At 58.0% G+C, this 57296-nt stretch carries 59 protein-coding genes (2 of these 59 cut by a window edge); 28 read left to right on the top strand and 31 right to left on the bottom strand.

All coding sequences use genetic code 11. From position 1 onward, the window contains the following. Positions 1-475: the 3' end of a radical SAM family heme chaperone HemW gene (gene hemW, locus AOZ07_RS08700; RefSeq protein WP_060701636.1), read on the top strand. The gene continues 755 nt to the left of window position 1, outside the view; only the last 475 of its 1230 coding nucleotides appear in the window; the start codon falls outside the window, past its left edge; its stop codon occupies positions 473-475. Between the two features lie 15 nt (positions 476-490). Here hemW and AOZ07_RS08695 read toward each other — a convergent pair whose 3' ends face one another. Continuing rightward, the gene (locus AOZ07_RS08695) at positions 491-892 is read right to left on the bottom strand and encodes a DUF4870 domain-containing protein (protein ID WP_084793192.1); all 402 of its coding nucleotides are present in this window, start codon (positions 890-892) and stop codon (positions 491-493) included. An 89-nt stretch (positions 893-981) separates the two neighbouring features. Further along, positions 982-1854: a DUF3097 domain-containing protein gene (locus AOZ07_RS08690; RefSeq protein WP_060701635.1), complete on the bottom strand. Its 873-nt coding sequence runs from the start codon at positions 1852-1854 to the stop codon at positions 982-984. A gap of 128 nt (positions 1855-1982) precedes the next feature. On the opposite strand from AOZ07_RS08690, the gene hrcA reads away from it, so the two are divergent. The 3 genes from hrcA to AOZ07_RS08675 all read left to right on the top strand — a co-directional run bounded on the left by hrcA (position 1983) and on the right by AOZ07_RS08675 (position 4962). Beyond that, positions 1983-2996, top strand: a complete 1014-nt coding sequence (gene hrcA, locus AOZ07_RS08685) for a heat-inducible transcriptional repressor HrcA (protein ID WP_060701634.1) — start codon at positions 1983-1985, stop codon at positions 2994-2996. Between the two features lie 65 nt (positions 2997-3061). Further along, entirely contained in the window at positions 3062-4186 is a 1125-nt protein-coding gene (gene dnaJ, locus AOZ07_RS08680; RefSeq protein ID WP_060701633.1) for a molecular chaperone DnaJ, read from the top strand. A gap of 2 nt (positions 4187-4188) precedes the next feature. Next, positions 4189-4962: a 16S rRNA (uracil(1498)-N(3))-methyltransferase gene (locus tag AOZ07_RS08675; RefSeq protein WP_060701632.1), complete on the top strand. Its 774-nt coding sequence runs from the start codon at positions 4189-4191 to the stop codon at positions 4960-4962. An 85-nt stretch (positions 4963-5047) separates the two neighbouring features. Here the strand turns inward: AOZ07_RS08675 and AOZ07_RS08670 are convergent, their stop codons facing one another. After that, entirely contained in the window at positions 5048-5959 is a 912-nt protein-coding gene (locus tag AOZ07_RS08670) for a GerMN domain-containing protein (protein ID WP_060701631.1), read from the bottom strand. Positions 5960-6270: 311 nt separating this feature from the next. On the opposite strand from AOZ07_RS08670, the gene AOZ07_RS08665 reads away from it, so the two are divergent. The 4 genes from AOZ07_RS08665 to era are packed head-to-tail and all read left to right on the top strand — an operon-like array spanning position 6271 to position 10015. After that, positions 6271-7299, top strand: coding sequence for a PhoH family protein (locus AOZ07_RS08665; RefSeq protein WP_060701630.1), 1029 nt, complete (start codon positions 6271-6273; stop codon positions 7297-7299). Continuing rightward, a complete protein-coding gene (ybeY, locus tag AOZ07_RS08660) occupies positions 7296-7769 on the top strand; it encodes an rRNA maturation RNase YbeY (protein ID WP_060701629.1) in 474 nt (157 codons plus the stop codon). Before AOZ07_RS08665 ends, ybeY begins: the two co-directional genes overlap by 4 nt. A gap of 4 nt (positions 7770-7773) precedes the next feature. Further along, positions 7774-9069 (top strand): hemolysin family protein, encoded by a 1296-nt coding sequence (locus AOZ07_RS08655; RefSeq protein ID WP_075972458.1) that lies wholly within the window; start codon positions 7774-7776, stop codon positions 9067-9069. Then, positions 9053-10015, top strand: coding sequence for a GTPase Era (era, locus tag AOZ07_RS08650; RefSeq protein ID WP_060701628.1), 963 nt, complete (start codon positions 9053-9055; stop codon positions 10013-10015). The genes AOZ07_RS08655 and era overlap by 17 nt, the downstream gene beginning before the upstream one ends. An 82-nt stretch (positions 10016-10097) precedes the next feature. On the opposite strand, the gene AOZ07_RS19075 is transcribed toward era, so the two are convergent. Both AOZ07_RS19075 and AOZ07_RS08645 read right to left on the bottom strand, forming a co-directional pair. Continuing rightward, positions 10098-10271, bottom strand: coding sequence for a hypothetical protein (locus AOZ07_RS19075; RefSeq protein WP_236995305.1), 174 nt, complete (start codon positions 10269-10271; stop codon positions 10098-10100). Positions 10272-10281: 10 nt separating this feature from the next. Further along, a complete protein-coding gene (locus AOZ07_RS08645) occupies positions 10282-11244 on the bottom strand; it encodes an FAD-dependent monooxygenase (protein WP_236995304.1) in 963 nt (320 codons plus the stop codon). 298 nt (positions 11245-11542) lie between these two features. Here AOZ07_RS08645 and leuA point away from each other — a divergent pair, with 298 nt between their 5' ends. The 3 genes from leuA (at position 11543) to AOZ07_RS08630 (ending at position 14985) form a co-directional block, all read left to right on the top strand. After that, on the top strand, positions 11543-13285 hold the full coding sequence (gene leuA / locus AOZ07_RS08640) for a 2-isopropylmalate synthase (RefSeq protein ID WP_060701627.1): 1743 nt from the start codon (positions 11543-11545) through the stop codon (positions 13283-13285). Positions 13286-13432: 147 nt separating this feature from the next. Continuing rightward, entirely contained in the window at positions 13433-14182 is a 750-nt protein-coding gene (gene recO, locus AOZ07_RS08635) for a DNA repair protein RecO (RefSeq protein ID WP_060701626.1), read from the top strand. Further along, a complete protein-coding gene (locus tag AOZ07_RS08630; RefSeq protein WP_060701625.1) occupies positions 14179-14985 on the top strand; it encodes an isoprenyl transferase in 807 nt (268 codons plus the stop codon). Before recO ends, AOZ07_RS08630 begins: the two co-directional genes overlap by 4 nt. Before the next feature lie 3 nt (positions 14986-14988). On the opposite strand, the gene AOZ07_RS08625 is transcribed toward AOZ07_RS08630, so the two are convergent. Next, complete coding sequence (locus AOZ07_RS08625; RefSeq protein WP_060701624.1) at positions 14989-16029, bottom strand: alpha/beta hydrolase; 1041 nt, start codon at positions 16027-16029, stop codon at positions 14989-14991. Positions 16030-16089: 60 nt separating this feature from the next. Between AOZ07_RS08625 and AOZ07_RS08620 the strand changes: the two genes are divergently transcribed. Next, on the top strand, positions 16090-17154 hold the full coding sequence (locus AOZ07_RS08620) for a quinone-dependent dihydroorotate dehydrogenase (RefSeq protein WP_060701623.1): 1065 nt from the start codon (positions 16090-16092) through the stop codon (positions 17152-17154). A 321-nt stretch (positions 17155-17475) separates the two neighbouring features. Here AOZ07_RS08620 and AOZ07_RS08615 read toward each other — a convergent pair whose 3' ends face one another. After that, a complete protein-coding gene (locus AOZ07_RS08615) occupies positions 17476-18069 on the bottom strand; it encodes a DUF3043 domain-containing protein (protein WP_060701622.1) in 594 nt (197 codons plus the stop codon). A 69-nt stretch (positions 18070-18138) separates the two neighbouring features. Here AOZ07_RS08615 and AOZ07_RS08610 point away from each other — a divergent pair, with 69 nt between their 5' ends. The 6 genes from AOZ07_RS08610 (at position 18139) to AOZ07_RS08585 (ending at position 24170) form a co-directional block, all read left to right on the top strand. Continuing rightward, positions 18139-19548 carry a dipeptidase gene (locus AOZ07_RS08610; RefSeq protein ID WP_060701621.1) on the top strand — a complete coding sequence of 470 codons (1410 nt, stop codon included), beginning with the start codon at positions 18139-18141 and terminating at the stop codon, positions 19546-19548. A 130-nt stretch (positions 19549-19678) separates the two neighbouring features. Beyond that, positions 19679-20053: a HesB/IscA family protein gene (locus AOZ07_RS08605; RefSeq protein ID WP_060701620.1), complete on the top strand. Its 375-nt coding sequence runs from the start codon at positions 19679-19681 to the stop codon at positions 20051-20053. A 213-nt stretch (positions 20054-20266) separates the two neighbouring features. Beyond that, entirely contained in the window at positions 20267-21148 is an 882-nt protein-coding gene (gene ctaC, locus AOZ07_RS08600) for an aa3-type cytochrome oxidase subunit II (protein WP_060701619.1), read from the top strand. A gap of 5 nt (positions 21149-21153) precedes the next feature. Further along, positions 21154-22872 carry an aa3-type cytochrome oxidase subunit I gene (gene ctaD, locus AOZ07_RS08595; protein ID WP_060701618.1) on the top strand — a complete coding sequence of 573 codons (1719 nt, stop codon included), beginning with the start codon at positions 21154-21156 and terminating at the stop codon, positions 22870-22872. A gap of 2 nt (positions 22873-22874) precedes the next feature. Further along, a complete protein-coding gene (locus AOZ07_RS08590; protein ID WP_060701617.1) occupies positions 22875-23276 on the top strand; it encodes a cytochrome c oxidase subunit 4 in 402 nt (133 codons plus the stop codon). Between the two features lie 111 nt (positions 23277-23387). Continuing rightward, a complete protein-coding gene (locus AOZ07_RS08585; RefSeq protein WP_060701616.1) occupies positions 23388-24170 on the top strand; it encodes a GntR family transcriptional regulator in 783 nt (260 codons plus the stop codon). A gap of 133 nt (positions 24171-24303) precedes the next feature. On the opposite strand, the gene AOZ07_RS19155 is transcribed toward AOZ07_RS08585, so the two are convergent. From AOZ07_RS19155 to ctaE, 5 genes are all read right to left on the bottom strand, one after another. Further along, positions 24304-24438, bottom strand: a complete 135-nt coding sequence (locus AOZ07_RS19155) for a hypothetical protein (protein ID WP_257720422.1) — start codon at positions 24436-24438, stop codon at positions 24304-24306. 204 nt (positions 24439-24642) lie between these two features. Beyond that, positions 24643-26313, bottom strand: a complete 1671-nt coding sequence (gene qcrB, locus AOZ07_RS08580; RefSeq protein WP_060701615.1) for a cytochrome bc1 complex cytochrome b subunit — start codon at positions 26311-26313, stop codon at positions 24643-24645. A 2-nt stretch (positions 26314-26315) separates the two neighbouring features. Further along, positions 26316-27365, bottom strand: a complete 1050-nt coding sequence (qcrA, locus tag AOZ07_RS08575) for a cytochrome bc1 complex Rieske iron-sulfur subunit (protein WP_060701614.1) — start codon at positions 27363-27365, stop codon at positions 26316-26318. Between the two features lie 70 nt (positions 27366-27435). Next, positions 27436-28230 carry a cytochrome bc1 complex diheme cytochrome c subunit gene (qcrC, locus tag AOZ07_RS08570; protein ID WP_060701613.1) on the bottom strand — a complete coding sequence of 265 codons (795 nt, stop codon included), beginning with the start codon at positions 28228-28230 and terminating at the stop codon, positions 27436-27438. 76 nt (positions 28231-28306) lie between these two features. Then, complete coding sequence (ctaE, locus tag AOZ07_RS08565; protein WP_060701612.1) at positions 28307-28945, bottom strand: aa3-type cytochrome oxidase subunit III; 639 nt, start codon at positions 28943-28945, stop codon at positions 28307-28309. A gap of 286 nt (positions 28946-29231) precedes the next feature. Between ctaE and trpD the strand changes: the two genes are divergently transcribed. Next, a complete protein-coding gene (gene trpD, locus AOZ07_RS08560) occupies positions 29232-30299 on the top strand; it encodes an anthranilate phosphoribosyltransferase (protein WP_060703386.1) in 1068 nt (355 codons plus the stop codon). Positions 30300-30378: 79 nt separating this feature from the next. Here the strand turns inward: trpD and AOZ07_RS08555 are convergent, their stop codons facing one another. Then, complete coding sequence (locus AOZ07_RS08555) at positions 30379-30660, bottom strand: Lrp/AsnC family transcriptional regulator (protein WP_022875133.1); 282 nt, start codon at positions 30658-30660, stop codon at positions 30379-30381. Positions 30661-30821: 161 nt separating this feature from the next. On the opposite strand from AOZ07_RS08555, the gene AOZ07_RS08550 reads away from it, so the two are divergent. Together AOZ07_RS08550 and AOZ07_RS08545 are read left to right on the top strand one after the other, a co-directional pair. Continuing rightward, positions 30822-31418: a sigma factor-like helix-turn-helix DNA-binding protein gene (locus tag AOZ07_RS08550; protein ID WP_060701611.1), complete on the top strand. Its 597-nt coding sequence runs from the start codon at positions 30822-30824 to the stop codon at positions 31416-31418. Next, the gene (locus AOZ07_RS08545) at positions 31419-31961 is read left to right on the top strand and encodes a hypothetical protein (protein ID WP_060701610.1); all 543 of its coding nucleotides are present in this window, start codon (positions 31419-31421) and stop codon (positions 31959-31961) included. On the opposite strand, the gene AOZ07_RS08540 is transcribed toward AOZ07_RS08545, so the two are convergent. Then, on the bottom strand, positions 31941-32324 hold the full coding sequence (locus tag AOZ07_RS08540; protein ID WP_060701609.1) for a DUF3054 domain-containing protein: 384 nt from the start codon (positions 32322-32324) through the stop codon (positions 31941-31943). The two genes, AOZ07_RS08545 and AOZ07_RS08540, sit on opposite strands and share 21 nt — an antisense overlap. A 150-nt stretch (positions 32325-32474) precedes the next feature. Here AOZ07_RS08540 and AOZ07_RS08535 point away from each other — a divergent pair, with 150 nt between their 5' ends. Beyond that, entirely contained in the window at positions 32475-33467 is a 993-nt protein-coding gene (locus AOZ07_RS08535) for an arsenic resistance protein (RefSeq protein ID WP_236995300.1), read from the top strand. Positions 33468-33557: 90 nt separating this feature from the next. Here AOZ07_RS08535 and AOZ07_RS08530 read toward each other — a convergent pair whose 3' ends face one another. Next, the gene (locus tag AOZ07_RS08530; protein WP_060701607.1) at positions 33558-34019 is read right to left on the bottom strand and encodes a DUF3817 domain-containing protein; all 462 of its coding nucleotides are present in this window, start codon (positions 34017-34019) and stop codon (positions 33558-33560) included. 584 nt (positions 34020-34603) lie between these two features. Then, positions 34604-34966 (bottom strand): ArsR/SmtB family transcription factor, encoded by a 363-nt coding sequence (locus AOZ07_RS08525; protein WP_236995322.1) that lies wholly within the window; start codon positions 34964-34966, stop codon positions 34604-34606. Between the two features lie 321 nt (positions 34967-35287). Here AOZ07_RS08525 and zapE point away from each other — a divergent pair, with 321 nt between their 5' ends. The 6 genes from zapE to AOZ07_RS08495 all read left to right on the top strand — a co-directional run bounded on the left by zapE (position 35288) and on the right by AOZ07_RS08495 (position 39913). Continuing rightward, positions 35288-36340: an AFG1/ZapE family ATPase gene (zapE, locus tag AOZ07_RS08520; protein WP_060701605.1), complete on the top strand. Its 1053-nt coding sequence runs from the start codon at positions 35288-35290 to the stop codon at positions 36338-36340. Further along, entirely contained in the window at positions 36337-36978 is a 642-nt protein-coding gene (def, locus tag AOZ07_RS08515; RefSeq protein WP_060701604.1) for a peptide deformylase, read from the top strand. Before zapE ends, def begins: the two co-directional genes overlap by 4 nt. Then, positions 36978-37829, top strand: coding sequence for a putative RNA methyltransferase (locus AOZ07_RS08510; RefSeq protein WP_060701603.1), 852 nt, complete (start codon positions 36978-36980; stop codon positions 37827-37829). Before def ends, AOZ07_RS08510 begins: the two co-directional genes overlap by 1 nt. 103 nt (positions 37830-37932) lie before the next feature. After that, positions 37933-38409 carry an NfeD family protein gene (locus AOZ07_RS08505; RefSeq protein ID WP_060703385.1) on the top strand — a complete coding sequence of 159 codons (477 nt, stop codon included), beginning with the start codon at positions 37933-37935 and terminating at the stop codon, positions 38407-38409. 50 nt (positions 38410-38459) lie between these two features. Then, the gene (locus AOZ07_RS08500) at positions 38460-39380 is read left to right on the top strand and encodes an SPFH domain-containing protein (protein WP_060701602.1); all 921 of its coding nucleotides are present in this window, start codon (positions 38460-38462) and stop codon (positions 39378-39380) included. A 185-nt stretch (positions 39381-39565) separates the two neighbouring features. Next, positions 39566-39913 carry an RNA polymerase-binding protein RbpA gene (locus AOZ07_RS08495; RefSeq protein ID WP_060701601.1) on the top strand — a complete coding sequence of 116 codons (348 nt, stop codon included), beginning with the start codon at positions 39566-39568 and terminating at the stop codon, positions 39911-39913. A gap of 180 nt (positions 39914-40093) precedes the next feature. On the opposite strand, the gene AOZ07_RS08490 is transcribed toward AOZ07_RS08495, so the two are convergent. From AOZ07_RS08490 to AOZ07_RS08420, 15 genes are all read right to left on the bottom strand, one after another. Beyond that, the gene (locus tag AOZ07_RS08490; RefSeq protein WP_060701600.1) at positions 40094-40822 is read right to left on the bottom strand and encodes a polyprenol monophosphomannose synthase; all 729 of its coding nucleotides are present in this window, start codon (positions 40820-40822) and stop codon (positions 40094-40096) included. A gap of 412 nt (positions 40823-41234) precedes the next feature. Next, positions 41235-42833: an amidohydrolase gene (locus AOZ07_RS08485; RefSeq protein ID WP_060701599.1), complete on the bottom strand. Its 1599-nt coding sequence runs from the start codon at positions 42831-42833 to the stop codon at positions 41235-41237. Between the two features lie 61 nt (positions 42834-42894). After that, entirely contained in the window at positions 42895-45678 is a 2784-nt protein-coding gene (locus AOZ07_RS08480) for a DEAD/DEAH box helicase (protein ID WP_060701598.1), read from the bottom strand. A 29-nt stretch (positions 45679-45707) separates the two neighbouring features. Further along, on the bottom strand, positions 45708-46574 hold the full coding sequence (gene tatC / locus AOZ07_RS08475) for a twin-arginine translocase subunit TatC (RefSeq protein ID WP_075972457.1): 867 nt from the start codon (positions 46572-46574) through the stop codon (positions 45708-45710). An 8-nt stretch (positions 46575-46582) separates the two neighbouring features. Next, positions 46583-46798: a Sec-independent protein translocase subunit TatA gene (gene tatA / locus AOZ07_RS08470; protein ID WP_060701596.1), complete on the bottom strand. Its 216-nt coding sequence runs from the start codon at positions 46796-46798 to the stop codon at positions 46583-46585. Between the two features lie 32 nt (positions 46799-46830). Continuing rightward, on the bottom strand, positions 46831-47145 hold the full coding sequence (locus AOZ07_RS08465; RefSeq protein WP_194943846.1) for a hypothetical protein: 315 nt from the start codon (positions 47143-47145) through the stop codon (positions 46831-46833). A 48-nt stretch (positions 47146-47193) separates the two neighbouring features. Further along, complete coding sequence (locus AOZ07_RS08460; protein ID WP_060701594.1) at positions 47194-49191, bottom strand: helix-turn-helix transcriptional regulator; 1998 nt, start codon at positions 49189-49191, stop codon at positions 47194-47196. Positions 49192-49284: 93 nt separating this feature from the next. Continuing rightward, entirely contained in the window at positions 49285-49680 is a 396-nt protein-coding gene (locus AOZ07_RS08455) for an FKBP-type peptidyl-prolyl cis-trans isomerase (protein WP_060703384.1), read from the bottom strand. Positions 49681-49713: 33 nt separating this feature from the next. After that, positions 49714-50652: an FKBP-type peptidyl-prolyl cis-trans isomerase gene (locus tag AOZ07_RS08450; protein WP_146275122.1), complete on the bottom strand. Its 939-nt coding sequence runs from the start codon at positions 50650-50652 to the stop codon at positions 49714-49716. Positions 50653-50770: 118 nt separating this feature from the next. Beyond that, on the bottom strand, positions 50771-52144 hold the full coding sequence (gene pafA, locus AOZ07_RS08445) for a Pup--protein ligase (RefSeq protein WP_060701592.1): 1374 nt from the start codon (positions 52142-52144) through the stop codon (positions 50771-50773). A 76-nt stretch (positions 52145-52220) separates the two neighbouring features. Beyond that, positions 52221-52406 (bottom strand): ubiquitin-like protein Pup, encoded by a 186-nt coding sequence (locus AOZ07_RS08440; RefSeq protein ID WP_060701591.1) that lies wholly within the window; start codon positions 52404-52406, stop codon positions 52221-52223. Between the two features lie 65 nt (positions 52407-52471). Further along, positions 52472-54088: a depupylase/deamidase Dop gene (gene dop / locus AOZ07_RS08435; protein ID WP_060701590.1), complete on the bottom strand. Its 1617-nt coding sequence runs from the start codon at positions 54086-54088 to the stop codon at positions 52472-52474. Beyond that, a complete protein-coding gene (gene arc, locus AOZ07_RS08430; RefSeq protein WP_060701589.1) occupies positions 54085-55785 on the bottom strand; it encodes a proteasome ATPase in 1701 nt (566 codons plus the stop codon). The genes dop and arc overlap by 4 nt, the downstream gene beginning before the upstream one ends. Positions 55786-55944: 159 nt before the next feature. Continuing rightward, complete coding sequence (locus AOZ07_RS08425) at positions 55945-57000, bottom strand: tRNA (adenine-N1)-methyltransferase (protein ID WP_194943845.1); 1056 nt, start codon at positions 56998-57000, stop codon at positions 55945-55947. 43 nt (positions 57001-57043) lie between these two features. Next, positions 57044-57296, bottom strand: partial view of a site-2 protease family protein gene (locus AOZ07_RS08420; RefSeq protein ID WP_060701587.1) — the 3' end only. It continues 875 nt past the right edge of the window; 253 of the gene's 1128 nt are visible here — the last part of the coding sequence; its start codon lies off the right edge, out of view; the stop codon is at positions 57044-57046.

Raw genomic sequence — 57296 nt, 5'->3', positions numbered from 1 at the left:
CGAGAAATACCAGATGGCTGATGAGATGTTCGCTGCCGCCGGTTTCTCCTGGTACGAAGTGAGCAATTGGGCCAAGACTCCAGCCAACGCCTGCCAGCACAATATTGCGTATTGGAAGGGCGGCGATTGGTGGGGCGCAGGACCTGGCGCCCATTCGCACGTCGGCGGCCTGCGCTGGTGGAATGTGAAGCATCCAGCTGCGTATCAGCAGCGCATTGATGCAGGGATCTCTCCCGGACACGGCCGAGAGTACCCCGATGCCCAGGCTGTCCAACTGGAGCGAACGATGCTGTTGACCCGCCTGAGTTCCGGCATGCAAATCAGTGAGCTCGATGCCACCGGGCGCACCAAGGTCGCGGGGCTGATTGCTGATGAACTGATTGATGCCAAGGCGGCTTTTGCCGGCACCTTGGTGTTAACGCAACGAGGCCGGCTGCTAGCCGACCTCGTGGTGCGAGAATTGCTCGATTTCTAGACCTGGGTAGAACTGCTACTTCATCAGGCGAAGATTGAACTTGTAGCGGTAGGGGCGTCCCTTGTTAGCTTGGATAGCGGCAAGGGCGCCTGAAACCGTCATGTAAACCCACAGGGCCACGGCAAGCACGGAGAAAAGCCAGCCGATGCCGGGCAGGATCGTGCAGACGTTCAGCGCAATGGCCAGAATGGTGAGCGGGAAAGTGAAGTTGAAGGCTTCCTTGGATTCCTGGGCGGTGAATGCGCCCCGGTCGCGGAAAACCGCAAAAATAATGGCAGACGGAATGCAGCCGAGAATGGCGCCGAAGTGGGCCATGGTCGACCATTGCCGGTCCTCGGTTGGAGTCAGCGGCAACGCAGCGGTTCGCGATCCTTCGAAGCGCGAATTCTCCGATGACTGCGTCTGGCGTGAAGTCACTATTTTCCCTTGTCTTGCTGTGGCTGGTTTCTTCTCCATCATAGCTGGCTCGGTTCACGCAGAGGCTTGATTACCGGGCTAAAGTCCAGCTATTGGTCAATTGTTAGGAAACCGTAATCTTCGGTGGTCAGAAAATCGATCAATTCTTCTATTCTTCCCAAAAGCTGTGGTTCCAGCTGCCCATAGTGCGAGACCGTGGACAGGATCCGCTGCCAGCCGATGCCGATGTCCTCGGCAGATTCGTGCGGCCAGCCAAAGGCGCGGAGCACACCGGTTTTCCAGTCGGTACCCTTGGGGATGACAGGCCAGGCCTTGATTCCGAGCGTCGACGGCTTGATCGCTTGCCAGACGTCGATATACGGGTGCCCGAGAATCAGGACGTTCTGTGCTGCGCCGGGGACCTTCATGGCCTCGGCGGCAATACGGGCCTCTTTGGTGCCGGCCACGAGGTGGTCAACGAGGATGCCAAGGCGGCGTTCGGGAGAAGGGGCAAAATCGCGGATGGCTCCGGCCAGGTCGTCAACACCGTGCAGTGGTTCAACAACGATCCCCTCAACACGCAGGTCGTGGCCCCAAACCTTTTCCACGAGTTCTGCATCGTGCTTGCCTTCCACCCAGATTCGGCTGGCGCGTGCCTGGCGGGCCTTCAATCCGGTGACCGCCCGGGAGCCAGAAGCGGAGACCATGGTCTTGGGCTGCGCGGCTTTGGCTACCGGATCAACCATCTCGACGGGTTCGCCTTCGAGATAGAATCCGAAACCGGCCTGGAACGAGCGCGTCTTGCCATGGCGGTCCTCCAGCACGATGATGCGCATGCCGCCCGACTTCTCGGTACGCGTGACTTCGCCAACCCAGCCTGAGGTGGCATCTTCCAGAACCATGCCGCGTTCGATGGGTACCTGGCGGAGTTTTTTCTGTGCCGGGGCACTGAGATCTTGCGGTCCCCAGGAGTAATTAGCCACGTACTGCCTTTCGCTGTGATCGAATACGCTCGAAATCCAATGCTAGCAACCGTTGAACGTATTAGACTTGGCACTTGAAAGGTTAGAGTGCCAAACCCTTCTGATAGGGATGCCAAGGAGGTGGCGTTGTGAGTGAGCTTCGGCGTTTGGATGTTTTGCGCGCCATCGTGGAAGACTACGTCCAGTCGCGTGAACCGGTTGGTTCCAAGGCGCTGCTCGATCGGCACAATCTTGGCGTCAGTGCGGCCACGATCCGAAATGACATGGCCTTGCTGGAAGAAGAGGGCCTGATTGCTGCCCCTCACACCTCATCTGGCCGTATTCCGACCGAAAAGGGCTATCGCCGTTTTGTCGATGAGATTGGCGAGCTCAAGCCGCTGTCCAGGGCAGAACGCGATGCCATCAACAAGATCCTGGATGACTCCACCGACCTGGATGAGATGCTCAAGAGCACTGTTCGGCTCTTGGCCAGGCTGACCAATCAGGTGGCGATGATCCAGGTGCCGCACTACGACACCGCGTCGCTGAAGAACCTCGAACTGCTCAGCTTGGGCAGCTCCCAGGTGCTGATGGTCATGATTGCCTCCAACGGCACCGTGGACCAGCGCATGATGGCCGTTGCGCGCTTGTACTCGGATGCCGAATTGGCCGACCTGAAGCTGTGGCTGCTCAATAGTTTCGAGGGAGTCCAGCTCGCCGATCTGAGCGGCAAGCTGACCCGCGCCGGGCTGAACCCGCAGCAGCAATCCGAGCCATTGGTAGACAGCGTATTGCACGCCTTGGAAGAAATGGCCCAGGCAGCCAATACCCAGCGCATCATCATGTCTGGAACAGCCAACTTGGCCCGCGTGGAAGGCGACTTCCCGCTGACCATCACCCCGGTGCTCGAGGCCCTCGAAGAACAGGTCGTGCTGCTCAAGCTCTTCTCCGAGCTGGAGGCGGACTCGCGCGGCGTGGCGGTGGCCATCGGCACCGAGCATCACTACGGGCAGCTCTCGGAGGCCGCGGTGATTGCCACGACCTACGGAGCCGACGTGCGCAACAAGCTGGGTGTGCTCGGCCCGACCCGCATGAACTATCCAACATCGATGGCCTCGGTGCGGGCAGTAGCCCGCTACCTGTCAAAGATTTTGGCGCACTAGCTTCGCTGGCGATACGCTTAGCATTTTTGAATTTTGCATTTTTAGGAAAGGACACGGCGAATAACGTGAGCTCGCATTACGAGACCCTGGGCGTTGCCAAGGACGCGACCCCTCAGGAAATCAAGAGTGCCTACCGGAAGCTGGCACGCAAACTGCACCCGGATGTGAATCCAAGCGAGGACGCCGCAGAGCAGTTTAAGCTTGTGACCCGCGCTTACGAGGTTCTTTCCGACCAGACCAAGCGCTCGAACTACGATGCAACTGGCGATGAGAACGGCAACGGCCACCCGGGCTTTGGCGGCGGCGGCCAAGGCTTCGGCGGGTTCGGCGACATCTTCGAGCAGTTCTTCGGCGGCGGCCAGGCCCAGGGCCCGGCATCTCGTACCCAGCCGGGCCGCGACGCGCTGATCACCATCACGATCGACTTGGAAGACGCGGTCAAGGGCACCGTCTACCCGCTGGAGATGGAAACCGCAGTCACCTGCAAGACCTGCAACGGCACGTGCACCCGCGAGGGCACCAGCCCGGTCACCTGCGATATCTGCCACGGTGCCGGACAGGTGCAGCGGCCGGTCCGCTCCTTCCTCGGCCAGATGATGACGGTGGAGACCTGTGCGGCCTGCCGCGGCTTCGGCACGACCATTCCGGACCCATGCTTGGAGTGCAACGGCGAAGGACGCGTGCGCGAGCATGTCTCGAAGTCGCTGAATGTTCCAGCAGGTGTCGATTCGGGCACCCGCATCCAGCTGCGCGGCCAGGGCGAAGCAGGCCCCGGCGGTGGACCGAATGGCAACCTGTTTGTCGAGGTCGACGTGCGCCGCCACAAGGTCTTCGAACGCGCGCAGACCGACCTGCACGCCAAGATGAGCCTCCCGATGACCGCAGCCGCACTGGGTTGCGAGCTCAAGCTGGAAACCTTCGACGGCGAACAGCCGATCAACGTGGAGGCCGGTGCGCAAGACGGCGACACCGTCACCTTGCCAGGATTGGGCGTGCCACGCCTTCGTGGTGGCAAGCGCGGCGACATCATCGTGCATCTTCAGGTGGAGACTCCGACCAAGCTGGACGCTGCACAGCGCGATCTGCTCGAGCAGCTGGCCAAGCTGCGAGGCGAGGAAATGACCGCTGGACGCGTTGAGCATTCAGGCGGCATGTTCTCGCGGCTGCGCGACAAGCTGAACCAGCGCTGAGCATGAGCAACCACAGCTTCGTCATCGACCCCGAACTGGCACGAAGCTCAGTGCCGGGGGATACCTTGGAGCTCTCCGGCCCAGAGGCCCATCACGCGGTGACGGTCAAACGAGTCGCAGCAGGCGAGCACCTGGACTTGCTCGACGGCCAGGGACTTCGCCTTACTGTCGAAGTGCTGGGCACCGGCAAGGACCTGCTGCGCGCCAGGGTGCTCGAATGCACCCAGGAAACGGGCAGCGACCATCCGGTCACCCTGGTGCAGGCGCTGTCCAAGGGCGAACGTGATTTGCAAGCCGTCGAGTCAGCGGTGGAACTTGGAGTGCTTGCGGTGCGCCCGTGGCAAGCTGACCGGTCGATCGTGCGCTGGAATGCTGCCAAGACGGATAAGGCCCTGGCCAAATGGCGGGCCCAGGTCCGCTCAGCCCAGAAGCAATCGCGTCGCGCTTTCGAGCCCGAGGTTTTGGCACCGGTTCATTCCAAGGAACTAGCGAAGGCTGTTGCTGCGGATGTCCAGGCTGGGGCACTCGTTCTGGTGCTGCACGAGCAGGCCACGGAGCCGGTGGCGGCGCATGTCGCCGGCTGGCTTGCCGGGGCGGAACAGGGGCAGAAGGTTGTGATGATCGTCGGCCCTGAAGGGGGAATCTCCGATTCGGAACTGGAGTCATTCACCGATGCTGGAGCGCATGCCGCCCTGTTGGGCCAGCACGTATTGCGGGCTTCCACGGCAGGACCGGCAGCGCTGGTACTGATCCGGCATTTGCTTGGAGAAATCTGACCAATATGGCTATCCGCGGGCACCTTGTGAAAGGTGCCCGCGGATTTTTGGTTTCCAGGGAAAAATAAAGCGGTTCAAGCGCCGGTTATTTAACCGTGAAGACCGAAGTCACTTCGCCGACTTTTGCATCCGATTCGGTTTCCATGCCCCAGAAAGTGAGCCGGTAGGAACCGGGGGAGAGCCGCTCGCTGATGCTGAACGCGCCATTTTTTTCAATTTTTCCGGGGATCACCTGCTTCTGCGCGGTGATCACCGTGAGCTTGCCGTCGGCGTCTTTTTTCTGCAGGGAGTAGAAGGTTCCAATATCAAATTTGGTCGTTCGTCCATTGATCCGCACTTTGCCATCTGCCAGTACCGTTCCGTACTGCGGATCCACGATCCAGATCGGCGCCATGAACTTGGGGTTGCGCTCATAAACGTCTTTTAGCCGATACCCGTCAAAGACGTCAGCATTCGGCTGGCCATCAACAAGGATCTTCACCGTCGGGGCAGTTTCGCCCACCAGAAGGCCGGAACTGGAGGCTGCAGCCGTTGCCGTGAAGACCAGCTGCTGGATCGAGCGTTCCGAGAGGCCTTCATCAAGATGTGCGCTGAAGACCTTGGCGGGCAAATCCAAGGTGATCACGTTGGTGCTGCTCATCGAGACGCCGATCTCGTCAGATGCGCCCAGATGCGTGTAGCGATGCGGTCCGGCAGGCTCGGCCGACAGCAAGGTCCAGATGGCGTCGCCGACGGGTTCATTGTGGCGGTTATCCGGCAGATACTCGCGATACAGGAACACTCCGGTATCCGTATTTTCCAGCCAGTAGATCGGCAGCTTCGTTGCCATGCCGATCTGTTCGCCAGCATCGGTGGCACTAGGCAGGTTCAAGGACTCGGCGTTTGCGCTTGTTGGCATCTCAAAGGAGCTCTCGCGATTGCTCAAGCCGCAACCAGCGGCGATCACGAGGGCGGCAGCAATTCCGACAACGCCAATTCGGCGCGGAATTTTCTGCAAGAACCTTGACTGCACTACATACCAATCCGTGAAACTTTTTCGGTTTTGGGCTCGCAAAACATTTTGGAGCCGCTGTCATAGCTTGCCATACGAGTTGCCGCAATCTGCCCGAAATCGGCCCCGCTTACTAATCCGTAACCAAATCTATATCTTCGCGACCTGCTGGGAATAGATTCATTTAAGACTACTTTCAGGTTCTGCACTTACGCTCAGGCCTGAATTTCCACCGGAAAACCCGATGACTGGATAGAATGGGACCAAGGACAAAGCAACACCACCATCAAGCTCACCAAAGGGGCACCAAGCACTGCATGCAGGTTGAACAGAATAAGACGCAAGCGGACTCTGAGTCCGCATCGCTCACCATTAGTTTTGATACAGCTGAACTCATGATTGCTACCTTGGGCCCGAATGATGAGCTCTTGCGAATCCTCTCCGGGGCCTACCCGCAGGTGAGTTTCCGGCCTAATGGCCAAGCCCTGGTGCTGGCAGGAAACCCGCAACAGGTCCGCAAGGCGCAGCGGGTGGCCGAAGAAGCACGATCGCTGGCAATGCGCGGTTCACGCATGAGCGCGGAGACCATCGAGCAGATCATCAAGATGCTCAGCGCCGGGAACCCCGACGCGCCCACCGATGTTCTGGGCCTGAAGATCCTCTCTGGCCGCGGCCGCTCCATTCGCCCCAAGACGGTGAACCAGAAAAGCTACGTCGATGCCATCGAAGAGTCGACCATTACCTTCGGCATCGGGCCTGCGGGCACCGGCAAGACCTTCCTGGCCATGGCCATGGCTGTCGCCGCCTTGCAGGACAAGCAGGTCAACCGGATCATCCTGACTCGTCCTGCAGTTGAAGCGGGGGAGAAGCTGGGCTTCCTGCCCGGCTCGCTGACCGAAAAAATCGACCCGTACCTGCGTCCGCTCTACGATGCGCTGCACGACATGGTAAATCCTGAGACCATTCCGCAGCTGCTGGAAGCGGGAACCATCGAGGTGGCGCCCCTGGCATATATGCGCGGGCGCACCCTGAATGATGCCTTCGTCATTCTCGACGAAGCGCAGAACACCACCAGCGAGCAGATGAAGATGTTCCTGACCCGTTTGGGCTTCGGCTCGAAGATGGTGGTGACCGGCGATATCACCCAGGTCGATCTTCCCAACAACGCAACTTCCGGGCTGCGCATGGCCAGCGACGTGCTTGAAGGGATCGATGACATCGCCGTCTGCCGCCTCGACGCATCAGATGTGGTCCGCCATCGCCTGATCGCTGACATCGTGTCCGCCTATGACCGCTGGGACGATACACGACGCAAAGAACACAACCGGGGACGGCGCAGCAAATGAGCATTGAAGTAAATAACGAAACCGAATACGACGTCGACCTCCAGGACGTCAGCGCACTGGCAGACTCGGTGCTCAAGGCCATGTATCTGCACCCCGAAACCGAGGTGTCGGTGGTATTCATCGACGAAGAGGCGATGAGCGCACTGCACGTGGAGTGGATGGACCTTGAGGGCCCAACCGATGTCATGAGCTTCCCCATGGATGAGCTGCGCCCGGGATCCGCGAGCGCACCGGGGGAGAACGGCATTCTCGGCGATATCGTGATTTGCCCTACGGTAGCCGAAGCCCAAGCCAAGGCCGGCGGGCACAGCACCCATGATGAAATCCTGTTGCTGACAACGCATGGCCTGTTGCACCTCATGGGCTTCGACCATATGGAACCCGACGAAAAAACGGAGATGTTCACTTTGCAACGCCGCCTGCTGGAGGCCTACACCGGGCGCCCGGCGCCGAAGGAAACGGTGGAATAGCCCCGTGGAAATACTCTTGCTGATTCTCGCACTGGTCTTCATGGCGTTTTCCGCCGTGCTGACAGCCGCAGACTCAGCGTTCTACGCACTGTCCCGCCACGCCGCAGAACGCTTGCGCGCCGAATCCAATTCGAAGTCGCTCTCCGCGATTCTCGACGAAACCGAAACCCACGCCCAGGCCATCAAGTTCTGGCGCATCTGGTTCGAAACAGCTTCCGCAGTGGCCGTCGCCCTGCTGGTCGCCCAATGGATTGAAAATGTCTGGCTGATCGGGCTCATTTCGACTATTGCCATGGCTGGCTTGGGCTTTGTGCTGGTGAGCGTATCGCCTCGGCGTTTCGGCCGCTCCAACGCGGAAAGCGTGGTGCAGAATACCGCACCGATGGTCCGGCTGCTGCGCATTGTGCTCGGCCCGGTCACCAACTGGCTGGCGTCCATTGCCAAGGCATTGAGCCCCGGCGGAGTGGACGAAGTCGGGTACCTGGGCAAGGAACGCCTGCGGGACCTGGTAGACCGCGCCTCTGAAGGCGAAGATCTTGATGAGGAATCAGCCGAACTGATTTCCTCGGTCATCGATCTGGAGGAAACCAGTGTCCGCTCCGTGATGGTGCCGCGCACCGATATGGTGGTGCTCACCGCTGAACAGAGCATGCACAGCGCCATCGACCTGTTCATCGCCTCCGGCTATTCGCGCATCCCGCTGATCGGCGAGGACACGGACGATATCCAGGGCATCATCTACCTCAAGGACCTCATTCGCGAGATCCATGGGCTGCAGCAGGCCGAGACATTGGCAGATCTGGCACGCAAGGTCCGCTTCGTCCCGGAATCCAAGTCAGCTGCTGAGCTCCTGCAGGAACTGCAGAAGGAATCCATCCACCTGGCCGTTGTCATTGACGAGTACGGTGGAACCGCCGGGCTGGTCACCCTCGAGGACCTGCTGGAGGAAATCGTCGGAGAGATCGATGACGAGTATGATCGGTCAAGGACCGAGCTGATCGAGAACCCTGATGGTTCCCTGTTTGCGGTAGCCACTGCGGCCATCGATGACATCGCCGACCATTTTGACATGCATATTGAAGAGGAAGACGTCGACACCGTTGGCGGTTTGCTCTCCAAGACCCTGGAATCGGTGCCGGTGCTCGGGTCCACTGCCGATGTCAACGGCCTGAGGCTGACCGTGGTCTCCCTGGCCGGCCGACGCAACCGGATCGGCAAAATCCATGTAGAGCGCCTGGAAACGGACGCATCCGACCATATTGAGAACGACGAGGATTCCTCACATGAGCGAAAACCATAACCTGCTAGCCGCCAGCGGATGGCCGGAGAATTTCCGATCGGGATTCACCTCCTTCGTAGGACGCCCGAACGCCGGAAAGTCAACGCTGACCAATGCGCTGGTGGGCCAGAAGGTGGCCATCACCTCGGCCAAGCCGCAAACCACCCGCCACACCATTCGCGGTATTGTGCACCGCGAAGATGCGCAGCTGATCCTGGTCGACACCCCGGGCCTGCACCGCCCGCGCACCCTGCTGGGACAGCGGCTCAATGACCTGGTGGCAGACACCCTCTCGGAAGTCGACGCCATTGGCTTCTGCATTCCGGCCAACGAAAAGATCGGCCCCGGCGACCGGTTCATCGCCACCCAGCTGGCCCAATTGCAGCGCAAGCCGATCGTCGCCTTGGTCACCAAGGCTGATCTGGTGGACCGCGAACAGCTCGCCCAGCAATTGATCGCGGTCGCCGAAATGGGCACCCAGAATTTCGGGGAAAATGGCTTTGCCGCCATCATCCCGGTTTCTGCGGTGAAGGAATTCCAGGTCCAGGAGGTCGCCAACGTCCTGGTTGAGCAGCTGCCCAAGGGGCCGCCGCTATACCCTGACGGAGAGCTGACCGACGAGCCAGAGGCCAAGATGGTCGCCGAACTGATCCGCGAGGCCGCATTGGAAGGCGTGCGTGACGAGCTGCCGCACTCGCTGGCCGTAGTGGTCGAAGAGATGATTCCTCGCGAGGGCCGACCAGAGAACAATCCAATGATCGATATCCACGTCTCGCTGTTCGTGGAGCGTTCAAGCCAGAAGGCCATCGTGATCGGCCGTGGCGGTTCGCGGCTGCGTGAAGTCGGTTCCAATGCGCGCCAAGGCATTGAGAAGCTGCTGGGCACCAAGGTGTACCTTGACCTGCACGTGAAGGTCGCCAAGGACTGGCAGCGCGATCCCAAGCAGCTTGGGCGCCTCGGCTTCTAAGCGGCGAGGCACCCGGTGCCACGAGGCATCGTCAACCGGCCGGAACCATGCGGGTTCCGGCCGGTTGTTGCTTAATCGGCCGCTATTTGGCAAGCCGCTTCACGATCTGCCGGGCAATGATCCGATCCATTCCCGGCAGCCTGGTGGAGCGCAGGATCAGCCGGCGCCACAGCAGGCCCAGCTTGCGGCGTGGCAGGAAGCTGTTGGCCGCCCGGCGCCCCGAAGCCTGCGCGGTGGCAATTTTCGGCCGCATCACCCGTTCATACTCATCCAGGGCCGCCGGCAGCTGCTCCGGGCTGGAGACCGTGCCCAGCGCATCGCCCAGCGCCGCCCTGCCCGGCCAGCAGGGACACCGCGGCGGCTGCGTCGCCGATGAGCACCACGGCGCGCTGATGCCAGCAGGGCATGAGCACCTGGGCGACGGCATCGTCGTACGGATCCGGCGGGCACAGTTCCAGCAGACGGTCCACCTGGCCGCCGGCGCCTGCGAAAATCCGGCGCAAGCGTTCGCGGGTCCCGTCCAGCTTGGCCGGCGGATCCTGCCGGTAGACCAGGAACGAGGCGACTTCCGAGTCGCGCAACCCGTAGATCCCCGCGGTGCGATCCACCGTGTCGCTGAGCACGAAGCGGTTCTTGAACTGCCGGTTCAGCGCCGGCTCGTGCACGATGAAGGCCGCCGCGCGCATCCCCAGCGGGCTGATGAAGTCCTCCTCGGGCCCGAAGAAGGCGGCCCGCACCGCCGAGTGGATGCCATCGGCGCCGATCAGCAGGTCAGCGGTTTCCACCGGCTGCCCGCCGCCGGGCCAGACCTGCACCTGCGCCCCGTGGCGCTCCATCCGCTCGATGTGCACGCCGTAGCGCAGCTGCACCCGGCCTGCCTCCACCTCGTCCAGGGCCTTGAGCGCCGCGCTCTCCATATCGGGGCGAAGCAAGGAGAGCACATTGCCGCCGGCCAGATCCGCGAATTTGAGGTAGTCCAGGCTGGCGGTGACCCGTCCGCCCGGATCCATGTATTCGGCCGCTTCCACCTGGTAGGCCACCTCGGCCAAGTAGGGGTGCAGGCCGATGCGTTCGGAGGCTTCCACTCCCGGCCCGAAGAAGTCCATCATGTATCCATCGGGGCGTGGCGCCGCCGAACGCTCCAGCACCAGCACCTGCCAGCCGGCCAGGCCCAGCTGCCGTGCAGCCACCAGTCCGGCGATTCCCGCGCCGACGATGATCGCTTTCATCTGCAAGCCTCCTTGTGCCGGTACCGTTCAATCCCCATTCTTCGCCGGCGGGCCCGGGCTGTCTAGGGACGCCGGCACGCCTGCTGTCCACAATGTGACACAGCGCCGACATAAGTTTGAGCACAGCCGAATCCTCGGTGTTATGCTCAATTCGTGCATTTCGAGCTTCTACTACTACTCAGCCGCTGCGAGGATCCAAAGGACCGTTAGTGGTCTACAGGCCGACCCCTCGTCGCGGAGTAGCTCTTGTCTGGCCCCAGAAAACTAAGCACTATTTTTGTCTAGGGGACACACCGAAATGCAGAACATGCAAAAATCTTCGAACATGCCAATCCACAAGTATGTTCCATTCCAGGACCAGATCGAAGTCAACCTGCCCGATCGCACCTGGCCCGACAAATACATCACCAAGGCCCCGCGCTGGTGCGCCGTCGACCTGCGTGATGGCAACCAGGCGCTGATCGACCCGATGAGCCCTGAGCGCAAGCACAAGATGTTCGACCTGCTGGTGCAGATGGGCTACAAGGAAATCGAAGTTGGCTTCCCATCGGCCTCGCAGACCGATTTCGACTTCGTGCGCCAGCTCATTGAACAGGACCGCATCCCCGAAGATGTGACCATCCAGGTGCTCACCCAGTCCCGCGAACACCTGATCGAGCGCACCTACGAGGCGCTGGAAGGCGCCAAGCAGGCCATCGTCCACCTGTACAACTCCACCTCGATCCTGCAGCGCGAAGTCGTCTTCCGCCAGGACGAGGACGGCATCGTGGACATCGCCGTCCAGGGCGCCCGGATGTGCAAGAAGTACGAAGAGCAGCTGTCCGGCACCAAGATCACCTACGAGTACTCGCCGGAGTCCTACACCGGCACCGAGCTGGCCTTCGCCAAGCGCATTTCCGAGGCTGTGGCCGAAATCCTGGAAGCCACCCCGGAAAACAAGATGATCCTGAACCTGCCAGCCACCGTGGAAATGGCTACCCCGAACGTCTACGCGGACTCCATCGAGTGGATGCACCGCAACCTGGCCAACCGCGATTCGATCATCCTCTCGCTGCACCCGCATAACGACCGCGGCACCGGCGTGGCCGCAGCAGAACTGGGCTACCTGGCCGGCGCGGACCGCATCGAAGGCTGCCTGTTCGGCAACGGCGAGCGTACCGGCAACGTCGACCTGATCACCTTGGGCATGAACCTGTTTGGCCAGGGGATCGATCCTGAAATCGACTTCTCCGACATGGACCACATCCGCCGCACCGTCGAGTACTGCAACCAGCTGCCCGTGCCAGAACGCAGCCCCTACGGTGGCGACCTGGTCTTCACCGCCTTCTCCGGATCGCACCAGGATGCCATCAAGAAGGGCCTGGAGTCGATGGAAGCCAAGGCCGGCGCCGAGGGCAAGGACATCAACGAGCTGGTTTGGGCCGTTCCGTACCTGCCGATCGATCCGAAGGATATCGGCCGCTCCTACGAGGCCGTGATCCGCGTGAACTCGCAGTCCGGCAAGGGCGGTGTCGCGTACCTGCTGAAGAACGACTACAACTTGGATCTGCCACGCCGTGCCCAGATCGAGTTCTCCGGCGTCATCCAGCGCAAGACCGACACCGAAGGCGGCGAGATCTCCTCGGAGCGCATCTGGAATGTCTTCCAGGATGAATATCTGCCGGTCGCCAAGGATTCAGGCATGGATTCATGGGGCTACTACGAGATCGCTTCGGCTACGGCAACCTCTGCCGAAGATGGCAGCTTCCAGCTGGATACCAAGTTGATCATCGACGGCGTGGCCCATGAACGCACCGCCCAGGGCAACGGCCCGCTGTCTGCGCTGGTGAAAATGCTCAACGACGACGGCGTGGACCTGCGCGTCCTGGACTACACCGAGCACGCCATGAGCGAAGGCGGCAACGCCAGTGCCGCGGCCTTCGTTGAATGCGCCGTTGGCGATCGCATCCTCTGGGGCATCGGCATGGACACCAACACGAACATTGCAGCGCTCAAGGCTGTTGTCTCGGCAGTGAACCGCGCGATCCGCGACGCCGGCTAAAGAGGCCAAGCCCTGTAGAACAAGTGCACGCTATGGCGAAGGCAAGAGCCTTTGGCATGGCGTGCACTTTTTTTCGGCAGCATCCTCGCAACACCAGCAATCCTCCAGATTGCGCACTTTGATTGCGGTAGTGGGAGAATATTCTCCGTGTCCCGATCAGGTTTTGCTTCCAGGAGTTACCACACGCGTGGTTTGGTCTTGCGCACCCACAAGCTGGGAGAAGCGGACCGGATCATCACCTTGCTCACGCCCAAGGGCATTGTCCGCGCGGTGGCCAAGGGAGTTCGCCGCACGTCATCGCGGCTAGGTGCAACCCTCGAGCCGTTCATGGAAGTCGAAGCCCTGCTGGTGATGGGACGGAACCTGGACATCGTCTCCCAGGCGCAGCTACGCAATTCCTACGGGCAATTGCTGGTGGCAGATTATCCGAGCTACACCGTTGCCAACGCCATGGCCGAGATTGCCGAAAAGCTGCTCGAGGCCGAAGGCGACTCCACCTTGCAGCAATATCGGCTGTTCCATGGAGCCATCGCCCTGCTTTCCAAGCAGCGCGTGGATTCCGGCGCTGTGCTGGATTCCTACATATTGCGCGCGCTATCGATGGCAGGGTGGGCCCCATCCTTTACCGATTGCGTCAAGTGCGGCAAGCCCGGCCCGCATCAGGCTGTGCATATCCAGCTGGGCGGAGTGGTCTGCGCGGAATGCCGTCCGCCAGGTTCATTGTCGCCCCATCCGATCACCATTGACTACCTGCAGGCTCTGCTCGAGGGCAACTGGGCCAGCGTGGCCGAGGCCGGCCCTCGGGCACGCAAGCAGGCAGCGGACATCGTGGCAAACTATTTGCAGTGGCACCTTGAGCGTGCAGTGAATTCCCTACGTCTCGTGGAGAGAAATTGAAAAAACTTCCGAAGATCACCGGCCGCCGAGGTCCCGTAGCGCCATACGCGCATCCAGCGAATCCTCGCATGCCTGCCATTCCCCGGGAGCTGGTCCCTGAGCACGTGGCCATCGTGATGGACGGCAATGGACGCTGGGCCAATCAGCGCGGCCTGCCACGCACCGAAGGCCACCGCGCGGGTGAGGCAGCCCTCCTTGATGTGATGGCCGGTGCAGTCGAAATGGGCATCAAGTACGTTTCGGTATATGCCTTCTCCACCGAAAACTGGAAGCGGAGCCCGGACGAGGTGCGCTTCCTGATGGGATTTTCCCGCGACGTTCTGCGCCGCCAGCGAGATACGCTGAATTCTTGGGGCGTGCGCATTCGCTGGTCCGGGCGCGAACCCAAGCTTTGGAAGTCCGTGATCAACGAATTGCGTGCCGCCGAAGAGCTCACCGAGGCCAACCAGGGGTGCCAGCTGACCATGTGCGTCAATTACGGTGGACGTGCGGAGATTGGCGATGCGGTGAGCGCTATTGCCAAAGATGTTGCCGCAGGGAAACTGCGCGCCAGCGCGGTGGGGGAGAAAACCATCGCCAAGTACCTGCATGCACCCGAACTGCCGGACGTCGACCTGTTCTTGCGCACCAGTGGCGAACAGCGAACCAGCAACTTCTTGCTCTGGCAGTCTGCGTACGCAGAAATGGTGTTCCTCGACCAGCTCTGGCCAGACGTCGACCGCCGCACCTTGTTCACCGCCGTTGAGGAGTACGCCAAGCGCGACCGGAGGTATGGCGGCGCCATCGACAAGCCACAGGCCTAGGGCCTATTCCCGAATCTTTCCGACCAATCGCAGCCACAAGGCCAGGTCCCGATAGGCAGTTGCCCTGGCTGGCTCGGCTGACGTGAAAACATCGTGCATGGCGCCAGGCACTTCGCACAGCGTGACGAAGCTTCCCAGCTTCCCTGCGCGAAGTCGGGTTTGCTGAACGTCAAGCACCGAATCGCAATGCTGCATATCCGGCGAGTAGCTGGTTCCGATGTGGGTTTTGTCAGAAGTCATGACGAGGATCGGCAAGCGAAGATCCAGGCCCTTGGCCACGTGGGCATGCCCATCAAAGATGGCCTTGAGCCATCCAGCTGTATTGGGGAATGCCAGGCGCGGCCGCCACAGCCGGTGAACGTCCCATTCGCCGTGCGCTTGAGCGCTCAGGGATTGCCAGTAGTGGTCGAATTCCGGACCTATCAGCTTGCGACGGGGATTTGTTCTTGTGATCGCTTCCATGAGCCCGTGCATGGGTATGCGCAAGAACGCTGTTCCCTGGAACTCCAGCCACGGTGAATTCAGTACCAGCGCCGCGATTCCGGGGCTCTTGCGGGCAATCCACAGGCTCAGGATCAGGCCTCCGGTCGAATGGCCTTGGGCGACGATGGGCAGGGCCGGATGCTCGGATTTGATCACGGACAGCGCCGCATCGAGATCCTCGTCAAAAACCGCCAGATCGTCGACGTAGCCTGGCAGCTGGTGTTCTGGTCTCAGGCTCCTGCCGTGCCGACGCAGATCAACTGCGTAGAAGTGATAGCCCTGGGCATGCCAGAAGAAGGCTAATTCCTGGTTGTAAAAATAGTCGCTCCACCCGTGCACGCTGAGCACGATGCCGCGTGCGTGGCGCCCAAGCTTGTTTCGAATTCCCCGGGGACGGTAGCGAACCAGTGTTGCTACCGCGGGCCCTTCATCATCAACGCCGAAGTCCAAGCTTTGGCATTCGAACGACTCGCCCAAAAGATCTTGAGACCACTCGCCGGCCCGCGTTGAGGCCAGGTAATCAGGCCACGCGTCGCTTTCGCGGATGATGTGCTCCTTCATAACGTGAATACTACTCATCTCAAGTTGTCTGTTTCGGGTTCTTCACGGGAAAATGATTTCATGCGCATATACCCATTGGTCTTCAAGCACGTGTTCACCAAGATGGATCCTGAACAGGCTCACCATTTTGCTTTTAATGCCATCAAGATCGCGCAACGTGCCGGGCTCACCAAAGCGGCCCGCAAGTTTTTCGCTCCTGCGCCGAAACTGAAGAGAACGGTCATGGGAATCGACTTCCCTTCGCCCTTCGGACTGGCCGCCGGATTCGACAAGGGTGCTACCGGAATCGTTGCGCTCAGCGATATCGGATTCGGTCACGTTGAAATTGGCACCGTAACCGGACAAGCACAGCCAGGCAACCCGCAGCCTCGGCTCTTCCGCCTCGTTGAAGACCGTGCGGTAATCAATCGCATGGGATTCAACAACGAAGGCGCTGAGCGAGTTGCAGCTCGAGTTGCCAGCGCGCGCCAGCACTTGAAGGGCGATTACCAGCAGACCCGACCGGTCATCGGCGTCAACATCGGTAAGACCAAAGCAGTTGAGCTTGACGACGCTGTAGGGGACTACCTCGCCTCGACGCGCCAGCTGGCCATTCATGCCGACTACTTGGTGGTCAACGTTTCCAGCCCTAATACTCCTGGCCTGCGACTGCTTCAAAGCGTCGAATCGCTGCGTCCGTTGCTTTCTGAAGTCGGCGCGCTTGCTGACAAAGTCTCCGGACGGCACATTCCCTTGCTGGTTAAGATTGCTCCGGATCTGAGCGATGAGGATGTCTCGGACGTGGCACAGCTGGCAATAGAGCTGAAGCTCGATGGCATCATCGCGACAAATACGACCATCACCCGTGACGGCTTGAAGAGCGACGCGGCAAAGGTTGAGGAAATTGGTGCTGGCGGCTTATCAGGAGCGCCGCTAAAGGAGCGTTCCCTGGCCGTGCTTCGCCAGCTTCGTTCGCTCGTACCTGCTGACATGGCGCTCATTGCCGTGGGCGGCGTAGAAAGCGCCCAAGATGTCAAGGATCGCTTGGACGCCGGCGCTGACCTCGTGCAGGGATACACCGCATTCTTGTATGAAGGCCCGTTCTGGGCTCGCTCCATCAACAAGGACCTTGAGCGCATGCTCTAGAGCGATCGAGATTCCACTCGCACCGGCTTGAAAAAGTTCGGGGCTGGAGAACGGCAGCGTTCTCCAGCCCGGATCTGCGTTAAGGCTGGAGCGGGGCGCAAAGAAGGATCGGAATCAGGCTTTGTATCTGCCAGTACAAGAAGATCCGCTCAGTTAATGCATGGGGAGCGCACGAGGCAAAAAGCGTGCTGGGAATTGCAAGGCATGCGAGCTAAAACATTGTAATCTAGTTTACAAAGTTTCCATTTTGTTCTACGCCGGCAGGACATAGCAAAAAAGGCAAGCTCGAATGCGCTTGCCTCTATTGCTAAATAAGGTGAATCAGTCGACCTTGGCCCCGCGTGCAACCTGCGGCTTAGGCAAGCGAAGCTTGCGGAACTGCATTCCACGCATCGCTGCGTACATGCGAACTCCGCGTTCCATGTGACCGAACTTGGCCACGAGACGGCGCTTGAGCAGGATCGAGGTGACGATTGCTTCAAGGATGATCAAGGCGATAACAACCCAAAGCGCCAGCTGAACGAACACCTGGATTTGAAGGTTGCTCTGGAATACAAGCGAAATCACCAAGAATGCCAGGATGATGAACATCATGAACTCGCCAAACATCCAGCGAGAATCGATGAAATTACGGGTATAACGCTTTTGCTCACCCTTGTCGCGTGGCATGAGGTAGCGCTCGTCGCCGGTTTCATTGGCAATGCGCAAGCGATTCTGAGCTTCAATGCGCTGCTGCCGCTCTGCTTCCTTGGCCGCCTTGCGGTCAGTCGGAACCAAAGGTCGCTGACGATTCGCCTGCTGCGCACTGCGCTTGGGCGTTGGCCCCGTTTTGCGTCCATCGGCTGATTCCGATGACTGCTCTACGGGCTGTACATTTACGGGGGATTGAGGTTCATCCTTCTTACGTCCAAACACCCCTCTATCCTAGCCGGAATTAGCTTGTCGCGTGACATTCGATACGCAATGAATTGCTAGGCTGAAGACATGAGCACAAATTCTGTCTTCGACGCCGCTACGAACGGTGTTGATATTTCATCATTAAAGGGCCACATTGATACGAACTTCGAGCAGATCCTCGAAGAACTCAAGGCTTTAGTTTCCATTCCCAGCATTGCGTGGGAATCCTTTGATCCGCAGAATCTGGAAAAGTCGGCAGAAGCCGTTGCCGAACTGGCCAGGGATGCAGGCATGGAGAGCGTGGAGATTCTGCGTGAACCTGCCGAAAACGGCGCCATGGGCGCCCCGGCAGTCGTAGCCCGGCGCAAGGCCGCGCCAGGCAAGCCAACTGTCCTTTTGTACGCCCACCACGACGTGCAGCCTCCGGGCAGCGAAAAAGACTGGAATACCCCCGTATTCGAGGCCACCAAGATCGGCGACCGCCTCTTTGGCCGTGGAGCGGCAGACGACAAGGCCGGAATCATGGTCCATATCGCAGCTCTGCGCGCAGTGCTGGACCTTGTAAAAGATTTCGGCCTCGGCGTCACCTACTTCTTCGAGGGGGAGGAGGAGGCAGGTTCGCCGTCGTTCCGCAACTTCCTCGAAGCTCATCAGGACAAGCTCGCAGCCGACGTGATCATTGTCGCCGATTCAAGCAACTGGGCTGTCGGCACGCCGGCGCTCACGAGCTCGCTGCGCGGGATGTGTGCCGCTGAAATCACCGTGCGATCGCTCAAGCATGCGGTTCATTCCGGAATGTTCGGCGGGCCGGTATTGGATTCCCCGCTCCTCGCGGCAAAGCTCATCTCCACTTTCCACGATGAAGACGGCGCTGTTGCCGTTGCCGGCCTTGTTGCCAACGAATCAGCCGAAGTCGACTTTGACGAAGCGCAGTTCCGCAATGATTCCGGCGTCCTGCATTCATTCGAATTGGCTGGCACCGGAAAAATCACCGATCGCTTGTGGAATAAACCAGCGCTGAGCGTTATTGGAATGGATGTCCCCACCGTTGACCAGTCGTCGAATACCCTGATTCCGCAAACTCGATTCAAGGTTTCAATGCGCTTGGCACCGGGCCAGGATCCAGCCAAGGCACTCCAGGCACTGGAGGCGCATGTGCGGGGAGTCGATTTGCGCGGTGCGCAGGTGGATTTCAAGGCCACAGAAGCCGGCAATGCCTACAAGGCCGATCTGGAAGCTTCGGCAAACGACACTGCTCGCTGGGCCCTTGAACAAGCCTGGGGCGTTGTGCCAGTGAACATGGGATTGGGTGGATCAATTCCATTCATCGCTGATCTGCTTGAGGTATTCCCGAAGGCGCAGATCCTCGTGACAGGAGTCGAGGACCCAGATTCCCGAGCCCACTCGGCGAATGAATCCCTGCACCTTGGCGACTTCCAGCATGCAATTGAGGCTGAAGCGCTGTTGCTGGCCAGGATCAACGCTGAAGGACTATGAGGCGTGTCATACGCCGTGACATAAGGGGAGAAATCCTCGCCGTAGCGACGTAGGATAGTAGCAAGAACAGAGGCGATGCGTCAGGGCAAATCTGAAGCAGATGCCACAACGAGCAGTATGGGAGGAAATCATGACTGCAGCTGTTGACCAAACCAAGGGCGACCCAACCGAGTTGCCAACCCACGAGGTAAATATTTCCGACGTGGCCGCCGAAAAGGTGCGTTCGCTGTTGGAGCAGGAAGGCCGCGACGATCTGCGTCTGCGCATCGCCGTGCAGCCAGGCGGCTGCTCAGGCCTGATTTACCAGCTCTACTTCGATGAGCGCATGCTCGAAGGCGACGCTGTTCGCAATTTCGACGGCGTAGAGGTCATCGTCGACAAGATGAGCGTTCCCTACCTTGCTGGCGCTTCGATCGACTTCGAAGACACCATCTCCAAGCAGGGCTTCACCATCGATAACCCTTCCGCTTCCGGCTCGTGCGCCTGTGGAGACTCCTTCCACTAGGCCCAAGGGAACTAACGCCGCTGTTCAAACGTTGAAGAAATTTCTCGTTAGAACAGCGGCGTTTTTCGGCATTCTGACCCCGAAGAGGGTAAGCTCTACGTTAAGTAGTAAAACTATGTTTCCCTTCGTAAGCCACCTCATCGTGCAACACGTTAAACCACGAGGTGACTTATGAAGACCACATTCTGCACCAACAAAGAGGAAGGGCCGTCTGTGAGTTCGCAAGACCGAACCGGCAGTCGCGGGTCTGCTAAAGCCAAAGTTCTGGCTTTAGTCGGCGCCGGCGCGCTGCTGTTGACGGGATGTTCAGCGGAGGCTAAACGCGGTTGGCTCCCAAACGTGGAGCGTGACACCACTAACCACACAGCTGCAATCCAGGATTTCTGGGTTCACTCGTGGATCGCCGTGGTCGTCATCGGTATTTTGACTTGGGGCTTGATGCTTTGGTGCATCATCGCCTACCGTCGCCGCAAGACCGACACCGGTTACCCCCGCCAGCTGAGCTACAACATGCCATTGGAGATCTTCTACACGGCCATTCCTTTGGTCCTTGTTCTAGTCTTCTTCAGCTTCAACAACACCCTGGAAAAGAGCATCAACAAGCCTGTTGATTCCGAGGTCGTAGTAGACGTTCGAGCCAAGCAGTGGTCTTGGGACTTCAACTACACCTACCAGGGCACTGAGAAGCATTTCGCTGGCACGCAGGCCCACCTGCACACCGATGGCTCGGAAGGCGCTCGTGAAGAACTGCCGACCTTGTACCTGCCAGCAGGCAAGTCGGTACAGCTGGATCTGAATAGCCGCGATGTCATTCACTCGTTCTGGGTTCCAGCCTTCTTGCAGAAGCTGGACATGATCCCGGGCAAGACCAATCACATCTACCTGACTCCTCAGGTTGAAGGCAACTACGACGGAAAGTGCGCCGAGCTTTGCGGCGAGTACCACTCCGAGATGCTCTTCAACGTGAAGGTTGTCAGCGACGCAGAGTTCAAGGCTCAGCTCGCAAAGATGGACGATGGACACATCGGCGAAGAATACGACCGCCAGCCGGACACGGTTAACGGCGTCGTAGTCGAACACGGGGAAGGAGAATAATCACGATGACAACGTTTGAATATGCAACTGACGACGTCCGGTCGATTGCCCCAGCCGTGGTGCCGAAGTCGAAGGGTCGCCTCTTCGTCGACTACATCACGACGACCGACCACAAGAAGATCGGGTACATGTACCTGATCAGCTCGTTCGTCCTGTTCTGCGTCGGTGGCGTTATGGCGCTGCTGATCCGTGCAGAGCTGTTCGAACCAGGTATGCAGATCCTGCAGACCAAGGAACAGTACAACCAGCTGTTCACCATGCACGGCACCGTCATGCTGCTGATGTTCGCAACTCCGCTCTTCGCAGGCTTCGCCAACGTCATGATGCCTTTGCAGATTGGTTCCCCGGATGTGGCTTTCCCACGTCTGAACGCATTGGCCTTCTGGTTCTTTGCAATGGGTTCGGCCATCGCCCTGGCCGGCTACCTCACCCCGCAGGGTGCAGCTAGCTTCGGTTGGTTCGCTTACGCGCCGCTCTCGAACACCACCTTCTCGCCAGGTGTCGGTGGAGACCTCTGGGTCTTCGGCCTGGCGCTGTCGGGCTTCGGTACCATTCTGGGTGCCGTCAACTTCATTACGACGATCATCTGCCTGCGTGCTCCTGGCATGACCATGTGGCGCATGTCGATCTTCTCGTGGAACACGCTGATCACCTCGCTGCTCGTGCTGATGGCCTTCCCGCCACTGGCAGCCGCGCTGTTCGCGCTGGGTGCTGATCGCCGCTTTGGCGCTCACATCTTTGATCCAGAGAACGGCGGTGCCGTCCTCTGGCAGCACCTGTTCTGGTTCTTCGGACACCCAGAGGTCTACATCATTGCGTTGCCGTTCTTCGGCATTGTCTCGGAGATCTTCCCGGTCTTCAGCCGCAAGCCGATCTTCGGCTACAAGGGCCTGGTCTTCGCGACCATCTCGATCGCTGCCCTCTCGGTTTCCGTGTGGGCCCACCACATGTACGTCACCGGCTCGGTCATGCTGCCGTTCTTCGGTTTCATGACCATGCTGATCGCGGTGCCAACCGGTGTGAAGTTCTTCAACTGGATCGGTACCCTGTGGCGCGGTTCGATTACCTTCGAAACCCCCATGCTGTGGAGCATCGGCTTCATGATCACCTTCTTGTTCGGTGGCCTGACCGGTATCATCCTTTCCGCTCCTGCACTGGACTTCCACGTTTCGGACTCCTACTTCGTGGTGGCGCACTTCCACTACGTGGTCTTCGGCACCGTGGTCTTCGCAATGTTCGCTGGCTTCTACTTCTGGTGGCCAAAGTGGACCGGCAAGATGCTCAACGAGCGTCTTGGCAAGATCCACTTCTGGATGCTGTTCATCGGCTTCCACGGAACCTTCCTGATCCAGCACTGGCTGGGCGTCATGGGCATGCCACGTCGTTACGCCGACTACATGCCTGAAGATGGCTTCACCTTCATGAACCAGGTTTCGACCGTGTTCGCGTTCGTCTTGGGCGCATCGATGATTCCGTTCTTCTGGAACGTATGGACCACCTTCCGCTACGCCAAGAAGGTTGAAGTTGATGATCCGTGGGGCTTCGGCGGCTCGCTGGAGTGGGCTACTTCCTGCCCGCCACCACGCCACAACTTCCACTCGATTCCACGCATCCGTTCGGAGCGCCCAGCTCTGGATCTGCACCACCCGGAACTGAGCGGTCGCGTTACCCCGGAAACCCCGGTTGCGAAGATCTTCGGCCCTGCTGACCAGAAGGACCTGTAAAGATGAAAATTGAATCCTGGATCTTCCTGGGTGGCGTCTTCTTCTTCGCCCCTGTCGCCGTAGTTTACGGTTACATGACCAACTGGAGCGAATGGGTTGGCTTCCTGGCATTGCTGATGCTGGTAGGCCTGTCCGCAATGGTTGGCTGGTACTTGTTGTTCACCGCCAAGCGCATCGGCCCTCGTCCCGAGGACCGCGTTGACGGTGAGATCCACGAGAACGCCGGTGATATCGGCATGTTCTCGCCATGGAGCTGGTGGCCACTGGTGCTGGCCGCATCTGCGGCGATCGCCTTCCTTGGCCTCGCCGTAGGCTGGTGGGTCTTCTACATCGGAGCCGGCCTGGCCGTCGTCGGTGTGACCGGCTGGGTTTACGAATACAGCCGCGGAGACCACGCACACTAAGCAGTGACCTTAATGGGGTGACAAGCAATTGGCTTGTCACCCCATTAGTCTTTTAATTACAGCAGGGCCGGCATTGACTCGACGGCTCAGCCAGAGCCTAGGAGATCGATAATGCGCCACGCACCCCAGCCGAAGGTCGAGGGCCATCTTGATCCCGCAAGCAAGCAGAGCAAGTACCGCCAGATCCGGGAGATCCTCAAGAACCATGCACGCGAGGCCTGCAAGCCTGGCTACAAGCTTCCACCAGAACGCGAGCTCGCCGAGCACTTTTCCGTGGCCCGAAAGACCATCCGGCAGGCCATCGACGCGCTGGTCGACGAGCAGGTGCTCAAGCGCGTGGTTGGCATCGGCACTTTCGTGGTGCCCGAGAAGCTCGACCTACGCGTCAGGTTGCATTCCTATTCCGAGGATATGATGCGCCGAGGCATGGTCCCGGACGCGCACGTTCTCGAATTTGACGAAATCAAGGCCAACACGAACCTCGCCTTGCAGCTCATGGTGGAGGAAGGCACGCCGGTAGTGCAGTTCAAGCGTCTGCTGCTGGCCGATGGCACCCCAATGAGCCTTGACGAGAACTACATGCCAGCGGACCTGGTTCCGGGCTTCGTTGATGCCGAACCGCCGTCCAAGCTCTATCAGGCGCTGCACGAGCGCTACGGGATCCTTTTGGAGTGGGGCGAGGATCAGGTCGAAAGTACCGCCGCCAGCAAGAGCCAAGCCCATTTGCTGGCCGTTGAACCAGGGTTCCCGCTTTTGCAGATCACCCGCTACGCCTATATCGGTGAAAGGCTCGCCGACTATTCCGTGTCGCTTTATCGATCTGACCGCTACAAGCTCTTCGTTCCACTGCAGCGCGTAGGCACGCGCACCCCGCGCTACACCGACTCGTTCTAGCCTTGGCATGCGGGGGAGCAAGCCTGCACGCTCCGCAAGAAGCACAGCACCCCGAACCCTTTCCAGTGGCTTGCTGGCTGCTGTCGGCCGTGTGTACGGCCCTCGTCTCCGGGCACGTCCCGATCTGCATCGATCACCAGTGCACGCCGATGTGCACATCGGCTGATGGGACACAGGGATTCCCAGGCACCGGCGTCTGGCGCAATGCGGATCCGGCCGCGGGCATTCCAATGGTGCCGTGCGAGAAGGCCAGTGCCATGGCGGCCATTGGGGAACACCTATCACCTGGCGACTGTCACAGGCCTTTGCCCGCCGCGTGCGAGGCCTATCGGTCCAGCCGGTGGCCGCTTACGCATCCGGCGCTTCTAAAGCGCCCAGAATCGTTCCTGTGGGCTTCTGGCGTGTTGGGTTAAATAAAGGAGGGACACACCTTTCGGTGTGTCCCTCCTTCTGTGACTAACGCGAGTCGGAATTACTTCCCGATCGAGTCCTGCATGTCACCCTCAACCTCATGGTGGCCGTGGGCAGCATGTGCTGCTTCCAGTTCCGATGGGGTTACCGGGGCGACTCGATCTTCGAAGAAGAACTTCGAGATCAGTGCACGGCGCTTCTCCGAACCGGAGATGTGGCCGGCAGCGTCAGGCTCAGCCGGAATGTACTGGCGATCCACGAAGTTGGTCAAGAGGTAGCGCTTGTACACGTCGACCTCTTCGTGCTTCTCGCTGAAGCCGCCTTCTGGCGACATCTGGATGATGCCCGCTTCACGGCCGTGCAAGACAATCTCGCGATCCTTGCGCTGCAGCGACAGGCAAATGCGGCGGGTCAACCAGAAGCCCAGGATCGGGCCGAGGAAGAACAGCGCGCGCAACCAGTAGGTCACGTCATTCAGCGCCACGTGGAAGTGCGTTGCGATCAAGTCAGAGGATGCAGCTGCCCACATCACGCTGTAGAAGATCACACCGGCAACACCCATAGCGGTACGGAACGGCGCGTTGCGCGGACGATCCAGCAAGTGGTGCTCGCGGTTGTCCTTGGTTACCCAACGCTCGATCCATGGCCATGCGAACATCACCACGAAGAGCGCGCCAGCAGGAACCAGTGCCGGAAGCAGAACCGACAGCACCAGGGTGTTGTCACCCCAAGGGAACGGAATGATCCACTCGAAGCTGAAGTTGCCCAAGGTACCTGGCATCAAGCGCAGTGCGCCATCAACGAAACCGATGTACCAGTCAGGCTGGGTACCAGCCGAAACAGGGGATGGGTCGTATGGTCCGTAGTTCCAGATCGGGTTGATCTGGAAGAGGCCAGCGATGAAAGCCACGATGCCGAAGACGATGAAGAAGAATCCACCGGCCTTGGCAGCGTAAACCGGGCCAACTGGGAAGCCAACAACATTGTCGTTGGTGCGGCCTGGGCCTGGGTACTGGGTGTGCTTGTGGGTCACAACCATGAAGAGGTGGACAACGATGAGCAAGATGATCACCGCAGGCACAATCATGATGTGCAGCGAGTACAGGCGCTGGATTACGTGCTCGCCTGGGAACTCTCCACCGAAGAAGAACATCGACAGGTAGGTACCAACGATGGGGAGCGCCTTCATGACGCCGTCGATGATGCGCAGGCCGTTGCCGGAAAGCAGATCATCAGGCAAGGAGTAGCCGGTGAAGCCAGCAGCCAGGCCCATGATCAGCAGCACGCCACCGACAACCCAGTTCAATTCACGAGGGCGGCGGAATGCGCCGGTGAAGAACACGCGGAGCATGTGGACGGACAGCGATGCTACGAAGAGCAGTGCCGACCAGTGATGCACCTGGCGCATGAACAGGCCACCGCGCACGTCGAAGGAGATATCCATGGTGGAAGCCATGGCGGTCGACATGCCCAGACCCTTCATTGGCACATACGAACCGTTGTAGACCACGTGGGCCATAGACGGATCGAAGAAGAAGGTCAGGAAGGTGCCGGAAAGCAGCAGCAGCACGAAGGTGTACATTGCCACTTCACCGAACATGAACGACCAGTGGTCAGGGAAGATCTTGCGACCGAATTCCTTGACCATGGCCGAGGCGCCAACACGTGAATCCACGAAGTTGGCGATACGACCGGTGGCGGTCGATGCCTGGTATTCGTTAGTCGTCGTCATGATTAACCACGCTCCCAGTAGGACGGGCCAACAGGCTCATGGAAGTCGCTCTGTGCAACCAGGTAGCCTTCGGAGTCCACAGTGATTGGCAGCTGTGGAAGTGCGTGACCAGCTGGGCCGAAGATGACCTTGCATTCCTGGGTCAGGTCGAAGGTCGACTGGTGGCAAGGGCACAGCAGGTGGTGCGTGTGCTGCTCGTACAGTGCGATAGGGCAACCGACGTGGGTGCAAATCTTGGAGTATGCGACGATGCCGTCCACGTTCCAGTCTTCGCGTCCCTCGGAGATCTGCATTTCCGCTGGATCCATGCGCATCAGCAGAACTACGGCCTTGGCCTTTTCGTTCAGCGGGTTCTCGGTTTCGTTGATGCCCTCTGGGACAACGTGGAAGGCCGAGCCGATCTGGACATCTGATGCCTTGATCGGCGTACCGGATGGGTCGCGGGTCAAGCGGATGCCCGTGTCCCACATGGTGTGGCGCAGGGAATCGATCATCTGGTTCGCGGTGTTACCGGTGCGGTCCAGGTCGCGGAACATGAAGATCGCCGGAATCGGAGCCAAGGCAATGGCACCGATCAGGGTGTTGCGGATCAGCGGACGACGCTTGATGCCGGATTCTTCAAGAACGGTATCTACGATCTCGACTGCATCCTGGCGGTCTTCTTCAGATCGAATCTCGTGGCGCATTTCCATGAGCTCGTGATCCGGCATCAGGGTCTTTGCCCAGTGAACAATACCTACACCGATACCGAGCATCGCAAATGCGGTGCCCAGGCCCAGTGCAGCGTTCTGCACACGCAGCTCAGCGAAAGACATTTCGCCCAGGCGGCCCAAGACGAAGTAGGCCACGAAGAAGAAGAGCGTTCCGATGATGGAGATGGTAAATAGGAGCGCTACTTGACGCTCGTGTCGCTTGGCTGCGCGCGGATCGCGATCTGCGAGACGCGGACGATGGGGTGGCAAGCCCGGATCGGGGAAACGATCCTGAGCTACATCGTCAGCCTTAGCAACGGTGCCCGAGTTTTCGGGACTGCCGTGACTATGGTCGCCCATGTTTCTCTCTCATCCTTCTGTTAGGAAATTATGTACGTAGTGATGGTTACGGCCGGTGCCGTGGTTTGCCTTAGGAAGGACGCGAGGTCAACCAAATGGTGAAGGCGATGATGATGCCCAGACCTGCGGTCCAGGTGAACAAGCCTTCAGCAACTGGGCCCAAGGAGCCCAGGGCTGCACCGCCAGCAGAACCATTGGCTTCAATGGTCTTCAGGAAGGTGATGACATCACGCTTCTCTTCTGGGGTGATATTCGAGTCGTTGAACACGGGCATGTTCTGTGGGCCGGTAGCCATCGCTTCGTAGATGTGCTTCTCAGTTACGCCGGTCAGCGTCGGAGCAAACTTTCCTCGGGTCAAAGCGCCACCGGCTGCTGCCGCGTTGTGGCACATTGCGCAGTTCACGCGGAAGACAGTTCCACCATGGGCAGCATCGCCCTGGGTGGTATCGAGGTATTCCTCATCCGGAATCGCTGGACCCGCACCCAGGCTGGCCACATAGGCCGACAGCTGGGAGATCTGCTTGTCATCGAACTGGACTGGCTTCACCTGGGCCTGAGGGCCCTGCATCTGCATTGGCATGCGGCCGGTGCCCACCTGGAAGTCAACAGACGCGGCGCCAACACCGATCAGCGAAGGACCGGAGTCCGAGCCTTCAGCATTCATACCGTGGCAGGTAGCACAGTTGGCGACGAAAAGCTTCTGACCTTCGTCAACATCGGTCTGCGATGCGGCGGTGGTCTCAGCGGCCTTCGCTTCGCTGATGTTTCCTGCTGCGGTGTAGAGACTGCCGGTAATCAGCAATCCAAACAGAAGCAGGGCCACAGCGGCGAGCGGGTGGCGGCGCTTTTTCGAAAGAGCCTTCACTTGCTGGTTCCTCACTTAGTTTCTTTGGTGTGGTGTTGCCGTACTTCTTGGTGTGGCAACTAATGACTAAAAGTTGCTACTTCAAGAAGTAGATGATCGCAAACAGCGCGATCCAAACAACGTCAACGAAGTGCCAGTAGTAGGACACAACGATGGAACCCGTTGCTTCAAAGTGGCCAAACTTCTTGGCCAGCATTGCACGACCAATGATCAGCAGGAATGCAATCAGGCCACCGGTGACGTGAAGGCCGTGGAAGCCGGTGGTCATGTAGAAGGCCGAAGCGTAGGAGTTCGAGTTCAGTGCTACGCCCTCGTGAACGAGGGTGACGTATTCATAAGCCTGGACCGAGACGAAGATTGCGCCAAGGATGAAGGTGAGAATGAACCATTCGATCATTCCCCATTCCTTGAAGTTGAACAGTCCGCCGGATCGGCGAGGCTTGAATTCTTCGGCACGGAACACACCAAGCTGGCACGAGAACGAGCTGGACACCAGTATCAAGGTGTTAACCAGCGCAAACGGCACGTTGAGTTTGGCAGTTTCAGTCGCCCATAGTTCGGGCGCGGCAGCCCGGAGGCTGAAATACATGGCGAAGAGGGCGGCGAAGAACATGAGCTCGCTGGAGAGCCACACCATCGTTCCCACCGACACCATGTTTGGGCGGTTCGGCGCATGTGGCGCCGTCGTATTTGGGGCATGAGTCGCAGTTGTCACACTGACATTATGTCTCTAAATGCCCCTCAGATACCAATGCAGAAAGGCGTTGTCGGAGGTTTTTTGCGCCACACAACGACAACAACCGCGGAAACACGGGGAAGTATGCAGAAAACTCTTTCTACAATTCGTAGAGCTTGATTCGGCGAGTCTTGCTAAACAATCATTTATGCAACACTCTTGTACCCTATTTATCCCTAGAAACACTAGGATTCTAGCGATTTGAGACACATCATTTGGCGACATGAATTGGGTCTGGGACTGCCAGCTCGATAGGCTTTCATATGTGTCAACGAGCCTTGAAAACGAAAAGTTCCCAACGTGGCCAGATCTCTTAGCCACCCTGATTAGCGGTGGCGATCTCAGTCGCGTTCAGGCAGCGTGGGCCATGAATGAGATCATGAGCGGCGAGGCCAGCGATGTTCAAATTGCCGGCTTCCTGGTTGCCCTGCGCTCCAAGGGTGAAACCGTCGCGGAGCTGACCGGCCTCGTGGATTCCATGGTTGCGAATGCGAAGCCGTTGAACATCAAAGCACAAACATTGGACATTGTGGGGACCGGCGGAGATCGCCAGAACACCGTCAACATCTCGACGATGGCCACATTGGTCTGCGCAGGCGCCGGCATCAACATTGTTAAACACGGCAACCGCGCCTCATCGTCCTCCTCTGGATCGGCTGATGTCCTCGAAGCGCTCGGCGTCCGTCTTGATGTACCAATCGAGAGGCTTGTCGAGGTATACGACAAGGTTGGAATCGCGTTCTGTTTTGCGAACGTTTTCCACCCGTCAATGCGCCACGTTGCCGTGGCCAGGCGCCAGCTGCGCGTGCCAACAGCTTTTAACTTCATGGGGCCCCTGACAAACCCCGCCCTTCCCAGCTCGTCGGCCATCGGCTGCTCAGATTTGGCAATGGCTCCAATCATGGCCGGCGTCTTGGCCAGCCGCGGTTCTCGCGGCCTGGTCTTCCGGGGCAACGACGGTCTCGACGAGCTGACCACCACCTCAGCCAACCGGGTATGGGAGGTTCGCGATGGAGGGGTCAACGAGTTCATTTTTGATGCGCAGGATCTCGGCATCGCGCGCGCAAGCATCGAACAGCTCCGCGGAGGCGATGCCCTACACAATGCAGGGGTTGTCAAAGAGATCGTGTCTGGAGCGCAGGGGCCAATTCGCGATGCCGTTGTGTTGAACGCAGCAGCGGGAATGGTTGCCTACGAACCCAGCAACGAGGGCAGCTTCGAAGAACGCATGGCGATCGCTATCGCCAAGGCATCCGCCTCGATAGACTCCGGAGCAGCAAAGACCGTATTGGAAAATTGGTCGCAGACTACTCAGAGGATCGTAGGCGAGTAGCGCACCGGTTTAAACAAGGACGGGTTCTGGTTGCCGCTAGTACAAGCGGCAACCAGAACCCGTCCGTCGTTCTGCGGCTTTAGTCGTCCAAGCCCAAGGAAAAAGCTGCTTCCAAGTCATGATCCGAATAAGCACGGAATGCAATATGGGTTTGGGTGCCCCGAATACCGGGAATCTTGGAGAGCTTGTTGGCGATTACCTCCGCCAGATCCTCATGCTTATGGACCCTGGCTACCGCAATCAGATCCCAGTCGCCAGCGACGGAATAGACTTCGCTGATCCCTGAGATTGCGGAAATCTGTTGAGCACACTCCGGGATGCTGTCTGTGGCCGTCTGAATCATGACGAATGCAGTAACCATAATTGCGCCTTTCACTACTTGAGCCTTCACGCTGAAGGCCTATGACTTAGTTTCAACTCTAGTCGAAAATACAATTTCAGCGAGTCGGTTGAAAGCGATAGGGATGCGCTCCACAAGCCTTAAAGTTAGTATTTTGTTCTACAATACTTTATACTTGTTACATGATTGTTTTGACCATCGACCAGCGGCGCTCACGTTCTTCGGAAGACAAGGTGCAAGCTCTCATTGAACAGGCCAACGCCACAGTTCCGGTAGTGCGTCCATTCCAGCGTACCGCCGGAGACGAGGTTCAAGCTGTACTCGATGATGCGTCGGAAGCGATTCGATTGGCAGTCATGATGGCAGCTTCGGGGGATTGGAGCGTCGGCCTGGGATTCGGCCAGGTCGAGACCCCCTTGCCAAAAGAGACTCGGGCCGGTCGCGGACCAGCTTTTGAATACGCCCGAGTCGCCGTTGAGCGCTCAAAGAATACGAATGCGCACGTTGCCGTCCATGGACCCTCCCATGAAGCAACGCGGCTAGAAGCCGAGCTCCAGCTAACCGCCTGTATCGTCGCCAAGCGCAGGGCCACCGCCTGGGAAGCCGGAACCTTGGCTGACGAGGGCCTCACACAGCAACAAATTGCCAAGGAATTGGGGATCACCCAGCAGGCCGTCTCGTCTCGCCTATCCGCAGCACTATGGTTTGAGGCAAATCGAATGATGGACGAGGCTGCGAAGTCACTGACTCGACAATTGAAAATGCTAGGGGAGTCGTAGATGTTCTGGATCGCGTGGGGGAGTCTGAGCCTAGCCACCATACTTTCTTGCCTGGCCGCATATCTGGGTTACGCCATGGGAAAGCGGGCGCGTAGGCGCGAAGTTCTCATTGTGGTCTCCGGACTTCTGGCTGCTGCAGCGGCAGTTTTATCCGCAGCATCCGGTGCAACTGACCAGTCCAGCCATGTACCGACACTGTATGTCGTAATGCTCTCGTCCATATTCGCGGTGAGTTTTGGTGGACCATTTACGGAACTCGTTTTCAGGCTGGCCGCCAAAAATGATTCAGAGATCGAAAAGGAAGAGTCCGACCCATCTCCGCTTCGTGGCGGATTATGGATCGGACTCCTGGAGCGAGCTGCCATTGTCAGCACGTTATGGGCCGGTTGGCCAGAAGGCATCGCCATCGTATTGGCGGTTAAAGGACTCGGCCGGTTCTCTGAATTGAAAGACCACCGCGCGGCTGAACAATTTATCTTGGGCACGTTCTCCAGCAGCTTGGTTGCTGCCGGCTCCTACGGGCTAGGCCTGTTGTTGCTGTGATCGTTTAGCGACAAATCCGCAGACTGCTCGTCGGCCAAGCAACAATAGCCCAAGAACAATCAACGTGACGATCACGAACGAAATGGCGGCCGTCTTTCCCATCAATAAGCGTGTCGCAACACCCAAGACGACGGTTCCAAGCCAGACCAGAATACCTGTTGGCCACAGTTTATTAATCGTCTGCCATGGCCGCGACAGGACAGTCATGACGACATAGGCTATGAGGAAGGGCAAGGCAGTCATGAAGATCCCGCTGATTCCCAGCCCATGCTCATGTTCTCGGCGTCCCAGCAACGCGAAGAGAACGATGAGGAGAACGTCTATGAAAACCATCCAGGGCCACTTGTTCATACTTTGCTTCATGTACTCATGATAGGGATGCCTCCGTCGAATTCACGGCAGCTTCCAGGACTAGAACGCTGTTGATTCAGACACAGCAGAGCACGGTCAGCAAGAACAAGCCCACGAGCAACTATTCAATGGTCGATAATCAGATTTGGGAGCGTAGGGTTCTTGTCTTCAGCAACGACGTGGATGAACAAGCATCAAATCTGGCTCTATTTACTGGCTATCGCGGCAGGCTGCCTTGCTGGCGGGCGCTTCCCGATCCTCAGCAGCGTCCTTGGTGCTTCGATCAACCCATTCTTGGCCATACTGCTTTACATCACGTTCCTGAGCATCCCGCTGACCAAGCTGGTCGAAGGTTTCAGGGATTTAAGATTCATCTCGGTTCTGGTCGTAGCCAACTTTATGGTGATCCCCATTCTGGTTTACGTTTTGACGAGATTCGTCCAAGCCGATAAAGCTGTTTTGATCGGTGTCGCCCTCGTCTTGTTGGCGCCATGCGTGGACTACGTCATCGTTTTTTCAGGACTGGCCGGGGGAGAGAACCACAAGCTGCTCGCCGCAACACCGCTCTTGCTGCTACTGCAGATGCTGCTGATTCCCATCTACATGTATGTCATAGTCGGGAAATCCTCATTGGAGATGCTTGCGCCAGAACCATTTGCAGCAATCCTGACATTGCTCATATTCATACCGCTGGTGCTTGCGGTTACTACTCAGATCCTGGTCAATAAATTCGCTTGCTTCAGCAATATCGCTTGCCGCGCAGAGAACTTCATGGTTCCGGCCATGATGGCAACGCTTTTCAGCGTGGTGGGCTCACAAATCCACGTGTTGGCTGACCGGGGAGAAAGCCTGATTCAGGCGGCGCTAGTATTTATTGTCTTTATCCCTGTGGCAGGTTTCGCTGCGTTTCATATTGGCAAAGTATTCGGCCTTCCAGCCACGGCCCTGCGCGCGGTGAGCTTCAGCGGGGTCACTAGGAACTCCCTGGTTGTACTGCCCATCGCACTGGCTTTGCCGCTTGAATACTCACTGGCCTCGTCAGTCGTAGTGACGCAGACGCTTATTGAGCTCGTGGCGATGCTCGTCATGGTTAGGGTCATGCCACTACTTATCAAGGCGACGCCGAACGATCCTCCGAGAAGTCCTAGAGGCTAAAGTACACTTTGCCTCCAGTATGGAGAACCGGTCCGTGTAGTCAGGGCCGGAGAAGACTGGCCTGAAGCCAGGTGCTCCAACAGGAGCTGATCAGCTTCGGCCACCTGGAGGGCCCATGACCAGCATGGTGGAAAATACCGCGACAATCAGGACAAAAAGCGCGATGGTTGAAAGAACCGGTCGAGCTACAAGCCAACGCATAGACGAATCCGTCCAACGCTGATCTGCCGGATGTTCACTGGCTTGAGTGCGCCAGGAGCCAACAAGTTTGCCTCGACGCTCGAGCCACCTGTCAAAAGGAACTGTCAGGTACGGAATCACTGATGTTGCTGCGGCGCCAAGAATTAGCCTCTTGCTCCAGCGCTGATTCATGCCGACCAAAATGGAAGTGGCAATGTAAGTAAGGAAGACGAAGCCGTGGACGAAGCCTGCAATCGATACCGGCCAGTCACCGACTTTCACTGCGTACTTGAGAACCATTGCGATAATCAATAACGTCCAGGTGATCGCTTCTGCACGAGCAACCGTACGGTATAGGGCGCTTGGTGACATAGTCTTGCGTCAGTCCTTGAAAGATAGGGGAGTGCTACGTCTTTAGTAGCTCCTTCTAGACTAACCTGACAGGCACCCTGCAAAGCTCCCAATTCCGAATTTGTCGACGCATCGCTGACGCTCTAGCAAAGACCATTCTGGATTTCGATGCTGGCCGAAAAGTTCGATGGAAAGACTTTTGGATGCAGCCACGTTTCCAGGAGCATTCCAATTTATTGCTGCTGGCTGAGGAACCCTAAAGCCTGCGACTCCAAAAAACGGCGAGATTACCGTTTCAGCTGATGTTCAAAAGCACTGACGTTGAGTTCAGGAGGTTCCAGAGAACACGTCTGCACATCGGTATCGATGCAAGCAACCTCCGAGGCATCTTCATTGCCAACGGACCCGTTGGCCGCAAGCGGAACCGGTGCTTGGCAATTTCAAGCGTATCGTTCTGATGAGGTGAACATCAGAATCGTCCGAGCGAAACTGGACTATTGGGGAGTGCCAGATTTCCACTACTTTACATAATGTAGATTATCGGCTTACTGATAACTCGCACGAAAGTAGCGTATCTACCAGCTAATCCGCCTATTAATGCTGGCTCAATCCTCTGTGGAATCCGAGGCGCCTTGCAGCTCAAGTCGGTGCGCTGCAAAATCCAAAGTTTGGCGAATAAACTGGCGGGAAAGCTCATCGTGCATTGAATAGATCACGTGACGGCCAGACTTTTCAGTTTGCAGGACCCCTGCGGTCCTCATGCGCGAAAGCAATTGGCCGGCCACCGTCGGGCTGACACCTATCAGCTGCGCGAGCTCAGACAACGTCAGATCCCGATCACACAGCGCCCAGAGCATTTGAAGCCGCAAAGGATCGGATAATGTCTTGAGAACGGTCACCGTCATATCCAGCAGATCACTCGATATGATTTCTGCTCGCGCCCTCGGGACGCTATATTCACCAGTCATCACGAACACTCCCTGAAACCATGGCATCAACTCCTCGACCCATCAGCTTTTCACAAACTGCTTGCCGAGTGTGTCCATTATGGACTTACCCGCTGTAAAAGCGATAGGCATAGCGAAAATTCACACAGACCAGCCTCTAGCGAGCCCTTGCCTGGCGCAACTCCCCTGAATAAATCATCCGAAAGGAATTGAGTCTTTAAGTATCTGACTAGGTATTCTGAATATTTCTCAGGCCTGCGAACGGCATTGCACTGATGGTGTCGAGAATTGATAGAAAGCCTGTGAATTGGATGCCGCATCCGGGAATGGCAAAATTTAGTTATGCCCGAACCGTCGTTACGAAATTCCGCAAAGAATGCACTGGCCAAGCAAATCCTGGATTCCCTGGCAGCAGAAGGAATTATCGCTGATCCTACCCAGCAACAGCTCATCAACGTACTAGGCAAGACGGTCGGACCAGCCTCGAAGAACGCCCCGCAAGGCGCCTATATCTACGGCCCGCCCGGTCGAGGGAAAACGGTTATCGCCAATTCGCTGGTTGCGCATCTCCCGGCGCACAGCACTAGGAGATTTCATTTCCACGAGTTCTTCCACCAACTGAACTCCCCCAAAAATCGCGTCCCTGGCCAGCCACTTGGCGCCATTTTTTCTCAAGGGCTCGAACGGGAACTGGCTGGCATCCAGGTGCTCATCTTCGACGAATTCCACTGCACGGAGCCAGGCGATGCCATGTTTATGGGAAAACTGGTCAAGTACTGCAAGCAACACGATATTCAATTGGTGACCACGTCCAACTACGAGCCTGAGAAGCTTCTCGACGACGATGCCTTTCACCATTTGGTCAAGCCAATCATCGAGTCCATCCGTGCTGATTACGAGGTATTTGAGCTGGATCATGAGCTGGACTACCGGCTACGGAAAGCAGAGATGGAGGGCGCCACTTCCGGGTATCGCAGTGGTTCGCTGACCCTGCTCCCCCAGCAGGCGCCTAGCGACTCGCTCGAAACATGGATAGAAATCGGATACGACCGAATCGGCCCGGCCCGCCAAGCAGGCGAGGCTATTTGGATTAGCTTCGATCAAATTTGCAGGACCCGGCGCAATACCGCGGATTATCTAGAACTTGCCACCCGTTTTCCGCGGTGGCACATCACCCAAATCCCATCCAGCGAACTAATGCCATTGGATGAAGAGCGCCGTCTCGCGAACCTGATCGATGTCTTCTACGACAAGGACATTGAAGTTCATTTGTACGCCGAGGACGACTTGTCCCAATTGGGCCATATGCTTCATGCCACCGAAAAGGCGCGATTGACCTCGCGGCTAGCGCAGCTACACCGCCACGACATAGAACGGACCACTGTTTCTCCATGAATCCTGAATACACCAACCAAGAGATCCAAGCGCTTGTGCTCGCAGTGCTAGAAACAGCTGACGACAATCTCGTCCTGCCTATCGTCCAGCTTGGCCACCCGGTACTTCGGCAGCAAGCCGTTGCCTACACCGGACAGCTGGATCAGCCCCTGCTCGAACAGCTTTTAAGCGCCATGCGCCAAACCATGTATCACGCGCCGGGTGTAGGAATGGCTGCACCGCAGGTAGGTATTCCGCTTCAGATCGCAGTGCTTGAAGATTTGTACCCGGTGCCGGAAGAGATTGCGGCCGAACGCGAACGCGAACCGCTGGAGTACTTCGAAATTTTCAACCCGACGTACGCTGCCACCACCGATCGCGAAGCCGTGTTTTATGAGGGATGCTTGTCGTTTGAGGGCTTCCAGGGCGTTGTTACTCGTCCTGCCGATATCACGGCAACCTACGAGGACCGCGACGGCGCGCAACATTCGCGCGAGTTCAGTGGGTGGCAATCACGAATCGTGCAACACGAGACGGATCATCTCAGCGGGGTCGTCTATGTTGATAAGTCGGAAACGCGCTCGCTAATCAATGAGCAAGAACTATGGCGCCATGAAAGCCTGGACGTCGACACCGCCAAGAAGGTTCTGAACTTCTGATGCCCAACATCGATACCACCGTCACCTGTCCGGTCTGCGACATGCAGTTGCAGTTCAGCGACGAGACGAGGAAGTCGCTGCGCTGTGTCTCCAGCCATCGCTTCGACGCCGCAAAACAGGGATACTTCAACTTCCTCACTGGCAAGGGAACCAATTACCTTGAAGACACCTCGGCCATGGTGCAGGCACGAGAGGCATTCCAGTCGAGCGGACACTACGCCCCGCTAGCAGGCAAGCTCTCGGAACTTGTAGAGAAATATCGCCAAGGATCTACCCTGGATCTGCTCGATGCGGGCGCTGGCACGGGCTATTACCTGAACCAGATCCTCACCACTACCGGCAACTGCCAGCAAGATGCACTGGCGCTGGATATCTCCCGGTTTGCCATGCGCCGTGCTGCGAAGCTGCCCAGCACCATGGCTGTGGTGTGGGACGTTTGGCGGCGATTGCCGTCGGCCGATGCCTCGCGCGATTTGGTGCTCAACTGCTTTGCTCCGCACAACCCAGCCGAGTTTCGCAGAGTCCTGCGTGAGGACGGCGCGTGCATCGTCGTCACCGGCGAACCCGATCACCTGAACGAAGTGATCGAGCCATTGGGCATGCTATCGGTTGCTGAAGGGAAATTGGCTGCCCTGAGCGAAAAGTTTGCGGCCGAGCATCTGGCGCACAGTGAAACTCAGCACCTGAGCTATCAGATGGCGTTGAACGAAGAGGACCTGTACAACCTGGCCTTCATGGGCCCCGCGGGACACCACCTCTCCCCGGAAACCTTGAGAGACAAAGTCCACTCCCTCGGCAACCAGCAGGTAACAGCATCCTTTGGAGTACACGTTTTCGTCCCTGAGCCATAGAAAATACCCCAAAATGACTACTACTTTCATGCCCGGGATACGGCAGAATGTAGGAAAGGCCAAAGCTTGTGGCCCTTGTCCTATGAGAAATTAGGTGGATTCCATGACTACTGCGGAATGGATCATAAGTAATGCGTGGGTAATCTGGCTTGCGCTGTTCTTGCTCTTGGCCATTATCGAGATGCTGTCACTCGACCTTTACTTCATCATGCTGGGCATAGGTGCTCTCGGAGGGGTCACGGTAGCCCTGCTCAATGGCCCGCTGTGGTTGCAGGTTGTTGTCTTCTGCGTAGTTTCGCTTTTGATGATCCTGCTCGTTCGGCCGATCGCCGTTAGGCATTTGAAAAAATCACCGGCTGGATTCAGGTCTAATATCGAGCGATTGATCGGTGCGGATGCGCTGATCCTCGAGCCCACCTCTCGGATCTCTGGCTCAGCCAAAATCCAGGGCGAAATTTGGACCGTTCGCGCAGAATCGAATGTTCCAACGATGACCCCTGGAACCTACGCCGTGGTTTCGCGCATTGATGGCGCAACCGCATATCTTTCCCCGAAGCCCGAAGACCCAGCTGACAGCTGAATCCTTCTCGACTTTTTCATCACCCCGCACAATGAAAGTGAGTACGAACCATGAATTCTAATGGTTTTGGCGTAACCGTTGTGCTTGTCGTTCTGGCGATCTTCGTGATCGTCGTTCTATTGCGCAGCGTGCGAATCGTGCCCCAGGCACGTGCCGGCATTGTTGAACGCCTCGGCAAGTACAACCGCACCTTGAATCCTGGCCTGACATTGTTGATCCCGTTTGTGGATCGCCTCTTGCCTCTGCTTGATCTGCGCGAACAGGTGGTCTCCTTCCCGCCACAGCCAGTGATCACCGAAGATAACCTGGTGGTCTCAATTGACACCGTGGTTTACTTCCAGATCACCGAGCCGCGTGCGGCAACCTACGAGATTGCCAACTACATCCAGGCTGTAGAACAGCTGACCACCACCACCTTGCGTAACGTCGTTGGTGGATTGAACTTGGAAGAGGCCTTGACCAGCCGCGACCAGATCAACGGCCAGCTGCGAGGAGTATTGGACGAGGCCACCGGCAAGTGGGGCATTCGTGTTTCGCGTGTCGAGCTGAAGGCCATTGATCCACCACTGTCCATCCAGGACTCGATGGAAAAGCAGATGCGCGCAGAGCGTGACCGCCGCGCCGCCATCCTGACCGCTGAGGGTACCAAGCAGTCCTCCATCCTCACCGCTGAAGGCCAGCGCCAGGCAGAGATCCTGAAGGCCGAAGGTGATGCGCAGGCATCGATCCTGCGTGCCGATGGTGAAGCCCAGGCTATCCAGAAGGTCTTCGACGCAATTCACGCTGGCCGGCCAGATCAGGAATTGCTGGCTTACCAGTACCTGCAGACCTTGCCGAAGCTTGCTGAAGGCACTTCCAACACGCTGTGGGTTATCCCAAGCGAACTGACCGAGGCCTTGAAGGGCATCGGCGGCGCACTTGGTGGCAACACGTCCCCAGCAACGCCTCCTGCTCCTGGCAGCGACGTGTAGCAGCAGCTGGTTTCATAACTAGATAGCAGTTAGCGGCGAGGTGCAGACCATGCACCTCGCCGCTAACGCGTATAATGGATGTTTTGGTGCCTGAAGATTCCAATGCTGCTTGTTGGCTGGAATTATTTTTCGGTGTCAAACGTTGGTACGTGTAGCGAATTCTTTTAACATCGCGGAGGGAAATCATGAGCGATCGCAGCCTACGAGGCATGCGCCTGGGTGCACAGAGCATGGAATCTGAGGCAGGTGTGGAGCCGGCTGCCCGTCAGCGCGTGGAATACCGTACTGAAGACGGCGAGACCGTCTTTGTTGTCTTTGCAGCGGAAGCTGAAATTCCAGCCGTCTGGCACACCAAGACCGGCAAGGAAGCCAAGCTTGTCCATGGCGAAGCCCAGATGGAAGAAGCTAACAATGAGAAGCCAGTCCGCACCCACTGGGATATGCTCCTGGAGCGTCGCAGCGAAGAGGAGCTGGAAAAGACTCTGGCAGACCGCCTGAAGCAGCTGCGTGCAGCTCGCGGGGAAACTGTCTAGCACTTCCCCGATAAGCCGCTGGCAAGCCCAGTGCCGGCTTGAGGGAATATTCGAGGGCTGGTTCCACAACCGATGGTTGTGGAACCAGCCCTCGAATGTTTTCAGCGGGCAGCGGCACCGAGCTGAAAACAGAAATGGCGCGCACCGGGTTTCCTCCCGGCACGCGCCAAATCATGAAATCTACTTCTTCGAAGTCAGCTTCTTCCAACGAGCGCCCAAACCCCAACGGGTTACGTTCCACATCGCTTCGAAGACGATGTTGCCGCTCATCTTGGATGCCCCAAGCTCTCGCTCCACAAAGGTCACTGGAACTTCAACAATCGTCTTGCGCAGCATGGCCACGCGGAAAGTCATATCTACCTGGAAGCCATAGCCGCGCGATTCAACAGCATCGAAGTCGATGGCCTCCAGTGTCTCGCGCTTGAAGGCACGGTACCCGGCAGTGATGTCGCGAAGCGGAAGTCCAAGCATCGTGCGGGAGTAGAAGCTGCCGCCACGGGAGATGATCTTGCGCAGCAGCGGCCAGTTAACTACCTCGCCGCCCTTGACCCAACGCGATCCGATGACCAGGTCGGCGCCAGCGGCGCTTGCCTCGAGCAAACGCGGAAGCTGTTCCGGCATGTGCGAACCGTCGGCGTCCATTTCAACCAGGACATCGTAGTCGCGAGCCAGTGCCCATTCGAAGCCCGCGATGTAGGCGGCGCCGAGACCGTCCTTGCCGGTGCGGTGAAGCACATGGATGTTTGAATCATCGGCTGACATCTTGTCAGCAAGTTCGCCTGTGCCATCCGGTGAGTTATCGTCAACGATCAATACATCCGAATCCGGAACTGCGGACCGCAACCGCCCTACGGTTAGCGGGAGCGACTCCAGCTCGTTATAGGTCGGGATGATTGTAATGACGCGCACTCGGCGACACCTTTCTGGGTATGCAACATAAAAGCTCTCCCCCGAAACCCGAAAGCTGGAAATCCAGCAAAATTTGGCAGCGGGAAGAGATAGTCCAAATTCAAATTATAGTCATCAATTGTTCGCCAGATCATTGAAGACACTGCCTAAAACAACGATCCTCAGTGACTTCGGCCCTATTTTGCCCGCAAGTAGCTCGCAAAATGTTATCTAAGGTCACTGAGGATCGTTGTTTAAACTGCGTCGTTTCGAACGCAACGCTTGTGCATCGCGAAGAGGCGCTTACCTCAGCCTAGTGGGTAACCCACCTAGGCTGTCAACCATCTAATGACTTCAGCCTTTATCTAGACACCACTAGTCAGGGCGTTCTTGATGAAAATTTTTAGGCTAAAGTCAATGGTTTCGCTTTAAGCTAATTGACCTGCTCCAGATTGTCGAAGATCGTAATTCCGGCACGAACGGTGCGCAAGCACTGCGGAATTTCCTCGTCGACCACCGGCAGCATTGGCGTACCTGCGCGAGCGTCCGTGCTCCACGAGCTAATGCGAACGTCCGGGGTCTGCACAGCAAGTTCCGAGGCGGTCCACACGGCGAAAGTTGCCTGTGCTCCGATAGCCAGCTGGCCGGCTAGCGGATTCATCTCGCCCATGGCACGATACGTTGACCTGGTTTGGGCCAAGAAAGCGGCGCGTGCCGAAATGCGCGCTTGGGCATTGGACATGTTCATCGCCGCGCGCACTACTTCCCACCCGTCGACCTCCGTCACCGGGGCATCGGATCCAAGAACCATTGGTACACCAGCTGAAAGCATGGCCGAAAGATTGTTCATCGTTTCGGCGCGCTCGCCCAAGCGCTGAACGTACATTCCGTTCGAACCGCCCCATGCCTTATCGAATACCGGCTGCATGGAAACGGTGATGGCATACTGCAAAAGCCGTGAGCGAGTTGGCTCATCGACCATCTCCACATGCTCCAGGCGGTGTCGGCCCATCTGCACCTTGGAAACGCCGATTTGTTCGGCGGCCAGATCAAAACCGTCAAGAACCACATCCAGTGCTCCATCGCCGATGACATGGAAGGAAGCCTGGATGCCGCGGGTGCTGCACGCTACCAGATGTGCTGCAATTTCTTCCCTGTCCAGGTACAGCGTGCCACGCTCGCCGGAGCGGTCGCTGTAGTCTTCGCGCAGGTAAGCCGTGTGGCTGCCCAGTGAACCGTCTACTTTGAGATCTCCGCCCAGGCCCAAGAGCCTGCCTGATGGAAATGATGCAAAGAGCTCATCGGCGGCATCGGCATCGCTGACCAGTTCGCCCCAGTAGGCATAGACCTTCGGCAGGTTCGGCTGATCGTCAGCCAAAAGCTGGTCCAAGGCAGCACGACCCTCAAGTTGCGGCGCGGCCATTTCCACTACGGTGGCAAAGCCCCGTGACGCGTAGTGCGCCAAGGCCAGGCGCTGGAATTCGTGATCGGCCTTTTGTGCCTTGGCCAGGGCCAAGCGCACCTCGTCATGATCGTTGCCGGCGACGAGCCCGGGCTTCAAATCCCCCAGCCCCAAGAAGTCCAGGAGCTCCTGGTTGACCAGGGCGCTGTGAACATCGCGGCGGGAGAGGTAGTACGCCCGGCCGTCAGCGGCGCTGGTGAGGTCGTTTTCGGCAGGGAGTTCCTGCTGCGCCCAGCCGGAGTTGTCCCAGCCCTGGGCCAGGACAACCTTGCTGGATTTCTGGCCCTGCGCCGCGACCAGAGCCAACAGCGCGCTGGCTGATGTGGCGGAGCTCAGGTCTCCCCCAGCCAAAGTACGGCCCAGGGCCGCAAGGTGAGTGTGCGACTCGACGAAGGCCGGAGTCACCAGGCCGCCGCCCAGATCAATAATCTGGTCAGCCGATTCGGCGTGGCGATCCGCGGCATCCTCACCGCCTAGCCAGGAAATCGTATCTCCATCTACAACCATGGCGGTCGCAAATGGGTCCGCGGCGGAATAGACTGCCCCGTTTCGGTACAGTGTTTTTGCCATCAGCGTGCTCCCTTATCTCGTGCACCGATTAGTAAGTATTTAATGTGCTGGGCACGGCGGGCTAGGCCAGCACGTTCGAGTAGGCCACTACCCCGCGCTTGACCTGGTCGGCTGCCTTATACGCGTTGCGCACCAGCATCGGAGGCAGGTCGGAATTCTTGGCGAACTGGTCCAAGGTATCAATGACCTGCTTGGCCCAGCGCACAAAATCTCCTGGTGCCATATCGGTTCCGCGCAGTGCGCTATTCAGGCTCGAGCCCCGAGCCCACTTGTACATAGGCCAGATCAATCCGGATTCAGGTGGCGCGGTCGGTTCCAAGGCCAGCGCCTCTTCGGCATCCGACAAGTCGCCCCAGATCTTGATCGTGGTATTCCAGATGTCGGCGACCTTGTCAGTGGGCATCTTCGGATCCGGGCGATCGCCATCCCGGCGTGCCTGGTACACCAGGCTCGCGACGACCGCGCACAGCTCCTCGGAATTGAGCTTGCTGAGCTTTCCGGTCTCGAGGATCTGGCTCGTCAGCAGATCGCGTTCTCCGTAGATCCTGCGCAATCGCCGGCCCGAGTCGGTGAGCGTGAAATCATCGCCTTCACCGGAGGGCGTGAGGTATTCGAATTGTTCAAGCACCTTGCAGACCTTGTCGAACTGCGTGGCAATCGTATTGGTCCGCCCGCGAATGGCGCGGCGCGCCTTGTCCGTGTCCTTCTTCAGCTTCCAATACCGATCGGCCCAGCGCATATGCTGGTCCTTCTCGGAACAGGCATGGCACGGATGATCCTTGAGTTCCAGGCGCAAGGCGTCGATTTCCCGTTCGAAAGAATCCGCGCCATCGTAATTGAAGCTTTGCGCATCCACGCGGGGCGGGCGCTGGTCATGAACGGCGTTGCGCAGCGAGGAGGCCAAGTCGCGGCGTTCCTTCGGTGCACGGCCAGTGAACCCCTTGGGAATCCTGATCCGCGAAATGATTTCGACCGGTCCGCTGAGGTCCTCGGACGACAGCCGGCGCAGCTGGCCGTCTTCTGTCAGCACCGTATGCCGCGGGTTGTACATTGCGGTATCGAGCTCCACCACCACAGCCCGCCCGAAGCGGCGCCCGCCCGGAAGATCGACGACATCTCCACGGATCACCGAGTGGAGGGAGCGTTCTGCGGCGGAACGGCGTTCGGCGCGGCGGTTCTTGGCCGCGTTCTTTTCCAGAGTCGACAAATTTCGCTGGAGCTTCAGATACTCGGTGAAATCACCGAGATGGCACTGCATTGATTGCGCGTAGCCGGCCAGTGATTCTTCCTTGGACCGAACCTGGCGGGCCATACCGACAACCGAGCGGTCTGCCTGGTACTGGGCGAAGGATGATTCCAGTATCTGGCGGGTTTGCTCACGGCCGAACTGGGCCAGCAGATTGGTCGACATGTTGTAGGTCGGCCGGAAAGAGGAATTCAGCGGATAGGTTCGCTTTGAGGCCAATCCGGCCAGGGCTTCGGGTTCGAGGTCCGGATTCCAAATAACGATGGAGTGGCCCTCGACATCAATACCACGACGCCCCGCGCGGCCGGTCAGCTGGGTGTATTCGCCAGAGGAAATCTGCACATGGGACTCGCCGTTGAATTTGACCAGCTTTTCCAGAACCACGGAACGGGCCGGCATGTTGACGCCCAGGGCCAGGGTCTCGGTGGCAAAAACCACCTTGATGAGGTTCCGGGCAAACAGGTCTTCAACAATCTCTTTGAAGATTGGCAGCAAGCCGGCATGATGCGAGGCGAAACCGCGGATCAGCCCATCGCGCCAAGCCCAGAATTCCAGGACATCGAGGTCTTCGCCGGGAATCCGATAAGCGACCTCGTCCAGTGCCTGTGCGATTTCCGCGGCTTCCTCATTGGTGGTCAGCCGCAGGTCCGCCATGGCGCATTGCTGCACTGCCATGTCGCAGCCCTTGCGGGAGAAGATGAAGAATATGGCCGGCAGCAGCCCGGCCCGATCCAGTTTGCCGATCACCGATGGACGGTTGACCCGCTGACCCAAGCCCGAGGCCCTTTGCGGGCCGCGGCTTCCCTTGCCGCGTCCGCGCTGGACACGACCGCCGGTATTGAGGGTGCGAACCAGCTTTCGAAGTTCAGGGTTGACGCTCGCCTTGGACTCGCCCGCTGCCACCTGGTCGAATGCGACGTCCTCAGCGAAGAGGTCGACAACATTTGGTCCCACCATGACGTGCTGGAAGAGCGGCACAGGACGGTGCTCGGAGACGATGATGTCCGTCTGCCCGCGCACCGTGTCCAGCCAGCCGCCGAATTCCTCGGCATTGGATACCGTAGCGGACAGGGAGATGATCTGAACGTTCGAGGGCAGGTGAATGATGACTTCTTCCCACACTGCACCACGGAACTTGTCGGCCAAGTAGTGGACCTCGTCCATGATGACGTAGCCGAGTCCATCAAGGGTCTGCGAGTCCGCATAAAGCATATTGCGAAGGACTTCGGTGGTCATCACAACGATCTGCGCTTCGGAATTGATCGATGTGTCACCCGTGAGCAGGCCAACGCTCTGGGCGCCATAGCGATTAACCAGCTCGGAATACTTCTGGTTGCTCAGGGCCTTGATCGGAGTGGTGTAGAAGGCCTTGCGGTTTTCTCGCAGTGCCTGGAAGATCGCGAATTCACCGACAACGGTCTTTCCGGCGCCAGTTGGCGCTGCAACGAGCACGCTGTGGCCCTCGGTGACTTTCTTGCAGGCTTCGGCCTGGAACGGATCCAAGTCGAAGGAGATGCTTGCGCGGAAGTCGGGTAGCGCGGTGCCGAGTTCGACCTGCCGTGCCTTGGAATTCGCGTATTGTTCCGCGGGTGAAGTCACTTGTGGCCGTTCGCTTTCTTGACGGTTATTTACAACTGTGAATTAGGTTCGTCGATGTGGCTCGGAGTATCGATTGTCGACGAATCGCCCTTGGCAAGGCGCTCGTTTTCGGCATCCTGGGCTGCTTGCTTCTTCGCACGCTTCTTGTCGTTGAAGTAGCAGAATAATGTCGCGGCCGCGAAAGTCAGGAACAGCGGTCCAGCAAGCGCGAACATCGTGATGGCATCGCCACCCGGAGCAGCCATCGCAGCCACCAGGGCAATGAGGAAAACGGTGATTCGCCAATTCTTCAAAATCACCTTGGCAGACAGGACGCCCACCATGTTCAGGCCCACCATCAGCACCGGAACCAGCATGGCCAGGCCGAAGGCAAGCAGCAAGCGGATGATGAATGGCAGGTACTCGTTGATGTTGATCAGGTTCTCGGAATTCTCCGGAGCCAGGCTGATGAAGAAATGAAGGGCGAAGGGCAACACAAAGTAGGCCATGGCGACGCCGCCGATAAACAGCGGCACCGAGATGGCAACGAAGCTATAGCTGAGTCGGCGTTCATTCTTCTTCAGTCCCGGGACGATAAATGCCCACAACTGATAGAGCCATACCGGGGACGAGATGAGAATTCCGACAAAGAGCGCGACCTTGATCATGATGTCGAAAGGCGACATCACGGCCGTGAAATTGACTGATCCCCCAGCTGCCTGCACTGGAGCGATGATGAGCTCCAGCAGCCAGTCATAGATGAAGAATCCAGCCACGGTGCCCAAGGTCAGCGCTATGAGCGATTTGAAGAGCCGGTTTCGAGCTTCAATCAGATGCTCTTTAAGAGACATCCGGCCTTCGTCGTCTTTGACCCGCTTCTTCTTATTGCGCGGTGTCTTATCGTTATTTGTTGCCACAGATAAGGTTACGAGTTGTTCTTTTCGTTAGGATTCTGTTCGTTGACTGTCCCATCGACAGTCTCCGATTTTGGATCGTCATCCTTCATCTGGCGAACTTCGGATTTGAAAATGCGCAGCGACTGGCCCATCGAGCGAGCGAGGCCCGGAAGCTTTGGCGCACCGAAAAGCAGCAGTGCCAATACGATAATGATGACCAGATGCCATCCCTGTAAACCACCCATGTGATTTCCCTTCTCTCAAGTTAAAGTCTACGTCAGAACAGGCGAAGATCGCGCATGTTCTGTGCTTGTCCTCGTTCGGTTCGACGGGCGACCCTGCGCAATCTGCGAGCCTCGATGCGTTCTGCTTGACCTTTGTCACGCAGCTTGCGGATCTTCTCGGGATCGCTGTGCGTTGCATCTGTTCCGTGGGGATAGCGGCGTGGATTCGGAGTGTATTCCACGACGGTGCCGGGACGGCTCAATCCCTCGCCGATCTGGTCGGCAGCAGCGCCTAGGCTTTCAACGACGGCCATTCCCCGCTTGAATAAGCGGAAGCCAGCAAGAACCGCTACTAGAACAGTCGCCAATACGAGCACTGTCCACAACAGGACCCAAAACCACCAAGGAAGCATCTACTAATCCTCATACAATCCGATAGCCTCGTCCAACCACAGCACGACTTGTTCGCGCGTAGCGTCAGGACTAACCACAGCCAGTTTACCGCTGTGCCGAGCCACCAGTGGAGCAGCCACTTGATGATCCGAGAAGCGAACCGTGGCCAGGTAGCCATTATCGACTTTGCCCGTGGACCAAGAAATAGGGTGGAAGGCCTCTACAACGGGCAAGATTTCTGCATCAACATAGAGCACAACCTCAAGATCATCCGAACTCGCCTCATATCGAATCTGGACGTCCTGCTGGTCTTCGTGCCTTGCCGAGGGAACGTACTGTTCATCTAGCGTTTGGGCACTTAAAATCCGATCGACACGGAACGTCAGCATATTTTCCCGTTTTCGGCACCACGCGCGAAGGTACTGGATCGACCCGTCTTCAATCATCCTCACCGGTTCAACCTCGCGCAACTGGTGGGTGCGCGAGCTGGCAGAGTAGTAATCGATGCGCACCACTTCATGCTGCCGAATGGCCTGGACGAGCTGGCGCGGGATATCGCTTTCGCGTGCCTTGGACAGCGCAAAACCCAGTGCGCCGTTCCAGCCTTCAAAGCGGGCTACGGCGGAGTTGACCTTGGCCAAAGCAGAGTTCAGGATATCTTGATGCTCGAACTCCGGGATGCTCGCCAAGGCATTAAGGCCGCCAAGAACAGCGACGGCTTCCAACGGGGCAAGCTTCTGCGGTTCAGCCAATAGTGCTGCATTGGAGATGGTGACGGTATCCGAATCAAGGTCTCCGTCATTAACGTTGATCAATTCGTCGTGTTGTCCATTGGGGACACCGCACATCATGATCATGGACAATTCTTCGCGGACCTTGGCCACGGTCATTGAATAGCGTTCGGCGAGTTCTTGGATTTCCACGGCGCCATGGGCAACGACATATTGGATCATGTCGATATTGCGCATCACCTGGGTGGTCGTCGTTCCGCGTCCGGCAGCCCGGCTGGGCCGGAACTTCACCTGGGCATACGCGTCCAAGCCCTGCTGTGCCAGTTGCGAGGCCTTGGCCTCGGAGAGCAACCTGCGAACTTGCTCGGCCAATTCTGCTGGCTCGAGTACTTGGACTGCCGGCCCGTACGCGGCAAGTTCGGCCGCAAAAGAGTGCGGATCCGAGTAACCGATGTGAAGCTCTGAGCTGGTGCCGCGTCCGTTTAGGGATTGGGCGCGCAACGGAATTGCCTCATCACCGCGCAACTTGATGGTTGCGATATATCCCGGGTGCCTCAGATCAAAGTCCAGGAGCACCTGGTTCATTTCGAACCCCTCGGGGCGCGGATGATAGACGCTCCCCGGCCCGTTGTGCCGGTGGTTGCTGAGCTTGCCCTGCACGCGCGAGAGTCGGAAGACCCGCGAGTCGCTGCGGGTGTGGTCGTAGCCCGTGAAATACCAGTTGCCGTAGCGCTGCCCAATCCCCCACACGTCAACAATGCGTTCCGTTGTTGAGCCTTGTGAAGAGACATAGGTGAACTTCAGGGTCTTGCGGTTGAAAACCGCCAGCGCGCAGTCGCGGAAGTTCGGCTCATCCATGGACAATCGGGGCACCAGCGATCCGGCCAGCGGTGCAACCGGTGACACTGCGTCGGCATGGCCGGTAACGCGGGCTGCCGCGTTCAAGCCCAGTGACTGGAGCTTGGTGTCTTTCCATAGGCTCGCCGCCAGGGCAACGACACCTGCTTCAGATGGGCTGAACGTGACCGGGGGCAAGAACCAGTCGGTTGTATCAATGCTGTAATAGGGAACGCCGTCGATCGTTTCCTTGTCCAGCTGCAGTCCGAAGTCATTGCGAATGTCGTCTTTGAGCCGGTCAAGGGCTTTTTCCCGGGTATCGGCAGAACCGTCAGGAACGAGATATTCGCCAATGCGCTCTGCATTGAACTTCCGGGATTTGGTTGCCAGCGCATAGATCAGGCTGGTTAGGCGTTCTGCTTTGCTCGGACCACTGGATTGCTTTATGCTCACTTGTTTAGACTAACCAACTTTTACCTTTAAGCATCACTTTTAAGACAGCTAAGGCCCCGATTGTTATATCGGGGCCTTGGCGCCATCAGCTATTTACTTGGTGCCGATGAGATCTACCACGAAGATCAACGCTTCGTTTGGAGCGATGGCACCGGGAGCGCCGCGCTCGCCATAGGCAAGCTTCGAAGGGATATCCAAGCGGCGGCGGCCGCCGACCTTCATGCCCAGCAGACCCTGGTCCCAGCCCTGGATGACCATGCCAACCCCTACTGGGAAGTCCAGGGTCTGTCCACGGTTCCAGGATGAGTCGAATTCTTCACCGGTCGACCAGGCAACGCCAACGTAGTGCGCCTGAACGGTGGTGCCTGGGGTTACTTCGGCGCCGGTGCCCTCAACCAGGTCGGTGATGACCAGTACTTCTGGTGCGTCGGTGCCCGGGAAGTCAATCTCAGGCTTGGTGCGGTCGTAGTTGCGTTCTCCGAACGACATGGTCACGGCCTTTCTCAGTCGTGGTTTAGGTGTCTACTTGCTGTCGCCAGCGGTAACAGATTCCAATTCTACGTAGAAGACCAGGGTGCCGGTTGGCGATCCGCTCTGGGAAGAATTTCCGTAGGCCTTATCGGCCGGGATCGTCAGCAGCACCTTGGAACCAGCCTTCAGGCCGGTCATGCCTTCGGTCCAGCCCTTGATGACCTGGTTGAGACTGAATTCGGTGGCCTCGTCCTTGTCGAAGTTGCCATCGAATTCTTTGCCATCTGCCCAGGTAACGCCGGAGTACTTGGCCTTGACCTTGGACGTCGCGGTGGCGGCTTCCCCCTTGCCCTCTTCCAGAACGTCTACTGCAAGATCCTTGGGAGCTTCAGTGTCCTTCGGGATGGTGATGGTCGGCTTGCCGTCGGTGACCTTGACAGTTGGAAGCTTGCCCTCCTTCTTCTGCTTGGCCACTTCATCCTTGCTCATGGTTCCACTGGCAGCGGTGCTGTCTTCAACGTGCAGGACGATAATGCGCTCGGCTTTTGCGCCCTCTTCAGGTTCTGCAATGCTGCCATCAGCCTGCTGGGTGCCTTCGACGCTGGAGTAGGCGATCCAGTCTCCGACCTTTGAGTCGACCAGTCGGTCATAGAGCTCTGGCATTTGCTGTTTCATGCTGTCGTCGACTGTCATCGAAGTTGCCTGTCCGGTGAAGTTCTCTCCGGCGTTAAGCCCATCAATGGCTTTGTAGAGACCCGACTTAATCGAAATGGTATCGCCTGGGTTGATCTCAGCGCCGTCACCCTGTTCCAAGGTGACTGCCTCGTCCTTGTCGGTGACAAAAGGAGTGTCGAAGGAAACTTCTGGAGCGGTTTTGTCATCTGACGCTGGCTTGACCGAGATCGAAGACAGATCCGAAGATGAACCTGATCCACAAGCGGCCAGGGCTAGAACCGAGGCGGTAGCGCACAATGCCAATACTTTTCGCACGAATCTACTTTCGTTGAAGTCAAAACTGAAAATTTACGCAGATACCCGTCATCTGGGTATCAAACTCACTGCTACCACCCTAGGGTCGATAGCTGTGAAAATTCTTTCCGCCCGCTGGTCAAGATCGCTGACTCATCAGGTCAATGAGCTTGTCCACCTCAGGGTCGCTGGTCGCGAACGGGTCCTTGCATAGAACGATGCCACCGGGCTCGTCCTCATATTTCATATGGACCCAGTCTGCACTGTAGCGCCGGCCATGGGCGCGCGCGGCACGAATGAATTTGCTCCTGATCGCAGCGCGTGTCGTCGCTGGCGGATTATTGACGGCCTCGCGAATATCGGCATCGCTGACCACGCTGGAAGCCAAGCCGCGTCGCTTGAGTACGTGGAATAGCCCGCGGGCAGGATCGATATCGTGATAGGTCAAGTTCAGCTGCGCCAAGCGTGGCGATGACAACGGCAAGGAGTTCTTCTGGGCATACCCGTGAATCAACTTGTGCTTGATGGCCCAGTCGATGTCCTGGTCGATCAGCGAATAGTTGCCACTTTCAATCGCAGTCAGCGTCCGTTCCCAAAGTTCAAGCACCCGCTCGACCTGATCGTGATGCGCTCCGTGGCGGGCGACAAACTCTTTCACCGATTCAAGGAGAATCCATTGGATCTGCAGCGCAGTCGGTTCGTCGCCGCCCATCAGGCGCACGGTTGTTTGGCCGTTGAAGTCATGGGAAATCTGGCGAATTGAACGGATCGGGTTTTCCAGCCGCAGGTCATGGTAGATCTCGCCGGATTCGATTAGTCGCAGGACGAGATCGGTAGCGCCGATTTTCAGCAGCTGCGTGGTCTCGCTCATGGACGAGTCGCCCACGATGACGTGCAAGCGACGGTGGTACTCTGCATCGGCGTGTGGCTCATCACGCGTATTGATGATCGGGCGCGAGCGTGTCGTTGCCGAGGATACGCCTTCCCACATGTGGTCCGCGCGCTGGGAAAAAACGAATTTAGTCTGGTCATCCCCGGCAATCAAGTGCCCGGCTCCGCACAATAGCTGCCTGGTGACCAAGAAGGGAATGAGCATGTCGGCAAGCCGCTTGAATTCGATCTTGCGAGGAATCAGATAGTTTTCATGGCAGCCATAGGAATTGCCCGCCGAGTCCACATTGTTCTTGAACATGTAGATCCGGCCCTCGTGCCCTTCTTCGAGCAGCTGGTCCTCAGCCTGGTCCACAAGGTCGAGCATGAAGGCCTCGCCGGCACGGTCGTGGGCGATCAGCTGTTTGAGCTGGTCGCATTCGGCCGTGGCATATTCGGGATGGGAGCCGACATCCAAATACAGCCGCGATCCATTCTCCAGGAAGACATTGGAGCTTCTGCCCCAATTGACTACTGGTTTGAACAGATGCCGTGCAGCGTCCTCTGGAGTCAGCCGGCGTCCGTCAGACGGGACATAAGTCAGTCCGAATTCGGTTTCTAGCCCGTAAATTCTGCGATCCACGCGTAGTTACTTCCCCTCGCCCGCGGCGTTGCCTAATGTCATGCCAGTTGGTGTTTGCGTTGTGCACGAAGTGGTTTTACTGACCGCCCTTTTGGACGAATCCGCGGACGAATTCCTCGGCGTTGGATTCAAGGACCGAGTCGATCTCGTCGAGCAGGTCATCTACGCCAGCGGACTGCCCGGTGGTGTTGGCCTGCACCTGCTCGGTTTCAGCTGCCTGGTGCTCGGAGCTGCGGCGAGCTGAGAAGCTTTCCTGGGTCATCATATTCTCCTAAAATTTCTGAATCCCGGAATTAGGTCCCGAGACTCATACCTATTCTGCGCTGTTTACCTGCGCCTCGCCAATTCGTCGATAAATTCCGAAATCTCCAGTTCGGCATCGAACAAGTCGCCAACGCTCTGGCGGGTTCCATGCAGGGGTTCGGACATGTGGAATCGGCTGATCTTTCGTGCGCCGGGAACAGCGAAAGACAGTGCGTCCCAGTTGGCGGCAACCACGTAGGGTGCGTAGCGTTGCAGCGCCATTCCGCGCAGGTATGCGCGGGTGTCCTGGGGAGGAGTGGCAACCGCTTGATTGATTTCTTCCTGGCTGAACAATGTTTGGATCGCGCCGCGCGCAGCGAGCCGATAGTACAGCCCCTTGTCAGTGCGCAAGTCCGCCCATTGTAGGTCCATCATGGCTACGCGCGGATCAGCCAGCGAGAGCTGGTGCCTTTGGGTAAACCCGCTGATGAGCTTGTACTTGGCGATCCAATCAACTTGATCCGCTGCGCCCATCGGATCTCTTTCGAGGACTTCGAGCAACTGTGCCCACCGGGTCAAAATCTCGGTGGTGTCCGGATCGTCAATTCCTCGTGCGGCACAATATTTTTCGCTGGCTTCCAGATACAGCCTCTGGATTTCTATGGCCGACAGTTCTAGCCCGCCGCGGAATTTTACTCGTGTCTTGAGACTAGGGTCGTGGCTGATTTGCTGCAAAGCACGGACCGGGTCAGCTAATTCGAGAGCTGGTGCCATATCTGCCTCGATGAGCGAAAGGACCAGGCTGGTGGCCCCAACCTTGAGCAGGGTGGAAATCTGCCCCAGGTTGGCGTCCCCGATGATTACATGCAGACGACGGTACTTGTCCCAGTTGGCGTGCGGCTCATCGCGCGTGTTGATGATTGGGCGATTGATCGTCGTTTCCAATCCAACTTCAGCTTCAAAAAAATCAGCACGCTGCGAAATCTGGAATTCCGCTTTCTCGTTGAGCATGCCTTGGCCTACGCGCCCAGAACCGCAGTAGATTTGGCGGCTGACAAAGAACGGGGTCAATCCGCTCACGATGGAGGAGAACTCAACTGAGCGCGGAACCAGATAGTTCTCGTGGGCGCCGTACGATACCGATTTGTTGTCAGTATTGTTCTTGTAGAGCAATAACTCGCCGCTGCCCAGCCGCTGCGCAGTTTGAGCGGCGCGGCGCATGACTTCGTCTCCGGCCTGGTCCCATAAAACGGCAGCGCGCGGCGTCAGCGATTCAGGGCTGGAGTATTCGGGGTGGGCATGGTCTACGTACAGGCGTGCACCATTTCCGAGCACCATGTTCATCACAACATCGGTAGAATCCTTCTCCTGATACAAGGTGGATCCCAGCCGCGCATCATTGCCATCCAGCGCAATGGACTCGGCAGTCCAGATGCCAGGCTCCTCTAGCCCTGGTTCCACGTCCGTTAACTGGCTTGGGTGCGCTTGGTCCCGGTCCATTTCAAAACCGCGGGCATCCTGCAAGGGAGACTCGTCGGCGTAGTCCCAGCGCGCTGCGGTGGCAGTGGAACTCTGCTCGGCCACAAGTTGTGCGTAGGCATCCACGATTTGAGCCGAGAGGACCGTGGCGTTGGCATTGGGCATTTGTGGACGAATGATGCCGTACTCGGTTTCCAGCCCGACGAGGCGACGCGCGCTCATGAGGCGGCCTGGCGGTTGACCAAGGAACGGATATTGCTGATGCGTTCGCCCTTGCGTCCTGAGATTCTGGCCCAGTCATCTGGATTGGTCGTATTGGGCATGTCTTCGTGTTCCGCGAATTCCTCGCGTACTGCTCGAAGCAAATACTCCATCTTCAAGCCGCGCTCACCGGTGGTGATCAGCGCCTTGATCGCGTGCTTTTTGGCTCGGTCCACGATGTTGTGGATGACGGCGCCAGACGCAAAGTCCTTGAAGTAGAGGATTTCTGTTTGACCGGTCACGTAGGTGACTTCCAAGAATTCGTTGATGCGCTCGGTGGAGTACATCTCGGAGACGGTGGAGTCGATCATCCGGCGAATCGTCGCTTCGCCATTGCCTGCGTCGGACGCCAATTCGGATTCGTGCAGTGGGAGGTCGGTTGTCAGGTACTTGCTGAAAATTTCGGTGGCCCCCAGCGCATCCGGCCGGCGAATCTTGATCTTCACATCAAGCCTGCCTGGACGCAGGATGGCTGGATCAATCATGTCCTCGCGGTTCGATGCGCCAATGACGATGACGTTATCCAGTCGTTCCACGCCATCGATTTCGGCCAGCAGCTGGGGAACGATGGTGGTTTCAACGTCGGAGGACACACCCGTTCCACGGGTGCGGAACAGGGCTTCCATTTCGTCGAAGAACACCACAACCGGATCGCCGTGCAAGGCTTTCTCACGGGCCCGGGCGAAGATCAGGCGAATATGGCGTTCGGTTTCGCCGACGTATTTGTCCAGCAGCTCGGGTCCCTTGATATTCAGGAAGTAGCTGCGCGTGCTGGTGCCTTCATTGCGCTCAACAACACGCTGGGCCAAGGAATGGGCGACGGCCTTGGCAATCAGGGTCTTGCCGCAGCCCGGAGGGCCATAAAGCAAAATGCCCTTGGGTGCGCTCAATCCATGCTCCCGGTACAGGTCCGGATGGGTGAAGGGAAGCTCAACCGAATCCTTGATGGCCTCGATCTGCGAGTTCAATCCACCGATATCGGAGTAGGAGATTTCAGGGACTTCCTCAAGGACCAGCGACTGCATATCGGTGAGCTGCACGCGGCTCACGGCCATGCCGCTTCGAGAATCAACGGTCAGCTGATCGCCGACTCGCAAGTGCGCCTTGCGCAGAGGTTCCGCCAGCTCGATAACACGCTGGTCGTCGGCGTGTGCCATGACCACGGCCAAGTTGTTCTCCAGCAATTCCTTGACGGTGACCAGCTCGCCGGTTTCCTCAAACCCCAGGGCAGCCACCACAACCAGGGCTTCATTCAGCAGTACTTGCTGTCCGATGAGGACGGAGTCGAAGTCCATGAGCGGGCTCACCGTTACGCGCATTTTGCGGCCGGAATAGATCACGTCGACAGCTTGCACACCGGTGGACTCGATGCCTTGCCCGGATGCCGGGTGCTGGCGTGGGTGCTTGGCCACGACGGTGCCGTAGCTGAATGGCGTGTCGCCGTCCTTTTCCAGGGCTGCTTTCAAATTGATGATTTGTTCGCGCGTGGTTTCAAGCAGCGCGACCAGCCGCTGGTTGTTTCCGCTGAGCCCGGCAAGTTGCTTATCGAGGTTGCGGTTTTTATCGCGCAGCACATTGACCTGGCGTTCAGTCATCTGAAGCCGTTCGGCCAATTTCTCTGCCTCGTGATTTTCGTTCACGTTCCAACTCCCCCACATTCAACGTCGCTGGTCAGTGTGGATCCAGCGAGGTTTTGCCGGTGCTCAGCGCACCGCTTTAGTCCCATCCTAAGAACTTCAGGCCCCGAGTGCAGAACACCCAGGGCCTGAAGTCACATACTGAGACAATCTATCTCAGTATTTGGTCATTCAGAATGTTTAGCTCTCGGAGTCCGCGTCGGAATTCTGCGCTTCGCGCACGCGCACAGCCTGATGTGCATCGCGAGAGGCACGGCGCAGCTTCTTATCCGAAATGCCCCGCTCTCCCAGAGCTTCTGCAGACCACTGCTGCTCATCGTGGTCCCGAGTCCAAGCACTCAGGTCTTCACTTGAGTAGGAGTGCTCCTTGATTCGCTTGGCCTTCGGGATTCCATCAGCGGAATCAGCCAGCCGGCGGCAGGTGATCAGGAAAGCGGTGTGGGCAACCATGCGGTGGTCCGGGCGAACTGCCAGGCCGTCGACGTGCCAGCCACGCACCAGGGTTTCGAAGCACTCTGGTTCGGTGAACTGTCCCGAAGCGCGAATGGCCTCGACGACACGGGACATCTGGGTCACCGACGAGACGTAGTTCGTCCAGACTCCGCCAGGTGCAAGGACAGTTGCGACAGCATCCAGGCATTCCCACGGGCTGAGCATGTCGAGCACCACTCGATCCACGCTGCCTGGTTCTTCAAGTTCGACAACCTTATCCTGGAAGTCGCCGATGGAGATCTGCCATGACGGATGGTCGCCACCGAATACGGTGGAGACGTTGCCACGGGCGATATCGGCGAATTCTTCGCGGCGTTCGAATGAGTGCAGGAATCCTTCATCGCCCACGGCCCGAAGCAGGGAAATCGACAACGCGCCAGAACCCACGCCGGCTTCCACTACTCGGGCACCCGGGAAGATGTCACCGAACTGGACTATCTGGGCTGCGTCCTTTGGGTATACCACGGTGGCTCCACGTGGCATCGAGAGCACAAAGTCCTTGGCCAGCGGGCGAAGCGCCTGGTAGCGGAATCCATCGATGTTCTCGATGACAGAGCCCTCGGGAAGGCCAATGATCGCCTCATGCGGCAAGACGCCCTTGTGGGTATGGAACTCCCCGCCGTTTTGCAGGGTGATGGTGTTGATCCGGCGCTTTTCGTCGGTCAATTGCACGCGGTCGCCGACGCGGAATGGTCCGCGGCGGGCTGCCGCACCGTGGGGTGCCGTGCTGTTGGCTTCGCTCACTGGTGTGATCCTTTTCTTAATGCTCTATGAATGCTTTGAAAGTCTACTTGCGTCGTCCGGTAACGGCGCTGATGATATCCCGCTGGTGCAGCAGGCCGACAACTTGTCCTTGCCCGTTGATCACTGCGTATTCGGCTGAGCTGACGGTGGCGAGGTAGTCGATCAGTGCACGCCCATCAGATTCTTCGGCCACAATGGCACCTTGTCCCAGCGCTCGCGCGACCGCCAGGGCTGGGACTTCTGCCGCCCGTCCACGGTCAACTCGCGCTATGGCCTGCGCGTCAACCACCCCGACG

The organism is Glutamicibacter halophytocola, assembly GCF_001302565.1.
Lineage (GTDB): Bacteria > Actinomycetota > Actinomycetes > Actinomycetales > Micrococcaceae > Glutamicibacter > Glutamicibacter halophytocola.
The sequence above is the reverse complement of the archived record's forward strand: the minus strand, read 5'-3'. Positions and strand labels throughout refer to the sequence as shown.

Excerpts from the sequence above, each read along its gene's own strand:
- AOZ07_RS08675 (WP_060701632.1), top strand. The coding sequence starts at position 4,189 with ATGAGCAACCACAGCTTCGTCATCGACCCCGAACTGGCACGAAGCTCA.
- AOZ07_RS08665 (WP_060701630.1), top strand. The coding sequence starts at position 6,271 with ATGCAGGTTGAACAGAATAAGACGCAAGCGGACTCTGAGTCCGCATCG.
- ybeY (WP_060701629.1), top strand. The coding sequence starts at position 7,296 with ATGAGCATTGAAGTAAATAACGAAACCGAATACGACGTCGACCTCCAG.
- era (WP_060701628.1), top strand. The coding sequence starts at position 9,053 with ATGAGCGAAAACCATAACCTGCTAGCCGCCAGCGGATGGCCGGAGAAT.
- AOZ07_RS08645 (WP_236995304.1), bottom strand. The coding sequence starts at position 11,244 with ATGAAAGCGATCATCGTCGGCGCGGGAATCGCCGGACTGGTGGCTGCA.
- leuA (WP_060701627.1), top strand. The coding sequence starts at position 11,543 with ATGCAGAACATGCAAAAATCTTCGAACATGCCAATCCACAAGTATGTT.
- AOZ07_RS08625 (WP_060701624.1), bottom strand. The coding sequence starts at position 16,029 with ATGAAGGAGCACATCATCCGCGAAAGCGACGCGTGGCCTGATTACCTG.
- AOZ07_RS08620 (WP_060701623.1), top strand. The coding sequence starts at position 16,090 with ATGCGCATATACCCATTGGTCTTCAAGCACGTGTTCACCAAGATGGAT.
- AOZ07_RS08610 (WP_060701621.1), top strand. The coding sequence starts at position 18,139 with ATGAGCACAAATTCTGTCTTCGACGCCGCTACGAACGGTGTTGATATT.
- AOZ07_RS08605 (WP_060701620.1), top strand. The coding sequence starts at position 19,679 with ATGACTGCAGCTGTTGACCAAACCAAGGGCGACCCAACCGAGTTGCCA.
- ctaD (WP_060701618.1), top strand. The coding sequence starts at position 21,154 with ATGACAACGTTTGAATATGCAACTGACGACGTCCGGTCGATTGCCCCA.
- AOZ07_RS08590 (WP_060701617.1), top strand. The coding sequence starts at position 22,875 with ATGAAAATTGAATCCTGGATCTTCCTGGGTGGCGTCTTCTTCTTCGCC.
- AOZ07_RS08585 (WP_060701616.1), top strand. The coding sequence starts at position 23,388 with ATGCGCCACGCACCCCAGCCGAAGGTCGAGGGCCATCTTGATCCCGCA.
- AOZ07_RS19155 (WP_257720422.1), bottom strand. The coding sequence starts at position 24,438 with ATGGCCGCCATGGCACTGGCCTTCTCGCACGGCACCATTGGAATGCCC.
- qcrB (WP_060701615.1), bottom strand. The coding sequence starts at position 26,313 with ATGACGACGACTAACGAATACCAGGCATCGACCGCCACCGGTCGTATC.
- qcrA (WP_060701614.1), bottom strand. The coding sequence starts at position 27,365 with ATGGGCGACCATAGTCACGGCAGTCCCGAAAACTCGGGCACCGTTGCT.
- AOZ07_RS08555 (WP_022875133.1), bottom strand. The coding sequence starts at position 30,660 with ATGGTTACTGCATTCGTCATGATTCAGACGGCCACAGACAGCATCCCG.
- AOZ07_RS08550 (WP_060701611.1), top strand. The coding sequence starts at position 30,822 with ATGATTGTTTTGACCATCGACCAGCGGCGCTCACGTTCTTCGGAAGAC.
- AOZ07_RS08545 (WP_060701610.1), top strand. The coding sequence starts at position 31,419 with ATGTTCTGGATCGCGTGGGGGAGTCTGAGCCTAGCCACCATACTTTCT.
- AOZ07_RS08540 (WP_060701609.1), bottom strand. The coding sequence starts at position 32,324 with ATGAAGCAAAGTATGAACAAGTGGCCCTGGATGGTTTTCATAGACGTT.
- AOZ07_RS08530 (WP_060701607.1), bottom strand. The coding sequence starts at position 34,019 with ATGTCACCAAGCGCCCTATACCGTACGGTTGCTCGTGCAGAAGCGATC.
- AOZ07_RS08525 (WP_236995322.1), bottom strand. The coding sequence starts at position 34,966 with ATGACTGGTGAATATAGCGTCCCGAGGGCGCGAGCAGAAATCATATCG.
- zapE (WP_060701605.1), top strand. The coding sequence starts at position 35,288 with ATGCCCGAACCGTCGTTACGAAATTCCGCAAAGAATGCACTGGCCAAG.
- def (WP_060701604.1), top strand. The coding sequence starts at position 36,337 with ATGAATCCTGAATACACCAACCAAGAGATCCAAGCGCTTGTGCTCGCA.
- AOZ07_RS08510 (WP_060701603.1), top strand. The coding sequence starts at position 36,978 with ATGCCCAACATCGATACCACCGTCACCTGTCCGGTCTGCGACATGCAG.
- AOZ07_RS08505 (WP_060703385.1), top strand. The coding sequence starts at position 37,933 with ATGACTACTGCGGAATGGATCATAAGTAATGCGTGGGTAATCTGGCTT.
- AOZ07_RS08500 (WP_060701602.1), top strand. The coding sequence starts at position 38,460 with ATGAATTCTAATGGTTTTGGCGTAACCGTTGTGCTTGTCGTTCTGGCG.
- AOZ07_RS08495 (WP_060701601.1), top strand. The coding sequence starts at position 39,566 with ATGAGCGATCGCAGCCTACGAGGCATGCGCCTGGGTGCACAGAGCATG.
- AOZ07_RS08485 (WP_060701599.1), bottom strand. The coding sequence starts at position 42,833 with ATGGCAAAAACACTGTACCGAAACGGGGCAGTCTATTCCGCCGCGGAC.
- tatA (WP_060701596.1), bottom strand. The coding sequence starts at position 46,798 with ATGGGTGGTTTACAGGGATGGCATCTGGTCATCATTATCGTATTGGCA.
- AOZ07_RS08455 (WP_060703384.1), bottom strand. The coding sequence starts at position 49,680 with ATGTCGTTCGGAGAACGCAACTACGACCGCACCAAGCCTGAGATTGAC.
- AOZ07_RS08440 (WP_060701591.1), bottom strand. The coding sequence starts at position 52,406 with ATGACCCAGGAAAGCTTCTCAGCTCGCCGCAGCTCCGAGCACCAGGCA.
- dop (WP_060701590.1), bottom strand. The coding sequence starts at position 54,088 with ATGAGCGCGCGTCGCCTCGTCGGGCTGGAAACCGAGTACGGCATCATT.
- arc (WP_060701589.1), bottom strand. The coding sequence starts at position 55,785 with ATGTGGGGGAGTTGGAACGTGAACGAAAATCACGAGGCAGAGAAATTG.